Below are 50,859 nucleotides of genomic sequence, written 5' to 3'. Positions count from 1 at the left end.
CCCGCGGCCGCCTCCTCGCCGCCCCGGCACGCTGACGGCGGCCGGCCGGCGCCCGGCCCGCGTCCGCGGCGCCGCGGGCCGCCGAAGGGGCCGTAGCCTGAGGTGGTGAATGTGACAGGCAGGCGGGTCGTCTCCCTGGTGCCGTCGCTGACCGAGGCGATCGCCGCGTCCGCGCCCGGCGTGCTGGTCGGCGCCACCGACTGGTGCAGCCACCCGGCCGGGCTCGGCGTCGCGCGGATACGGGGGACGAAGAACCCGGACGTCGGGCGGATCGCCGGGCTGGCCCCGGACCTGGTCGTCGCCAACGAGGAGGAGAACCGCGCACCCGACCTCGCCGCGCTGCGGGCGGCCGGTCTGGAGGTGCTGGTCACCGAGGTCCGCACGCTGGAGCAGGCGTTCGCGGAGCTGGCCCGGGTGCTGGCGGCGTGCGGTGCGGCGGCGCGGCCGGGGTGGCTGGCCGCCGCGGAGGCGGCGTGGCGGGACGTACGGCCGCCGGCGGCGGGGCGGGGGCGGCGCGCGGTGGTGCCGGTGTGGCGGCGGCCGTGGATGGTGCTGGGCCGGGACACGTTCGCCGGGGACCTGCTGGCGCGGCTGGGGGTGGACAACGTGTACGCGGGGCATGCGGAGCGCTATCCGCGGGTGCCCCTGCCGCGGCTGCGGGAGAGCGGGGCGGAGCTGGTGGTGCTGCCGGACGAGCCGTACGCCTTCGCGGCGGACGACGGGCCGGAGGCGTTCCCGGGGATGCCGGCGGCGCTGGTGAGCGGGCGCCATCTGACGTGGTACGGCCCGTCGCTGGCCGAGGCGCCGCGGGTGCTGGGGGCGGCGCTGCACGGGGCGTGAACAGGCGGGCGCCCCGCCGTCCCCCGGGCGGGGGACGGCGGGGCGCCCGATGTGCCGGCCGTCGGTCAGGACACCGGTGCGATCCGGTCGATGACCTCCGGGTTGTCCTCCATCCACGTGCGGGCGGACTTCTTCTCGTTGCCCTCCCCGCCGTTCTGGATCTCGACCTCCAGCGAGGACAGCTCCTCCTCGGAGAGCGTGAAGTCCTTCAGCCACTTGTGGAACTCCGGGAAGTCCTCGGCGAAGTCCTTCTTGGCCACGGTGTGGATGTCGTCGCCCTCGCCCCAGGCCCCCTTCGGGTCCTCCAGCTTGGTCAGGTCCCACTTGCCGTAGGCCCAGTGCGGCGACCACAGCGTGACGACGATGGGCTCCTTGCTCTCGTAGGCGCTCTCCAGCTCCGCGAGCATCGAGGACGTGGACGAGGAGACGACCTCCCAGTCCTCCAGGCCGTACTCCTTCACGACCTTGTCCTTCAGGATGCCCATCATCCCGGCGCTGGCCTCGATGCCGATGATCTTCCCGTCGAACTCGCCCTTGTGGTCCTTCAGATCCTCAAGGGACTTGATGTCCTTCATGTACGACGGGACGGACAGCTCCAGCGTCGTCGGCCCGTACCAGGCGCCGACGTCGGTGAGGTTGTCGCCGAATCTCTCCCAGTACTGCTCGTGGGTCGTCGGCAGCCAGCCGTCGAACTGCACGTCCATCTGGCCCTCGGCGAGCGCGGTGTAGAGCGGGCCGGGGTCGAGCTGCTTGACGTTGGTCTTGTAGCCGCGGTCCTCCAGCACGTTCTGCCACAGGTACGTGGACGCGATGGCCTCGTCCCACGGGAAGTAGCCGAGGTTCACGGTCTTGCCCGCGTCCTTGCCCTGGGTGCTGCCGCCGCTGCCGCCGCCGGGCAGCGGGGCGATCTTGTCGACGTAGCCCTCGTTCTGCTCCAGCCAGTCGCGGACGGCCTTCCGCTCGTTGCCCTCCCCGGCGTCGACGATCATCTCCTCCAGGCTGGTGAGCTCCTTCTCCTCCATGGTGAAGTTGCGCAGCCACTCGGCGACGACCGGCTCGTCCTTCGCGAAGCCCTTGCGCGCCGTGGTGTGCACGTCGTCACCGGAGCCCCAGGCCTCCTTCGGGTCCTCCAGCTTGGTCAGGTCGTACTTGCTGTACGCCCAGTGCGGCGACCACAGCGTGACGACGACCGGCTCCTCGGCCTGGTACGCGCGCTCCAGCTCCGCGAGCATCGAGGACGTGGACGAGGAGACGACCTCCCAGTCCCCCAGGCCGTACTCCTTCACGACCTTGTCCTTCAGGATCCCCATCATCCCGGCGCTGGCCTCGATGCCGATGATCTTCCCGTCGAACTCGCCCTTGTGGTCCTTCAGATCCTCAAGGGACTTGATGTCCTTCATGTACGACGGGACGGACAGCTCCAGCGACGTCGGACCGTACCAGGCGCCCATGTCCTCCATCTTGTCGCCGAACTTGTCCCAGTACTGCTCGTGCGTGACGGGCAGCCAGGCGTCGGTCTGGAAGTCGACCTGGCCCTCGGAGACGGCGGTGAAGAGCGGGCCCGGGTCGAGCTGCTTGGTCTCGGTCTCGAACCCGCGCTGCTCCAGCACCTCCTGCCACAGGTAGGTGGAGGCGATGCCCTCGTCCCACGGGATGTAGCCGATGTCGATCTTCCGCCCCTCGCCGACGTCCGTGGCGGCCGCGGCCGGCTGGGTGCCCTCGTCGTCGTCCTCGGCCAGGTTCAGCCCGCCGGCGAGCAGCGCCAGCACGACGATGCCGACGGTGGCGATCGCGGTGGTGGGCTTGTAGTGCAGGAACTTCCACCGGTCGACCGCGGCGGCGGTCTTGGCGAGCGCGCGCCGGCCGAGCGGCGAGACGCGCTGGTTGAGCGCGCTGGTCATCCGGTCCAGGTACATGGCGAGGATGACGACGGCGAGGCCGCTCTCGAACCCGGTGCCGATGGCGACCCGGGTGACGGCGTTGTAGACGACCTCGCCGAGGCCACCGCCGCCGACCATGCCGGCGATGACGACCATCGACAGCGCGAGCATGATGACCTGGTTGACGCCGGCCATGATGGTCGGCAGCGCCAGCGGCAGCTGCACGCGGCGCAGCGTGTCGGCGGGCTTGGTGCCGAACGCCTCGGCGGCCTCGACCAGCTCCGCGTCGACCTGCCGGATGCCCAGCTCGGTCATGCGCACGCCGGGCGGCATGGCGAACACGATGGTCGCGATGATGCCCGGGGTGATGCCGATGGAGAAGAAGATGACGCCCGGGATCAGGTAGACGAAGGCGGGCATCGTCTGCATGAAGTCGAGCATCGGCCGGACGGCCGTGCTGACGACCTTGTTGCGCGCCGCCCAGATGCCCAGGGGCACGGCGATCACCACGGTGATCGCGGTGGCGACCAGCACCATCGACAGGGTTTCCATGGCCTGCGGCCATAGCTGCACGGAGTCGATGACGGCGAAGCCCGCGAACGCGAGCACCGCGGGTACCGGGCCGCGCAGCCAGAAGGCGATCACGGCGAAGATGCCGGCCATGACGAGCGGATCCGGGGCGTCGAGGACGGCGTTGACGCCGTCGTACATGCCCGACAGGACCGTGTCGATGAAGTCGAAGAGCCAGCCGAGGTGGTCCTTGAGCCAGTCGACGGCCGACTCGACGCGGGACCCGAAGTCGATCTCAGGCACCGGCGATCACCTTTTCGCCCTCTTCGTCGTCGTCGGCCTGGTCGCCGAGGATGGACAGCAGCCGGCCGCGCTCCACGAGGCCCACGAGGTCGCCGTCCGCGTCGGTGACGCCGACGGCGTCGTCGCCGGTGGCGAACGGGCCGAACAGCTCGGCGACCGGGGTGTCCTCCGTGACGCTGACGGGCGCGGTCTCGCGCAGCTCCTTCGGGGAGAGGCCGTCCTCCGGCTCCTCCATGATCGAGCCGGCGGTGAGCACCCGGGTGCGGTCGACGTCCTCGACGAAGCGCCGGACGTAGTCGTCGGCGGGCCGGACGAGGATGTCCTCGGGGCTGCCTATCTGAACGATACGGCCGTCGCGCATGACGGCGATGCGGTCGCCCAGGCGCATGGCCTCGTTCAGGTCGTGGGTAATGAAGACGATGGTCTTCTTCAGCTTGGACTGCAGCTCGATGAGCTGGTCCTGCATGTCGCGCCGGATCAACGGGTCGAGGGCACTGAAGGATTCGTCCATGAGCAGCAGGTCGGCGTCGGTGGCCAGCGCGCGGGCCAGGCCGACGCGCTGCTTCATGCCGCCGGACAGCTCGTCGGGCCAGTGGTGCTCCCAGCCCTCCAGACCGGTCAGCTCCAACGCCTCGGCGGCGCGCTTCTCACGCTCCTCCCGGGGCACGCCCTGGACCTCAAGACCGTACGCGGCGTTCTCCAGAACGCTGCGGTGCGGGAAGAGCGCGAAGTGCTGGAAGACCATGCTGATCTTCGTGGAACGCACGTCGCGCAGCTCGCGGTCGGTCAACGACGTCAGGTCCTGGCCGTCGAAGAGCACCCGGCCCGAGGTCGCGTCGAGTAGCCCGTTGAGCATGCGCAGCAATGTCGATTTACCGGACCCTGACAGGCCCATGACCACGAATATCTCGCCCGACTGGACGGTGAACGACGCGTCCACCACCGCTGCGGTCGTGCCCTTCTTACGAAGTTCCTCACGGTCCTCGCCCGCATCCAGCCTGGCGACCGCGTCTACTGGCCGTTTGCCGAACACCTTGTACAGGTGCTCCGCCTGGAGCCTGCTCACATACACCTCACGCTTCGAACGGAAAAATCGACCTGCCTCCCCCGTCAGCAGGTCGCGGAGTGACGCGGGTTCTGCCCCTATGCTTCCCAATTTGTCCGTGTATAGACCATCGGTTCACTCCACTTCCGCCGCTGCCCAGGATGGCGGTGTCCAAACCACGGCGTGATCCAGTTCACATCCCGTTCGAGTTTGGTGCCGGCGCATACGGCATCATCAGGGGATGACCCGACGCCTGATGCTGCTCGACACGGCCAGTCTCTACTTCCGCGCGTACTTCGGTGTACCGGAATCGGTCACGGCCCCGGACGGCACCCCCGTGAACGCCGTGCGGGGGCTGCTCGACTTCATCTCCCGGCTCGTCGCCGACCACCGCCCGGACGACCTCGTCGCGTGCATGGACGCCGACTGGCGGCCGCAGTGGCGGGTCGACCTCATCCCCTCCTACAAGGCGCACCGGGTCGCCGAGGAGCACCCCGGGACGGCGGAGGCGGACGAGGAGGAGGTGCCGGACACGCTGTCGCCGCAGGTGCCGGTGATCGAGGAGGTGCTCGACGCCCTCGGCATCGCGCGGGTCGGGGTGGCCCCGTACGAGGCGGACGACGTGATCGGCACGCTCACGGCGCACGCGGCGGGCCCCGTGGACATCGTCACCGGCGACCGCGACCTGTTCCAGCTGATCGACGACGCCCGCGGGGTACGGGTGATCTACCCCGTCAAGGGCGTCGGCAACGCGACGGTGCTGGACGGCGCGGCGCTGCGCGAGAAGTACGGCGTCGACGGCCCCGGCTACGCCGACCTCGCCCTGCTGCGCGGCGACCCCAGCGACGGCCTGCCGGGCGTGCCGGGCATCGGCGAGAAGACGGCGGCGAAGCTGCTGGACGCGTACGGGGACCTCGCCGGGATCATGGCCGCCGTCGACGACCCCGGCTCGCGGCTCACCCCGGCGCAGCGGCGCCGGCTCGCCGAGGCGCGGCCGTACGTCGAGGTGGCGCCGAAGGTGGTGCGGGTCGCGACGGACGTGCCGCTGCCGGCCCACGCGCCGGAGCTGCCGCGGGCGCCGCGGGACCCGGAGCGGCTGGCGGCGCTCACGCGGCGGTGGGGGCTCGGGGGCTCGCTGGAGCGGCTGCTGACGACGCTGCGGAGTTGACGGAGGGGGCGACCCTGCCGGCGCGCGGCGGGCGGTTTCCGGCCGCGGACCCGGGGCCGGGGTGTTAGGTTAGGTAACCCTAACTTCGTCTCGTCCCGGAGGTACCCGTGGCAGACCGCCCCGCCGGCCGGAAGCGCCAGGTCCACACCGCCCGCGTGGTGCGTACGGAGCAGCTCACCCCGCACATGGTGCGCGTGGTCCTCGGCGACGCGGAGTTGCCCGGCTTCACGGCGGGCGAGTGGACCGACCACTACGTCAAACTCCTCTTCCCGGCGCCGGGCGCCGACTACCCGGAGCCGTACGACCTGGACGCGATCCGCCGCGACCTGCCCCGCGACCGGTGGCCGCTGCAGCGCACGTACACGGTGCGCAGCTGGGACGCCAAGGCGCGCGAGCTGGCGCTGGACTTCGTCGTGCACGGCGAGTCCGGCGTGGCGGGCCCGTGGGCGCTGCGCGCCCGGCCGGGCGAGGTGGTGCGCTTCCTGGGCCCCGGCGGTGCGTACGCGCCGAGCCCGGCGGCCGACTGGCACCTGCTGGCGGGCGACGAGAGCGCGCTGCCGGCCATCGCCGCCTCGCTGGAGCGCGTGCCGGACGGGGCCGTGGCGCACGTGCTGATCGAGGTCGCCGACGCGGCCGAGCGCCAGCCGCTGGCCGCACCCGAGGGCGCGGCCGTCACCTGGCTGTACCGCGACGGCCGCCCGGTGGGCCGGGCGCTCGTGGCGGCGGTCAGGGAGCTGGACTTCCCGCCCGGCCGGGCGCACGCCTTCGTGCACGGCGAGGCCGGGATGGTCAAGGAGCTGCGCCGGCACCTGCGGCTGGAGCGGCAACTGCCGCGCGAGCAGCTGTCGATCTCCGGCTACTGGCGGCTCGGCCACGACGAGGACGGCTGGCAGTCGTCGAAGAAGCGGTGGAACGAGGCCGTCGAGCGCGAGCAGGAGGGCGCGGAGCCGCCCGCGGGCCTGGCCCCCTGAGCGTCGCGCCCGAGGGCCGCAGACGGGCCGCTACGTCCGCTCCAGGGTCCGCGTCATCCCGGCGACGAGCGCCGTGGTCAGCAGCCAGCCGGCGGCGACGAGCACGTACGACAGCACCTGCGCCGGCCCGCCGGACATGTACCAGAAGTCGCGCTGGCCGAGGCCGCCCACGGGGATCAGCAGGTCGAGGGCGTAGATGAAGGGGTCGAACGCCGGCCCCTCCCCCGCGCGCACGCGCCGGCTGTCCCCCGCGGCGAAGACCAGGCTGCCGAGGAGGGTGAGCGCCGCCAGCCACAGCCCGGCCAGCCAGGGGCGGTAGCCGAAGCCGACCGTCCCGTCCAGCAGCAGGCTCCACGCGCGGCCGGCCGGGTGCAGGGTGCGGCGGCGGGCGCGCTGCTTGGCGAGGAGGACGCGGCGGGCGTCGTCGACGTGGCCGATCTGCCGGTACCAGCCGGCGAGTTGCTCGTACGGCTGCGGGGCGTAGCCCGCGCCGCGGCGGACCCAGTCGAGCCGGCGGCGCACCGACTCCCGCCCGGTGGCCTGCGCCGACCGGAGGTAGCCGTAGACGAAGCCGTCGAGGAACACGGTCGCGGGCCAGCTGCGCAGCTCGTCGTGGAGGGTGGCCGCATGCGTGCCGCCGAGGGACACCGGGCCGGCGGGCCGGACGGCGGGCGTGAAGCGGAGGTCGGTGGTCTGCAGCCGGGTGCAGTCGACGCCGGTGCAGTCGCCGAGGTCCGCGCCGTCGAAGGTGAGCAGGTCGGCTATCTGCGCGCCGCGCAGCTCCAGGCGGCCCGCGGCGGAGAAGCCGTCGGTGAGCCGGACGAGGGTGGTGTCGACGTGGTCGAGGGTGAGCGCGAGCCCGTCGGCGGCGCCGATCCGGGCGCCGTCGAGGAAGAGCCCGCCGGAGAGCCTGGCGCCGATGAGCCGTATCCCGCCGCCGCCGGTGAAGCCGTGGGTGCAGAAGACGGCGCCGTCCACCTCCAGCCCGCCGGCGAACACCGACCAGCCGTCCTCGCCGTCGAAGCGGGCGCCGTGCAGGAGGAGTTCGCCGCTGATCCGGGCGTTGGTCGCGAGCAGGGCGCCGGCGACGCGGCAGCGGCGCACCGAGAGCACCCCCTCGATCCTGGCCAAGCGGGCGTCGACGCCGGGCAGGACGCTGTCGTCGATGCGTACGCTCGCGGTGGCGGCCGAGGTGAGCGTCACCTGCTGCGCGAAGGAGCAGTGCTCCAGCCGCAGCCGGTGGGCGGTCTCCGCCCCCGCCAGGTCCAGCTCCCCGGTGATCCGCGCCCCGGCCAGCTCCAGCGCGGCGATGGCGCCGGGCTGCGGCGGGTGCGCGCCGAGCAGCAGCGCGGCGAGGACCGCGGCCCGTACCGTACGCTCCGGGCCCCAGCCCGCGCCGCCGGCGGGGTCGTCGCGGACCGCGTCGCCGGTGCGCAGGTCCACCCGGCGGCCCTCGGGGAACGCGGTCCACAACTCCCGCTCCGGCGGCGTCAGATCGTCGTAGGAGATCACCCGGGCAGGGTAGTGTCCGCGCGGGCGGGGCGTCCGGGGAGGTCAGCCCACCGAGGTGTACGCCACGACGCCGCGCAGCAGCTTGTCGACCGCCTTGCGGGCGGCGCCCGCGACCGTACTCTCGGGGTCGGCGGCGGCGGACAGCTGGCCGAGCACGTCGATCAGCTGCTTGCACCAGCGCACGAAGTCCCCCGGCGGCATGTCCGCCTCCCGCAGCACCTCGTCCAGGCTGCGGCCGGCGGCCCACTGGTACGCCGCCCAGGCGAACCCGAGGTCCGGCTCGCGCTGGCCGACGCCCTCGGTCTGGCTGATCCGGTGGTCCTCCTCCAGGGCGTCGAGGCGGCCCCAGATGCGCACCATGTCGCCCAGGGCCCGCTTGGCGCCGCCGCCGGGGAGCTTCGGCGGCAGCGCGTCGTCGGCCTGGCGGGCCTCGTAGACCAGCGCGGAGGCGCAGGCGGCCAGCTCGGCGGGGCCGAGGCCCTCCCAGACGCCCTCGCGCAGGCACTCCGAGGCCAGCAGGTCCAGCTCGCCGTAGAGGCGGGAGAGGCGGCGGCCGTCCTCGGTGACCCGCTCGCCGCCGCGGTCCTCCGCGATGTAGCCCAGCTCGGTCAGCAGCGCGTAGACCCGGTCGAAGGTGCGGGCGATGGTGTTCGTCCGGCCCTCGATGCGGCGCTCCAGCTGGTGGGTGTCGCGCACCAGCCGGTGGTACCGCTCCGCCCAGCGGGCGTGGTCCTCGCGCTCGTCGCAGCCGTGGCAGGGGTGGGCGCGGATCGACTTGCGCAGCCGGGCGATCTCGGCGTCGTCGGCGGCGGGGGCGCGCTCCTTGCGGTGCCGCCGCGGCTCCAGGTGGCCGGCCTTGGTGCGCAGCGCGGAGGCGAGGTCGCGGCGGGACTGCGGGCTCCGGGGATTGAACGTCTTGGGGATGCGCATCCGCTCCAGCGGCTCCACCGGCACCGGGAAGTCCATCGCGGCCAGCCGCTTGACCTGCCGGGCGGCGGTGAGCACCAGCGGGCGGGGGCCGTCGTGGTGCTCCAGGCCGCGGTGGCCGTTGGTGCGGCCGGCGGGCGTGCCGGGGTCGAGGACGAGGGCGAGGCCGGCGAACTTGCCGGTGGGCACGTGGATCACGTCGCCGGGGCGCAGCTTCTCCAGCGAGCCCGCGGCTGCGGCGCGGCGCTGGGCGGCACCCTGGCGGGCCAGCTCCGTCTCGCGGTCCTTGAGGTCGCGGCGCAGGCGCGCGTACTCCTCGAAGTCGCCGAGGTGGCAGGTCATCGCCTCGCGGTAACCGGAGAGGCCCTCCTCGTTCTTCTGCACCTGGCGGGAGATGCCGACGACCGACTTGTCGGCCTGGAACTGGGCGAAGGACATCTCCAGCAGCTCGCGCGTGCGGTGCCGGCCGAACTGCGCGACGAGGTTGACCGCCATGTTGTACGAGGGGCGGAAGGAGGAGCGCAGCGGGTACGTGCGGGTGCCGGCGAGGCCGGCGACGTACTCCGGGCTCATGCCGCGCTGCCACAGCACCACGGCGTGGCCCTCGATGTCGATCCCGCGGCGGCCGGCGCGGCCGGTCAGCTGGGTGAACTCGCCGGGGGTGACGTCGGCGTGGGTCTCGCCGTTCCACTTGACGAGCTTCTCCAGCACCACGGAGCGGGCCGGCATGTTGATGCCGAGGGCCAGGGTCTCGGTCGCGAACACCGCCTTGACCAGACCCTTGGCGAACAGCTCCTCGACGACCTCCTTGAACGTCGGCAGCATGCCGGCGTGGTGCGCGGCGACGCCCCGCTCCAGGGCCTCCAGCCAGTCGAAGTAGCCCAGGACGTGCAGGTCTTCACGGGGGATCGAGGCCGTGCGCAGCTCGGCGATCTCGCGGACCGCGGCGCGCTCGGCCTCGTCGTTGAGCCGGAGGCCCGCGTACAGGCACTGCTGCACGGCGCCCTCGCAGCCGGCGCGGCTGAAGATGAACGTGATCGCGGGGAGCAGCGCCTCGGCGTCCAGCCGCTCGATGACCTCGACCCGGCTGGGGGTGAAGACCCGCGAGCGGGAGCGGCGCTCGCGCTCGCGCTCGGCCTCGCGGCCCCGGCCGCGGCGGCGGTCCCGGGGGCCGGGCGGGCGGGAGTACTCCTGCCGGGCCAGGCGCAGCAGGTCGGGGTTGACCGCCTTGGCGGGCTCCGGCCGGCCCCGGGGGCCGCTGCGCTCCTCGAAGAGGTCGTACATCCGGCGGCCGGCCATCACGTGCTGCCAGAGGGGCACCGGGCGGTGCTCGGAGACGATGACGGCGGTGTCGCCGCGGACGGTGTCGAGCCAGGCGCCGAACTCCTCGGCGTTGGAGACGGTGGCCGACAGGGAGACCAGGGTGACCGACTCCGGCAGGTGGATGATCACCTCTTCCCAGACGGCGCCGCGGAAGCGGTCGGAGAGGTAGTGCACCTCGTCCATGACCACGTAGCCGAGGCCGAGGAGGGTCTGGGAGCCGGCGTACAGCATGTTCCGCAGCACCTCGGTGGTCATGACGATCACCGGGGCCTCGGAGTTGATGGTGTTGTCGCCGGTCAGCAGGCCGACGTTCGCCGCGCCGTACCGCTTGACGAGGTCGCCGTACTTCTGGTTGGACAGCGCCTTGATCGGCGTGGTGTAGAAGCACTTGCGGCCGCGCTCCAGGGCGAGGTGCACGGCGAACTCGCCGACGACCGTCTTGCCGGAGCCGGTGGGCGCCGCGACCAGCACGCCCCGGCCGTCCTCCAGGGCCCGGCAGGCGTCGAGCTGGAAGGGGTCGAGCGCGAAGTCGTACAGCCCGCGGAAGGTGCCGAGTGCGGTGGCCGCCTCGGCGGCCCGGCGGCGGTGCGCGGCGTACGCCTCGGCTGGAGGGAGGTGCTCGTCGGTCATCGTGAGTACGAGCCTACCGGGCACCGCCGACAGCGCACCGATCTTTACGGACCGCCCCAGGTCAGCCGGGCGGACGCCGGGCCGTCCTGCAGCGCCTCCGGCGCGTCCGGGCGGCTCAGGGCACCAGGACCCGGACCGCACCCGGCACGCACTCCGCGGTCAGCGGGAGCGGTCCCAGCGGCTCCCCGTCCGCGTACCCGGTGACGTCCGGGGCGGTCAGCGCCACCTTCTTGGCCCGGTGCACGGTGACGACCGGGTGGGTCAGGTGGGTGCCCTTGTAGACCCGCGGGAAGAACCGCAGCAGGGTGCGACGGCTGCACGGGCCGACGACGGTGATGTCGAAGAGGCCGTCGTCCATCCGCGCCTCGTGGCAGATCCGCATGCCGCCGCCGTACGACGGGCCGTTGCCGACGGCGACGAGGGTGGCCTCCATCTCGGTCTCGGGGCCGTCGTCGAGCTGCATCCGGTACGGGATCGGGCGGAAGGACGCCAGCTCGGCCACGATCGCCGCGTCGTACTTGAACCGTCCCGGCGGGAAGCTCATCCGGTTGCCGCGGTCGTTGACGCGGGAGTCGAAGCCGGAGGCCAGCACCGTGCCGAAGTACGTGTCCCCCGCCCTGCCCAGGTCGACCGCCCGAGTGCTGCCGGACTCCAGGGCACCGACGGCGGCCTCCGCCGCGGCGGCCGGATCCCGCACGGGCAGCCCGGTGGCGCGGGCGAAGTCGTTGCCGGTGCCGACGGCCACGAGGCCGACGGGCACCTCGGTGCCGGCCACGGCCTGCAGGGCGAGGCCGGCCATTCCGTCGCCGCCGACCGATATGAGCGCCCCGGTCCCGGCGGCGACGGCCGCGCGGGCGCCGTCGAGCGCGGTGGCGGCGTCGCGGCCCTGGACGGTGGTCACCTCGTAGCCGGCGTCGCGCAGCGCCTCGGTGACGACGGGGGCGGCCCTGGCGCCGCGGCCGCGGCCCGCGGCGGGGTTGACGAACACGGTGATATCGCTGGTCACCCGCGTGACCCTAGCGGTCAGGTGGCGTCGTCGTAACCATTTCTGCGGGTCGTGCCGTCCCCGGCCCCCGCGCCGCTGGCGTCGTCGGCCTCGCCGGTGGCCTGCTCGGGCAGCGACGCCGAGGCGGCCACGGGCTCCACGTCGCCCACGGCCTCGGGGCTGAGGTCGAGGTCGGACGCCTCGTCGTCCGCCGGCCCGCGGGCCGCGATACGGGCCCGGCGGCGGTCGTTGAGCAGGGCGAACCCGGTCGCCGCGAAGTAGAGCAGGATCACCGGGCCGGCCAGCGCGAACATCCCGATCGGGTCGGTGCTGGGGGTGGCGATGGCGCCGAAGGCGACGATCCCGAAGACCATCGCCCGCCACCAGCCGAGCATCCGGCGCCCGGTGACGGCGCCGCCCATGTTGAGCATCACCAGCACGAGCGGCAGCTCGAAGGAGAGCCCGAAGACCACGACCATGCGGACCAGCAGGTCGATGAACTCCGGCAGCGGCAGCAGGTTGGTGGCGTTCTCCGGGGTGAAGTCCAGCAGGACGTCGGCCGTGGTCGGCAGGATCCGGTACGCGAAGTAGGCGCCGGCCAGGAAGAGCGGCACGCCCGCGGCGACGAAGCCGAGCGAGTACTTCTTCTCGTTCCGGTGCAGCCCGGGGGCGAGGAACGCCCAGAGCTGGTACAGCCAGATCGGCGTCGAGACCACCATGCCGGTCATGAAGGAGACCTTCAGCATGATGGTGAACGGCGAGATGAGGCCGTTGACGGTGAAGGAGGCGCAGTCCTCCTCCTTGCCGATGTCCGACGCCTGCAGGTCGTCCGGGCAGCCGACGGATTCGAGAACCGGGTCCATCAGGAAGTCGACGATGTCCTGATAGAAGAAGAGCGCGACGATACAGATCGCGATGATGGCCCCGACGGCCTTGACCAGCCGGTCGCGAAGCTCCCTCAGGTGCTCCGCGAGGGGCATGCGCCCCTCGGGGTCCCTCTCCCTGCGCTCCTTACGGCGGGCAACGCCTAGCAACCCACGTCCTCATCTCGTGCCGCGTGGCCGTTCCCGGCCGCGGTGTGCCCCTGCGGATTGTTCAGCGCTGCGACTGCTGCTGCTGCGTCTGCGGCTGCTGCTCGTTCGCCTGCGCGTCGTTCACCGGGCGGGAGCTGGTCACGTCGCCGGGAGCGGCCTGGATCGTCTTCGGCGCGGGCTCCGGCGGGTCCGCGGGCGCGTCCTCGTCCGACTTGCCCTCGCTCTTCATGGCCTTGGCCTCGCTCTTGAGGATGCGGGCCGACTTGCCCAGCGAACGGGCCATGTCCGGAAGCTTCTTCGCGCCGAACAGCAGGATGACGACGACGAGAATGAGGATGATCTCGGTAGGGCCGAGCCGTCCGAACATATGCGTCTACCTTCTCACCGAGGCTGCGTGGGTTTGGGCGTGATCGATCGTAACCCGCGGGGGTGAACTCCGGGCAATCCCCCGGCGTACACCAATCGTGGCCCCCGCCTCGCATCGGAGCCGCGAACTGCAGCCTACCTCCCGAAATCGGATCCGGGGAGGTCACCTGCCGACCCCGCCCGGCGGGCCAGGTCCCCCGCCGAGCGCTCCAGATCCCGCGTCGCCCGGCTGAGCTGCTGCGCCGCATCGTCCAGCCGGCGCGCGAGCCGGCGCACTTCGAGGCCGACGCGGAGGGCGGGAACGGCGATGGCGACGAGGCCGAGGAAGCCGAGCGCGACGGCGGTCATGGGCCACAGCATGGGCGAAGCCTAGCCGCCGCGCCTCCCGCGGCGGACACCGGCGTCCGGACCGGTCCCGACGGTCCGCACACCATGCCCCGAATGCCGGAATTGTCAGGGATGGCGCGCTTTTCTAAGTGTCGTACGCGGCCAGCGCCTTGACCGCCGCGTCGCGCGCGCTCTCCGCCAGGTCGGCCGGCGAGACGATCCGCCCGTCCCGCCCCAGCCGCAGCGCCAGCCGCCGCAGCGACGCGGGGTCCGGGGCCCGCAGCGAGATCCGCAGGCCCCCGTCCGGCAGCTCCTCCGCGCTGTCGTGCGGGTAGTACTCGGCGACCCAACGGCCGCCGGGGCCCACCTCGATGACGACCTCGGGGTCCTCCGCGGCCGGCTGGACGATGCCCTCGGACAGGTCGCGCAGCTCGACGGGCGGCGGGTCGGCCGGGGCGTCGAGGATCCGGATCGCGGCGACCCGGTCGAGCCGGAACGTGCGGCGCGCCTCCGACAGCCGGCACCACGCCTCCACGTACGTGTGCCCGACGGTGAACAGCCGGATCGGATCGATCTCCCGCTCGGTCAGCTCGTCACGGGACGGCGAGTAGTACCGCAGCCACAGCCGGCGCCGCTCGGAGATGGCCCGGTCGACCTCGGCGAAGACCCCGCCCTCGGACTCGAAGGTCACCGACAGGCTGGAGCTGGCCGCCGCCGACTCGCCGGCCGCGGCCTCCAGCTTCGCCGTCGCCCGCAGCAGCGCCTGCCGGTCGCCGGGGCGCAGCCCCGGCAGCGTGGCGACGGCGCGGGCGGCGACGAGCAGCGCGGTGGCCTCGTCGGCGGCCAGGCGCAGCGGCTCGCCGGTGCCGGTGGACTCCGGGTTGCGGAACCAGATGCGCTCGCCGTCGGTGTCGATGTCGAGCAGGTCGCCGCCGCGGAAGCTCGTCCCGCACATGGGCAGCACGTCCAGGTCGGAGATCAGCTCGTCCTCGGTGACGCCGAAGGCGCGGGCGACGTCCGAGAGGTACGCGCCGTTGCGCTCCCGCAGATACGTCACCAGCGACAGCATCCGCCGGGTCTGGTCGATGGCACTCGCCACGGCTCCCCCGCTCCCCTTCAGCCCTTGGCCACGGCACGCAGCCGGTCGATGACGTCGGCCCGCAGCTCGGCGGGCTCCAGGACGACCACGTCGGGACCGAACTCCACCAGCCAGGCGTCCAGCCCGTGCCCGTACGGGATCTCCAGCTCGTCCCAGCCCGGGAGCACGGACTCGCGGCTGCCGTACGCGCGGGCGCGCAGCGGGTAGCCGGCGCCGGTGCGCAGCCGGATCAGCGCCGAGCGGTCGGCGCTCTCGCCGGCCCAGCGCTCGACGGTCTCGCGCACGGTGACGCGGTCCGGCACCTCGGCGGTGAAGCCGCGCCCGCGGTGGCGGACCCGGCCGGTGATGCGGGAGAGCCGGAAGACGCGCTCGGCGTCGCGGCCGCGGTCGTGGCCGACGAGGTACCAGTGGCCGCGCCAGCACTCCAGCTGCCACGGCTCGACGTGCCGCTCCTCCGGCCGGGCGGCGTTGGCCTTGCGGTACGGGAAGACGACGGGACGGCGGTCGCGGCAGGCGAGCATCAGCGGCTCGAACGCCGCCTCGCGCACCGGGATCCGCGGCTCCAGCGCGCTGACCTGCTCCGCCGCCCCGTTCTCGGGACCGTCGGCGGCCCCGGCGAGCGGCATCCCGGCGGCGCGCAGCTTCTGCAGCGCGCCGCTGGCCGCGCCGGCGAGCCGGGCCTGCTGCCAGACCTTCGCCGCGACGCCGAGGGCGGCGGCCTCCTCGGCGTCGAGGGTGACGGGCGGCAGCCGGTTGTGGTCCCGGCGGGCCAGGTACCCCGGCTCGCCGTCCAGGCCCTCGACGGTGTCGATGACCAGGCCCAGCTCGCGCAGGTCGTCCTTGTCCCGCTCGAACATGCGGTTGAACGCGTCCTCGCCGGAGGTGTCGGAGCCGAAGGCCGTGCCGCGGCCGGGTCCGAAGGCTTCCACGTACGCCTCGATGGACGTGCGCAGCTCACGCTTGCTGAGCGGGCGGGCGGTGCCGAGCAGGCACAGCGCCAGGCACATCAGCCGCTCCGCCTTGGCGATCGCCATCGAGGGCTCTCCTTATTGCACGTCCGGGGCGGCACGCGCCGCCGCCGGCGACCGTCGTCCGCACGTGTCGCGGTGTTCGCAGATGACGACCGTACTCCGCCCGGGCCCGGCGGCCAAAGCGAAGGCCCCCGCCGTATGGCGAGGGCCTTGCGCCGGGCTGCGGGCGGACGGCGGGATCAGACCGCGACCAGGTCGCAGACGAAGATCAGCGTCTCGCCCGGCTTGATACGGCCGCCGCCGGCGCCGGCCTCGCCGTACGCCAGGTGCGGGGGGATGGTCAGGCGGCGCCGGCCGCCGACCTTCATGCCCTGCACGCCCTGGTCCCAGCCGGGGATGACCTGGCCGGCACCCAGCTGGAACTGCAGCGGCTTGCCGCGGTTCCAGCTGGCGTCGAACTCCTCGCCGCTGGAAAAGGCGACCCCGACGTAGTGGACGGAGACGGTGTCACCGGCCTTCGCCTCGGGTCCTTCGCCCTCCCACAGGTCCTGGACCTCCAGGTCGGCCGGCGCCGGGCCCTCGGGGAAGTCGACCTCGGGCTTGTCGATGCTCACGGAAGAACACTCCTTGCGCATGAGTGACGGTGACTGGGCTGCCCAGTCTCGCAGACGCCCCCGGCCGGCGGTCCCGCCGCCTCCCCGGGGCGCGAACCGCAGGTCAGATCGTGCCGAGGATGTCGACGACGAAGACCAGCGTCTTCTTCTGCAGCTCGTTGCCCTCGGACTTGCCGTAGCCCAGGTCCGGCGGGATGACCAGCAGCACCCGGTCGCCCACCTTCTTGCCGACCAGCGCCTTGTCCCAGCCCTCGACGACCGAGCCGGTGCCGATCTGGAAGGCGGCCGCGCCGGCGTTGTCCCAGGAGGAGTCGAACTTCTTGCCGTCCTCCCAGGCGTAACCGGTGTACTGGGCGACGAGCCCCTGGCCGGCCTTGACCTCGTCGCCCTTGCCCTTGATGAGGACCTGCTCCTGCAGTTCCTTCGGGGCGTCCTCGCCCTTCGGGATGGTGATCTTCGCGGCCTTGCCCGCCGGGACCTCGATCTCGGGCATGCCCTCGCGCGGCTCGGCGGACTCGCCCTTCAGCTCGGCCTTGGCGTCGACCTTCCCGGCGCCGGCGACGTCGATGACCCAGACCAGGCCGTCGCTCTTCTCGATGCCCGACTCCGGGTTGAGGCTCTCGCCGACGAGCGCGCCCGCGGTGCCCTCGACCAGCAGGCGGCTGCCCACCGTGTGGCCCTCGACGGAGTCGAGGACGTCCGGCGGCAGCGACTGGTTCGGCTCGCCGACCTTGCCCATGAGCTGCGGGTGCACGTCCCCGGCGCTCTGCTGGCCGCCGCCCCCGGCGGGCTGCGCCCAGGTGCTGCCCAGGTCCTGCTCGTCCTTCATGGTCTTGCCGGCGAAGTCCAGCCGGACCTGGTCGCCCTTGGCGACCTTGGCGCCGTCGCCCTTGCTGAGAACCTTGACGACGGCCTCCTCGGACGCCTGCGCGTCGTCCGGGACGTCGAACTTCGGCTCCTCCCCGAAGGCGCCCGTGACCTGGGTCACGGCGCCGGCCTTGCCGCCGTTGTCCGAGTCGGAGGAGTCCTCGGAGCCACAGGCCGCGGCGAACAGCAGGGCGGGCACGACGAGCGCCGCCCCCGTGCGGGTCAGTTTGCGATATGTCATGGGGTCCAACTCGTGTAGGGGGTCCGGGCAGCTCCGGCCACTCTACGGCCTTCGCGCCCGGATCCCCGTCATCACTTCTGTACCGCGGCCGTCGCGTGCCCCGCCTACATTCCGGCGATCAGCTTTTCCACCCGGTCGTCCACGGAGCGGAACGGGTCCTTGCACAGCACGGTCCGCTGCGCCTGGTCGTTCAGCTTCAGATGCACCCAGTCCACCGTGAAGTCGCGGCGCTGCTCCTGCGCCCGGCGGATGAAGTCGCCGCGCAGCCGGGCCCGGGTGGTCTGCGGCGGGACCGACTTGGCCTCGAAGATCTTCAGGTCGTTGCAGACCCGGGCGGCCTGGCCGCGCTTCTCCAGCAGGTAATACAGCCCGCGGCGGCGGTGGATGTCGTGGTAGGCGAGGTCTATCTGCGCGATCCGGGGGTGGGACAGGGTGATGTTGTTCTTCTCCCGGTAGCGCTCGATCAGCTGGTGCTTCATGACCCAGTCGATCTCCGTGCCGACCTTGGCGAGGTCCTGGGAGCGGATCGCCTCCAGCGTGCGCCCCCACAGTTCCAGGACGCGCTCGACGGTGCCGGTGCGGATGCCGCGCCTGTCGCAGAAGTCCACGGCCTTCTCGTAGTACTCCTGCTGCACCTCCAGCGCGGACGCCTCCCGTCCGCTGGCGAGGCGCACCTTGCGCTGCCCGGTCATGTCGTGGCTGACCTCGCGGATGGCCCGGATCGGGTTCTCCAGGGTCAGGTCCCGCATCACCGTGCCGGCCTCGATCATGCGCAGCACGAGGTCGGTGGCGCCGACCTTCAGCAGCATGGTCGTCTCGGACATGTTGGAGTCGCCGACGATGACGTGCAGCCGGCGGTAGCGCTCGGCGTCGGCGTGCGGCTCGTCGCGGGTGTTGATGATGGGCCGGGAGCGGGTGGTGGCGGAGCTGACCCCCTCCCAGATGTGCTCGGCGCGCTGGCTGACGCAGTAGACCGCGCCGCGCGGGGTCTGCAGCACCTTGCCGGCGCCGCAGACCAGCTGCCTGGTGACCAGGAACGGGATGAGGATGTCGGCGAGCCGGGAGAACTCGCCGTGCCGGGCGACCAGGTAGTTCTCGTGGCACCCGTAGGAGTTGCCGGCGGAGTCGGTGTTGTTCTTGAAGAGGTAGACGTCGCCGGCGATGCCCTCCTCGTGGAGCCGGCGCTCGGCGTCCACGAGGAGGCCCTCAAGGATGCGCTCGCCCGCCTTGTCGTGGGTGACCAGCTCGATGACGTTGTCGCACTCGGGAGTTGCGTATTCGGGGTGCGAGCCGACGTCCAGGTACAGCCGTGCGCCGTTGCGCAGGAACACGTTGCTGCTGCGGCCCCAGGAGACGACCCGGCGGAAGAGATAGCGCGCCACCTCGTCCGGGGACAGACGGCGCTGTCCCCGGAACGTACACGTGACGCCGTACTCGTTCTCAAGCCCGAAGATGCGGCGGTCCATGACTGAACATTACGCCTGTCGCTCAGTTTCGAAACCGGGTGCAGCTCCGCCGATTCGATCTTTTTCGACCACCGGCCGCGGGTGGCCGGTCCGTGCCAGAACCCGTACGAACCCGGTCAGCACCACCAGGGCCGCCACCCCGCCGAGGCCGACGACCGCGAAGCCGCCGGTCTCCCCGCCGCGCTCGACGGCGGGGCCGCTGGCCGCGGTGCCGGCCGCGGCGCCGAAGCCGAAGGTCGTCACCAGCCAGGAGAACGCCTCCGTGGCCGTGCCGCGGGGCGCGTGCCCGTCGACGACCACGAAGGAACACGCCAGGGCGGGGGCGAGGAACAGGCCCGCGACGCCGGAGAGCAGCGTCATCGCGGCGGTTCCGGGGGTGAGCAGCAGCGGCAGGTACCCGGCCGCCAGGCCGGCCAGGAGGAGCTGCAGCCGGCGCTCGGCCCGGCCCGGCCACTGCCGGGCGCCGTAGACGACGCCGCCGACCAGGGCGCCGGCGCCGAGCGCGGAGAGGAGGTAGCCGCCGATCGCGTCGTCCCCGCGGGCGTCGGCGTACGCGACGGAGGCCACGGCCGTGCCGCCGAGGGCGACGCCGACGAAGAAGAAGGCGCCGAGGACGACCAGCAGCCCGGGCGACCGCAGCGCGCCCAGCCAGTGGGCCTCGCGCGGCTCGGACCGCCACCGGCGGGCGGGCGGCGAGAGGACCGTCCACAGGGCGCCCAGCACCCCCAGGGCGTTCACCACGAGCAGCGCGGCGGCCTCGGAGGCGGTGCGGACCAGCACGGTGACGACCAGCGGCGCGACGGCGAACATCACCTCCTGTGCCACGGCGTCCAGCGCGTACGCGCCGTGCACGCGGTCCGGGCGCTTCAGCACGCTGGGCCACAGCGCCCGCAGCGCGCCCTCCAGCGGCGGCGTGAGCAGCCCCGCGGCCAGGACGGCGGCGCAGGCCAGCGGCAGCGGCTCGATGCCCACGACGGCGAAGAGGGCCATGGCGGCGGCGGACAGCAGCGCGCTGGGCAGCAGCACGCGCGGCTGGCCGTGGAGGTCGACGGCGCGGCCGAGCAGGGGCTGCCCGACGGCGGTGGCCAGGCCGTAGCCGCCGGAGAGGAGGCCGCCGAGGATGTACGAGCCGCCTTCGGCGCGGACGAACAGCACGATGGCGAAGGCGGCGGTGGCGTTCGGCAGCCGGCCGATCAGCGTCCCGGTGAGCAGCCGGCCGACGTGCCGGACGCGCAGCAACTCGGCGTATCTCCGCAGCACAGTCCCTCCCGAGACGCCGGAGTGTTACGTATAACGCCGTAGGTTATACGTAACACGGGCGAGGGTCGACCCAGTACTCCACGAACACGACGAGGAGGCAGGATGCGGGTCGGACGCGGGGACGGAGGGCACGGCGGACTCCCGGGAGCCGGCGGCACGGCGCCACGGCCGCCCGGCGCCGCCCGCGGCGGCGGCGTGACCAGCCGCGACGTCGCACGCGCCGCGGGCGTCTCGCAGGCGGCCGTCTCCCTCGTCCTCGGCGACAAGTGGCGCGGCCGGGTCTCCGCCGCCAAAGCCGACGCCGTCCGCGCCGCCGCCCGCGAACTCGGCTACCGCCCCAACGCCGCCGCCCGCACCCTGCGCACCGGCGGCACCCGCACCGCGCTCCTCGTCGTCCCCGCCCTCACCAACGAGTTCTTCGCCGGGGTGCACACCGGCGCCGCCCGCGCCGCCGCCGCCCACGACTTCGGCGTCGTCCTCTACCCCTCCCCCGAGGGCATCGGCCCCGCCCCCGACCCGTTCGCCGCCGCGCACACCGCCGTCGACGGCGTCATCGCCTCCTCCATGGCCACCGACGCCGTACAGGCGCTCCGCGGCGGCGGACTCCCGCTCGTCATGCTCGACAGCGACCCCGCCGACCCCGGCGCCGTCGCCACCGTCAACGCCGACGTCGCCGACGGCATGCGGCAGGTCGCCGCGCACCTGCTGGACCTGGGCCACCGGCGGATCACCCACATCGCCGCCGCCATCGACTCCTGGACCTTCACCGCCCGCGGCCGGGCCCTCACCGACGCGCTGGACGCGCGGCCGGACACCCGACTGCGCGTCCAGCGCGCGGAGCTGACCGTCGCCGGCGGGCTGGCAGCGGCACGGCGGGCCCTCACGGGGCCGCCGGCGGCCCGGCCGACGGCGCTGGTGTGCGACGACGACGTGCTCGCCGCGGGCGCCTGCAAGGCCGTACGGCGGCTCGGACTGCGCGTGCCGCACGACGTCTCGGTCACCGGCTTCGACGACCTGGCGCTCGCCACCGCCGTGGAACCGGAACTGACCACGGTGCGGCTCGCCCCGGACACGGTGGGTGCCGCGGGCATGGCGGCACTGCTCGACGCCCTCGCCGGCCGCCGCGCGGGCTCCACGACCGTGCCGGCCCGGCTGACCGTCCGGGACTCGACGGCCCCGGCGCCCGGCACCTAGCCGCCCGCCCGCCACCGGGCGCCGGCGCGGGTACGGCGACGGGCGGGCCCGTGGCAGGGCCCGCCCGTTCGATGCCGTACGGCTATTTCTTCTTCTTGCCGGAGTCCTCGCCCGGCTCCTCCGCGGCGCCGTCCCCGGCGTCCGCGGTGTCGCCGGTCTCGGAGGCGTCCGCGGCCTCAGGGGCGTCCTCGGCGTCCGCGTCCCCGGCAGCGTCCCCGGAGCCGTCGCCGTCCTCCTCCAGCAGCCGGGAGAGCTGCGTGCCGAGAATCCGCCGGAACTTCCGCTGCTGCGACCGGTTGCGGTCGAGGACCGCCACCTCCAGCTGCTTCGACGTCAGCTCCCGCTCACCGCCGTTGTTGTCCCGGGCCAGCGACTCCGCCGCCAGCTTCAGGCCCTCCGCCAGCGTCAGACCCTCGCGGTGCCGCTGGTCGAGATAGCTGCTGATCTGGTCGGCGTTGCCGCCGACGGCCACCGACCCGTGCTCGTCCACGATCGACCCGTCGTGCGGCAGCCGGAAGATCTGGTCGTCGGCGGGGGACTCCCCCACCTCCGCGACGATCAGCTCCACCTCGTACGGCTTCTCCGCACCGCTGGAGAAGATGGTGCCGAGCGTCTGGGCGTAGACGTTCGCCAGACCCCGGGCGGTGACGTCCTCACGGTCGTACGTGTACCCCCGCAGGTCCGCATAGCGGACACCGCCGATGCGGAGGTTCTCGAACTCGTTGTACTTGCCGACGGCGGCGAAGGCGATCCTGTCGTAGATCTCGCTGACCTTGTGCAGAGCCCGGGACGGGTTCTCGGCGACGAAGAGAATGCCGTCGCGGTACTGCAGCACGACCACGCTGCGCCCGCGCGCAATACCCTTGCGGGCGTACTCCGCACGGTCCGCCATGGCCTGCTGGGGTGAGACATAGAACGGTGTCGACACCGGCTTATCCGTCCCTCTCTGCTCGGTGGGAAATCACGTGGGCCCGCGCCGTCAGAGCACGGAGGCGCGCGGGCCGTCGGGCAGCTCCAGCCTGCGGTCGACCACCGAGCGGGCGATCTCGGAGACCTCGGCCTCGGTGAGCCGGCGGAACCCCTCGTCGGTGATGGACGTGACGACGGGGTAGATACGCCGGGTCATGTCGGGCCCGCCGGTGGCGGAGTCGTCGTCCGCGGCGTCGTACAGGGCCTGGACGACGACGGTGGCCGCCTGCTCCTCCGTCAGCTCGTCGGTGAAGAGCTTCTTCAGCGCCCCGCGGGCGAACACCGACCCGGAGCCCACGGTCGCGAAGCCGCGCTCCTCGGTCCGGCCGCCCGTCACGTCGTAAGAGAAGATGCGGCCCTTCTCGCGGGCCGGGTCCCATCCGGCGAAGAGCGGCAGCACGGCCAGTCCCTGCATGGCCATGCCCAGGTTGGACCGGATCATCGTGGACAGCCTGTTGGCCTTGCCCTCCAGCGAGAGCTGCGCGCCCTCGACCTTCTCGAAGTGCTCCAGCTCCAGCTGGAACAGCCGCACCATCTCGACGGCGACACCCGCGGTGCCGGCGATGCCGATGGCCGAGAACTCGTCGGCGGGGAAGACCTTCTCGACGTCACGCTGGGCGATCATGTTGCCCATCGTGGCGCGCCGGTCACCGGCGAGCACGACCCCGCCGGGGAAGGTCACGGCCACGATGGTGGTGCCGTGCGGCGCCTCGACGGCGCCCTGCACGGGCGGCAGCGCGCGGTTGCCTGGCAGGGCGGCCGGGGTGTGCGCACCCAGGAAGTCCATGAACGAGGACGAGCCCGGCGTCAGGAAGGCGGCAGGCAGGCGCCCGATGCTCCGAGGGGTGGCTTCCACACGGTTCCTTCCAGGTAGGCGGCGGCACGGCGTGCCGTCGCGGGGTTGTCCCGCAACTTGCCAATGGCTGAGTTGCAGTTGAAGCACAGCACGCCACGGACCTTACCCGTCCTGTGGCAGTGATCGACGTGGACGGCGGGGGCCGACAGGCAGATCAGGCAGACACCCATCTGCGACGCGATCATCTGGTCCCGCTCGGCCTCGGTGATGCCGTACTGCCGCTTGAGATGGTCCGCACGGCCCTGGACAGCCCGACACGCTTTGCAATAGCTGGAATACCCATCGGACGACGTCGCGTTCCGCCCCCACTGATCGTGGGGCTTCACCTCCTCGCACTGCGGGCAGTACTTGTTCCCTGCAGGCACGACAGCCATTTCGCGAACGGTGCGCCCTTTGGCCGCCTGACGTTGCCGGTAGTACTCAGCAGAACACACACGGCAGTACGCCTGGCGGCCGTCCGGCATCGACCTGTTGCTTGCGAACGCCTCAAGCAGCAGAGCTTTCTGGCACCGCGAGCATTGCTTCCGAACCCCCGATTCGGACATTTACCTACTCTCCACCCTTTTGCACAAACGAGCGCACAAAGTCCTCGGCATTCTCTTCGAGCACATCATCGATTTCGTCGAGAACCGAGTCCACGTCCTCCGACAGCTTCTCCTGCCGTTCCTTCAGGTCCTCGGAGACCTCGGCGTCCTGCGCCTGCTCCTCGACCTCTTCCTGGGACCGCGTGGCCTTCTGCTGACCACCGCCGCTGTCCTTGGTCGCCATTTCCCTCACCCCGCTCGGTGTAGCCCGATGGTCCTGACTGCGTCGCCCTGCAAGATCCGACCCTACAAGCTGGGCCCGACATCGGCCCGGTGCTCTCTCAACGCTCGGAGACCACCCGGATGATTCCCCTCCGCGCCGCCTTTAGCCCGGTCCGTCCCGGCTTCAGCCGCCGGACAGGACCCGTACCAGCTCCTCCGCCGTGCGGCAGCGGTCCAGCAGCTCCTTGACGTGGTTGCGGGTACCCCGCAGGGGTTCCAGCGTCGGTACCCGCTGCAGCGAGTCGCGGCCCGGGAGGTCGAAGATCACCGAGTCCCAGGAGGCCGCGGCGACGTCGTCCGCGTACTGCTCCAGGCAGCGGCCGCGGAAGTACGCCCGGGTGTCCTCGGGCGGGCTCTTCACGGCCCGCTGGACGTCCTCCTCGGCCAGCAGCCGCTTGACGCGCCCGCGGCTCGCCAGGCGGTTGTACAGACCCTTCTCCGGGCGCACGTCGGCGTACTGCAGGTCGACCAGGGCCAGGCGGGCCGCGTCCCAGTCCAGGCTGTCGCGGCGCCGGTAGCCCTCCAGCAGCTCCAGCTTGGCCAGCCAGTCCAGCTCGCCGGAGAGGCTCATGGGGTCGGCTTCCAGCCGGTTGAGGGTGTCCTCCCAGCGGGTGAGCACGTCCTTGGTCTGGTCGTCCGCGTCGGCGCCGTAGCGCTCCTCGACGTATTTGCGGGCCAGCTCGCAGTACTCCATCTGGAGCTGGACGGCGGTGAGCGTGCGGCCGCTGCGCAGCACGACCTGGTGGCGCAGCGTGGGGTCGTGGGAGACCTGGTGCAGGGTGCGCACCGGCTGTTCGACGGCGAGGTCGACGGCGATGAAGTTGTCCTCGATCATGGACAGCACGAGGGCGGTGGTGCCGAGCTTGAGGTAGGTGGAGGTTTCGGACAGGTTCGCGTCGCCGATGATGACGTGCAGCCTGCGGTATTTCTCGGCGTCCGCGTGGGGCTCGTCACGGGTGTTGATGATGGGGCGTTTGAGGGTGGTCTCCAGGCCGACCTCGACCTCGAAGTAGTCGGCGCGCTGGCTGAGCTGGAAGCCGTGTTCGTTGCCGTCCTGGCCGATGCCGACGCGGCCGGCGCCGGCGAAGACCTGGCGGGAGACGAAGAAGGGCGTCAGGTGGCGCACGATGTCCGAGAAGGGGGTTTCCCGCTTCATCAGGTAGTTCTCGTGGCAGCCGTAGGAGGCGCCCTTGTTGTCGGTGTTGTTCTTGTAGAGGTGGATCGGCTGTGCGCCGGGCATCTGGGCCGCGCGTTCCGCGGCCTCGGCCATGATGCGTTCGCCCGCCTTGTCCCACAGGACGGCGTCGCGGGGGTTGGTGACCTCCGGTGCGCTGTACTCCGGGTGGGCGTGGTCGACGTAGAGCCGGGCGCCGTTGGTGAGGATGACGTTGGCGAGGCCGATGTCCTCGTCGGTCAGCTGGCTGGCGTCGGCGGCCTCGCGGGCGAGGTCGAAGCCGCGGGCGTCCCGCAGCGGGTTCTCCTCCTCGAAGTCCCAGCGGGCGCGTCGCGCCCGGTGCATCGCCGCCGCGTAGGCGTTGACGACCTGGGATGAGGTGAGCATGGCATTGGCGTTGGGGTGGCCCGGTACGGAGATCCCGTACTCCGTCTCGATGCCCATTACTCGCCGTACGGTCATGCGGCCCTCCTTGCCCGGTACCGCCCCCGGCCCTGGACGGTACTCAAGTACCGCTGCGTCTGCGGCACGCGTGGTCCCCGCTGCGGCGATACGCTGCGCGACGCGCCGATGGGGAAGAGCCTAGAACGCCTTAGCGGCGGTGGGGAGATCATTACAGTCTTTGCTCCGGTCCGTTTGTGCCCGTGGAAATACGTGTCCGGCTGCGGGCGGCCGTGTGGTGCCCCCCGCAGCCGGATCGCCGCATTTACAGGTACTGACCGGTGTTCGCCACGGTATCGATCGACCGGCCGGTGTCCGCGCCCTGCTTTCCGGTGACGAGGGTGCGGATGAACACGATCCGCTCGCCCTTCTTTCCGGAGATCCGGGCCCAGTCGTCGGGGTTGGTCGTGTTGGGCAGGTCCTCGTTCTCCTTGAACTCGTCGACGCAGGCGGCGAGCAGGTGGGAGACGCGCAGGCCCTTCTGGTTGTGGTCGAGGAAGGCCTTGATGGCCATCTTCTTGGCGCGGTCCACGATGTTCTCGATCATGGCGCCGGAGTTGAAGTCCTTGAAGTACAGCACTTCCTTGTCACCGTTGGCGTAGGTGACCTCCAGGAACCTGTTCTCCTCGGACTCGGCGTACATCTGCTCGACGACGGACTGGATCATCGCGTCGACCGTGGCCTCCGGCGAGCCGCCGTGCTCGGCCATGTCCTCGGCGTGCAGCGGCAGGGTCCGGGTCAGGTACTTCGAGAAGATGTCCTTCGCGGCCTCGGCGTCCGGGCGCTCGATCTTGATCTTCACGTCGAGGCGGCCGGGGCGGAGGATGGCGGGGTCGATCATGTCCTCGCGGTTCGAGGCGCCGATGACGATGACGTTCTCCAGGCCCTCCACGCCGTCGATCTCGGAGAGCAGCTGCGGGACGATGGTGTTCTCCACGTCCGAGCTGACGCCGGAGCCGCGGGTGCGGAAGAGGGAGTCCATCTCGTCGAAGAAGACGATGACGGGGGTGCCCTCGCTGGCCTTCTCCCGGGCCCGCTGGAAGACCAGGCGGATGTGCCGCTCGGTCTCGCCGACGTACTTGTTCAGCAGCTCGGGGCCCTTGATGTTCAGGAAGTAGCTCTTGCCCGCGGGGCGGCCGGTGTGTTCGGCGACCTTCTTGGCCAGGGAGTTGGCGACCGCCTTGGCGATCAGCGTCTTCCCGCAGCCGGGCGGGCCGTAGAGCAGCACGCCCTTGGGGGGCCGCAGCTCGTGCTCCTTGAAGAGGTCGGGGTAGAGGTAGGGCAGCTCGACGGCGTCCCTGATCAGCTCGATCTGGTTGCCCAGGCCGCCGATCTTGGTGTAGTCGATGTCGGGGACCTCTTCGAGGACCAGCTCCTCGACCTCGCTCTTGGGGATGACCTCGTAGACGTACCCGGAGCGGGGCTCCAGCAGCAGGGCGTCGCCGGCGCGGATGGTGGTGTGCAGCAGCGGCTCGGCCAGCCGCACCACCTTCTCCTCGTCGGTGTGCCCCATCACGAGGGCGCGCTCGCCGTCCTCCAGGATCTCCTTCAGGGTGACGATGTCCCCGGAGCGCTCGAACTCCATGGCCTCGACCACATTCAGCGCCTCGTTGAGCATCAGCTCCTGCCCGCGGCGCAGCTCCTCCAGCTCCACGCTGGGGCTGACGTTCACCCGCAGCTTGCGGCCGCCGGTGAAGATGTCGGCCGTGCCGTCGTCGCTCGCCTCCAGGAAGACGCCGAAGCCGGCGGGCGGCTGGGCCAGCCGGTCGACTTCCTCCTTGAGGGCGACGATCTGGTCGCGGGCCTCACGGAGAGTGTTGGCCAGGCGCTCGTTCTGCGCGGACACTCCGGCGAGGTTGGTCTGCAACTCGACGATGCGCTCTTCGAGGATCCTCGTGTGTCGCGGCGAGTCGGCGAGCTTTCGTCGCAGGACGGCGATCTCCTGCTCAAGGTAGGCGACCTGACCGGCAGGGTCTTCGGACCCTCGACCCGGCCGGATGCCGCGGTTGGTGTCGTCGTCGTGGGCTGCCACGGTCCTCACCTCCTCCAAGGGGAGCTGGACGCTTCCTGACCCTACCTGGCCGCGTCCCACTTGAAACCCCTAGATCACAAAGACGGTCGGGGTGCATCCGATCTTCACCCGTGCGCCCGTCCTCACGCCAGGCAAATACCCAATCAGCAACATCGGAAAGCAGCCATTTGTTTCGTCTACAACGCTCAACACCCGCCCAGGGTGCCTGGAATTGCAGCGGGACCACGAGTGGCCTCCCGGCCGTTCCGGCCACCGGCGGGAAGGCGGTGCGGCGTGGGTGCCGGGAGCGGCTCAGACCCGGGTGCCGGGCACCGGTTCCGCGGTCAGGCGGAAGCGGCCGTTCTCCCACGTCCAGGTCACCTTGCGCTGCTTGTCCGGCTTGCTGCGGGGGACGTCGGGCGAGGAGTAGCCGAGGAGGGTGGCCGAAATCTCGTTTTCGCGGACAGCGAATTCCCCGACGCTCATCCCCTCGCCGGGGTCGAGCAGGGTTTCGGTCACGCTCGGTGACTGCCCGGGCTTCGCGGCGGCGGACACCACGTACATCCCGCTGGGCGGGGTGCCGGCGGCGGCGCGGCAGCGCACCACGGCCACGGTCTCGGCGCGGCCGTCGGCGTCGAAGTCGGCCGAGCCGTGCCTGACGACCTCCGGCTCGGTGTCCGCGCAGTCCACCGGGTAGGTGACGGCGGTGGCGTCCGGTCCGGGCGCCGGTCTGCCGGCGTGGCCGCCGGCGCCGTCGTTGCCGGCGGCCACGGTCGGGGGCTGGATGAGCGCGGCGAGGGCGATGGCGCCGGCCATGGCGGCGGCGGTGGCGATCCAGTGCACCGCGCGGGGGTGCGTGTGCGGGAGGTCGGCGCCGGGCAGAGACTGCACGGGTGAGGCTCCTGGGAGGGCTGGGAGGGCCGTGGGGAGGGCAGCATGGTGTCATACCCCGGCCGCCCGCGGAACGGCCCATGCCGCTTCCTGGCTGCTTCCGTGCCCTTCTGTGCCTTCTTCCGTGCTTCCTCTGTGCCGCCGCCGGGCCGCTGCCGGGCTGCCGCCGTGCCGGGTCAGCCCGCCGCGGGCGCCCGCTGGCCGCCGGGGCCGGTGTAGTCCTCCCCGTACGCCCCCTTCGCGGGCCGGCGGCGGCGCAGCGGCGGCTCGACGCCGTCGGCGAGCCTGCGGGCGGTGAGCAGGAAGCCGGTGTGGCCGATCATGCGGTGGTCGGGGCGTACGGCCAGGCCCTCGACGTGCCAGTTGCGCAGCATGGTCTCCCACGCCTGCGGCTCATTGAAGTTGCCGTGCTCGCGGATGGACTCCACGGTGCGGGCCAGCTGGGTGGTGGTGGCGACGTACGCGCAGAGGATGCCGCCGGGCACGAGGGCCTTGGCGACGGCGTCCAGGCACTCCCAGGGCGCGAGCATGTCGAGCACGACGCGGTCGACGTCCGTGTCGGACAGGTTGTCCTGCAGGTCGCCGACGGTGAGCTGCCAGGCGGGGTGCCGGCCGCCGAAGTAGCGCTCGACGTTCTGCCGGGCGACGTCGGCGAAGTCCGCGCGGCGCTCGTAGGAGTGCAGCATGCCGCTGTCGCCGACGGCCCGCAGGAGGAAGCTGGTCAGCGATCCGGAGCCGACCCCCGCCTCGACCACGCGGGCGCCGGGGAAGACGTCGGCGAACGCCAGGATCTGGCCGGCGTCCTTGGGGTAGACGACGGCCGCTCCGCGCGGCATGGACAGGACGTAGTCGGGGAGCAGGGGGCGCAGCGCGAGGTACGGGACGTTGCCCGTGGTGCGCACGACGGTTCCCTCGGGGGCGCCGATCAGCTCGTCGTGCGGGAAGGAGCCCTTGTGGGTGTGGAAGGACTTCCCGGCTTCGAGCGTGAACGTGTAGTGGCGGCCCTTGGGGTCGGTGAGCTGTACCTGGTCCCCGACCTGGAAGGGCCCGCGGCGGCGGGCGGCACCGGTCGGCTCGGACATGCCGCTCAGCCTACCGGCCGGGGGAGGTCAGGGCTGCGGGCGGGCCATCGCGGCGACGAAGGCGCGCTCGACGTCGGCGGTGGCGAGCACGCCGTAGATGTGGCCGGTCTCCTCCAGCACGAGGTACTCGCTGTGCGGGCTCTCGCGCAGGTGTTCGAGCAGCTGCTCACCGGTCAGCTCCGCGGAGACCTTCATCTCGTCGGTGAGGTCCTGCGAGAGCGCGCTGACGGCCACCCAGGGGCGGCGGTGGGCGGGCGTCTGCGCGATGGCCGCGCCGCGTACGACGCCGGTGGGGTCGCCGCGGCCGTTGACGACGACGAGGGCGCGGGCGCCGGCCGCGTCGGCCCGGCGCAGCGCCTCGGACAGCGGGGTGTCGGCGGTGACGGGCGCCGCCCGGCGGGTGAGCGCGCGGGCGCGCAGGTCGGGCAGCCGCTCGCGCAGCCGGGCCATGCGCAGGCTGTTGCCGGCGCCGGTCCAGATGATCGCGGCCAGGATCGCCGCCAGCAGGGCGTCGGTGACGGTGTCGAAGCTGCCGGGGTCGGACGCCCGGGAGTGGGTGAACAGCGGCAGCCCGATGAGCGTGGCCACGGCCAGCGCGCGGCCCACCCAGGCGGCGACGACGGTGCCGGTCATGGGCTTCCCGCTGACCTTCCACACCAGGGCGCGCAGCATCCGGCCGCCGTCCAGCGGCAGGCCGGGCAGCAGGTTGAAGACGGCCACGATGAAGTTGGAGATCGTCAGCGCCGCGAGCAGCACGGCGGGCACCGTGTCCTCCTCGACGAGCTGCAGGGCGCCGAAGAAGCCGCCGGCGAGGACCAGCGAGAGCAGGGGGCCCGCGAACGCGAGCCAGAACTCGCGGCCCGGGGTCTCCGACTCCTTCTCGATCTCCGAGACGCCGCCGAAGAACTGCAGCTGGATACGGCGGACGGGCAGCTTGTAGTGGATCGCGACGCGGGTGTGGGCCAGCTCGTGGACGAGTACGGAGGCGTAGAACGCGACGGCGAAGAACAGGGCGATGAGGTACCGCAGGGCGCCCAGGTCGGGCAGGACCCGCTCCAGCTGGCCGCCGAAGACCCAGGTGATGAGCGCGGCGACGACGAACCAGCTCGGGGCGACGTACACGGGCACGCCGAAGGGGCGGCCCATGAGGATGCCGCCGCCGCGGCCGGGCCGATCGCCCCTGCGCTCCTCGCTCACGAAATCCCACTCCTGCCCGTTCGCGGCGCCCCGTTTCCTGCCCACCGCCCGGCCTGCATGGTATGCCGCCGGATGTCGGTGCCGGGCCCTAGGGTCGTACACCATGAGTACCCGCACCGACACCGGGAACCACCCCGTGGACCCCGTCCCGCCGCCGCCCGGGGAGGACGCCCGGCCGGACGGCCCACGGGCCCCGGCGCCGCCCCAGGCGCTGTCTCCCTCCCGCGCGGCGGACTTCATGACCTGCCCGCTGATGTACCGCTACCGGGTGATCGACAGGCTTCCGGAGAAGCCGCGCGCCTCCGCGGCCCGCGGGACGCTGGTGCACGCGGTGCTGGAGCGGCTCTTCGACGCCCCTGCTGCCGAGCGTACGCCGCCGCGGGCGCGGGCGCTGGTGGCGCCGGCGTGGGAGCGGATGCTCGCGGACCGTCCGGAGCTGGCGGAGCTGTTCACGGACGGGGCCGACGAGACGGACGGCGCGGGCGCGGCAGCCCCGGACGGGGGCGGCGGTGACGGGGGCGGCGGCGACGGCGACGGGCCGGACGGGGCCGCGGCGCGGCTGGCGGAGTGGCTGGCCGGGGCCGAGCAGCTCGTCGAGCGGTGGTTCACGCTGGAGGACCCGGTGCGGCTGGAGCCCGCGGAGCGGGAGCTGTTCGTGGAGACGGTCTTGGCCTCCGGGCTGAAGCTGCGCGGCGTCATCGACCGCGTCGACGTGGCGCCGACCGGCGAGGTCCGGGTCGTGGACTACAAGACCGGCAAGGCGCCGCCCCCGGAGTACGCCGCCGACGCCCTGTTCCAGATCAAGTTCTACGCGCTCGTGCTGTGGCGGCTGCGCGGCAGCGTCCCGCGCCGGCTGCAGCTGGTCTACCTGGGCAGCGGCGACGTCCTGACGTACGACCCGGACGCGGCCGACCTGCGCGGCGTGGAGCGCAAGGTGCACGCCCTGTGGCAGGCGATCCAGCGGGCGACGGAGAGCGGCGACTGGCGGCCCAGGCCCGGCCGGCTCTGCGACTGGTGCGACTTCAAGGCCGCCTGCCCGTCCTTCGGCGGCACCCCGCCGCCGTATCCGCTTCCCGTCCCCGACCCGGCCGCACCGGGCCTGCCGCAGCCCCGCCCGGCCGGGGACGGGGACGCCGGACAGGGCAGAATGGACACCGCCTGACAGTCCGGTCCGGCCGAGGAAGAGGAGACCCTGTGGCCATCCGCGTCCTGCTCGTCGACGACCAGCCGCTGCTGCGCACCGGCTTCCGCATGATCCTGGAGGCGGAGCAGGACATCGCCGTCGTCGGCGAGGCCGGCGACGGGCTGCAGGCGCTCGACCAGGTCCGGGCGCTGCAGCCGGACGTGGTGCTGATGGACATCCGGATGCCCCGCATGGACGGCGTGGAGGCCACCCGGCAGATCACCGGCGCCGGCCGGGACGGCCCCGCGAAGGTGCTGGTGCTGACCACCTTCGACCTCGACGAGTACGTGGTGGAGGCGCTGCGCGCCGGGGCCAGCGGCTTCCTGCTGAAGGACGCGCCGGCCGGCGAGCTGGTGCAGGCGATCCGCGTGGTCGCCGCGGGGGACGCGATGTTGGCCCCGAGCATCACCAAGCGGCTGCTCGACAAGTTCGCGACCAAGCTGCCGACGGGCGAGCAGGACGTGCCGGACTCCCTGGACACGCTCACCGAGCGCGAGGTCGAGGTGCTCAAGCTGGTGGCCCGCGGGCTGTCGAACGCGGAGATCGCCGCCGACCTGTTCGTCAGCGAGACGACCGTCAAGACGCACGTGGGCCACGTGCTGACCAAGCTGAGCCTGCGCGACCGGGTGCAGGCCGCGGTGTACGCGTACGAGAGCGGACTGGTGCGCCCCGGCGGGTCCTGAGGGACCGGGAGTCTTCCGCCGCGGAGGACTCCGCTCGCCGGGGCGGCACGGATCAGGCCGGGAGGGGCGTCACCGGGCCCGGTGGGCGGTCACTCCGCGCCCTTCGAGATCTCCCAGAACCGGAAGACCGTCGAGGCGTCCAGCGTCCATTCCAGGCCGAGGATGTTCTCCTTGGCCGCCGCGTACTGCTTGCCCTGCCACAGCGGTATCACCGGCAGTTCGTCGGCGACGATGTCCTGCAGCTCGCCGTACGCGTCCACGGTGGCGGTGCGCTCCGACTGCGCCGCGGCCGCCGGGATCAGCTCCCCGGTGATGCGGCCCGGGTCGTAGTTGTTGGCCAGCACGTTGCCCTCGCCGAAGAAGGGCGAGGTGAAGTTGTCGGGGTCCGGGTAGTCCGGCACCCAGCCCTTGACGTACACGCCGTACGCGCCCTGGGCGACGCCCTTCTCGAACTCGTCCAGCGGCACGGACTCCACGTCCGCCTCGAACAGCCCGCTGTCGTTGAGCTGCTTGGCGATCAGCTTGAAGGCCGGCACCGTGCCGGGCCCGTAGCGCTCGGGCGTGGCGTGCAGCGTCACCCGCACCTTCTCGTCGACGCCCGCGTCACGCAGCACCTGCTCGGCCTTCGCCGGGTCGGGCCGGTCGCCGTAGGTGTCGTAGAAGGCGGTGTTGTGGCCGGTGATGCCGGCCGGGACGATCGAGTACAGCTCCTCCGCGGTGCCCTGGTAGACCTCGCGGACGAGCGCGTTGCGGTCGATGAGGTACGCGAACGCCTTGCGCACCGCGGGGTTGCCGGCGACCGGGTCGTCCATGTTGAAGACCAGGTGCTGCACCTCGGCGCTGGTGCCCTCGACGAGCTGGATCTTCTGGCCGGCCCCGGTCTGGTCCTGCAGCTCGGCGATGTCCTGCATCGCCAGGCCGCGGTAGGCCAGGTCGACGTCGCCGTTCTCCAGGTCCGCCTTCAGCTCGTCGTCGCCGTTGCCGCCGCCGTACAGCTTCAGCGTCATCCCGGAGTTCTGCACCTCGGCGGTGCCCTGGTAGCCGGAGTTGACGGAGAACACGGCCTCCTTGCCCTCCTGGTAGGAGTCCAGCCTGTACGGTCCCGAGCCGACGGCCTTGTCGCCCTCGCGGAGCTTGTCCTTGGGGTAGGACTCGCTGTCGACGATCGACCCGGCGCCGGAGGCGATCTTCATGGGGAAGGTCGCGTCGGGGTAGCCCAGCCGGAAGGTCACGGTCCGCTCGTCGGGCGTCTCGATCGTTTCGATCGAGTCGAGCATGATGGCGGGGCCCGCGGGGTCGTTGATGCCGAGGGTGCGCTCGAAGGAGAACTTCACGTCCTCGGAGGTGAGTTCCGAGCCGTTGGAGAACGTCAGCCCGTCCTGCAGGGTGCAGGTGTAGACGCGGCTGTCGGCGTCCTCGAAGGAGCACTCCTCGGCCGCCTCCGGCTCGGGCTCCGTGGCGCCCTTGGGGAAGCTCAGCAGGGACTGGAAGACGTTGTTGAACACCAGCCAGGAGCCGGGGTCGTAGCCCGCCGCGGGGTCGATGGCCGTGACCTCGTCGGTCATCCCCATCACCACCGCGTCGCCTGAGCCGGCCCCCGATCCGGAGTCCGAGCCGCAGCCGGCGGCGAGCAGGACGGTGGCCATGGCGGCGCCGAGGGGTGGGGCGAGCCGCTGGACAGCCTTGTTCACGTGTGTGGGTTCCTTCACTCGGGGTCGGTTCTCTGCCGGCGCGGCACTGCCGGTGGCCCCTACTCGCCCAGTCCGCGCCGCAGCTCCCACAGCTGCAGCGTCGACGACGAGTTGAGCGCCCATTCCGCCCCCGTGACGGTGTCGCGCGCCGCGATGTACTGCTTGCCCTGCCAGAGCGGGAGGTACGGGACGTCGATGGCGAGGACGTCCTGGATCTGCTCGAAGCTGTCCGTCGTGCGCTCCCGCTGTGCCTCCTGGCGGGTCCGCGGGATGAGGTCCTCGATGATGGCGCTCGAGTAGTTGTTGTAGGTGAAGTTCTCCTCGCCGACGAACGGTCCGGTGAACGTGTCGGGGTCCGGGAAGTCGGGGTACCAGTGCAGGCCGTACACGGCGTAGCGGTTCTCCGCGTAGTCCTTCTTGTACGTCTCCCAGGTCTCGCCCTTGATGGTGGTGTCGAAGAGTCCGGACTCGTTGAGCTGGTCGCGCAGCTCCTCGAACTCGGTCTTCGTCGTCTCGCCGTAGTGGTCGGTGGTGTAGTTCAGGGTGAGCTTGACGGGCGTCTCGACGCCCGCCTCCCGCAGCCGCTCGCGGGCGCTGTCGACGTCCGGGCGGTCGCCGTAGGCGTCGTGGAAGGAGGTGTTGTGGCCGATGATGCCGCGCGGGATCATCGCGAAGAGCGGGTCGACGGTGCGCTGGTAGACGCCGCGTGCGAGCTTCGTCCTGTCGATCACCTCGGCCATCGCCTGGCGTACGGCCCGGTCCCGGACGGTCGGGTTCTGCACGTCGAAGACGAGGTAGGCGATCTCCGCGCCGGGCGTCTCGTAGAGTCTGATGTCGCCGTCGGTGGCGTCGTCGAGGCGGTTGATCTGCTCCGGCTTCAGGCTACGGCTCATCACGTCGATGTCGCCGCCGGTGATGGCGTCCTCCATGCTCTTGGAGCTGTCGAAGTAGCGGACCTCGACCGCGTCGTTCTGCCGCTCGACCTCGCCCTTGTAGTCGTCGTTGCCGCTGTAGACGGCCTTGGTGGCGACGTCGTCGTCGTGCTCCACCCGCAGGCTGTACGGGCCGGAGCCGGCGATCTCGAAGCCCTCGTAGAGCTGGTCCTTCTCGTAGACCTCGCTGTCGACGATGGCCGCGGCGGGGGTGGCGAGCTTGAGCGGGAACGTCGCGTCCGGCGTCTTGAGGTGGAAGACGACGGTCCGCGCGTCGGGGGTCTCCACGGTGTCGACGTTGGTGAGCAGCGAGAACGGGCCGTTGGGGTACTTGATCTTCAGCATCCGCTCGATCGAGAACTTCACGTCCTCGGCCGTCAGGTCGTGGCCGTTGGTGAACGTCAGGCCGTCGCGGAGCGTGCAGCGGTACTGCTCGCTGCGCCGGTCGGTGAAGACGCACTGCTCGGCGGCGTCGGGCTCGGGCTCCGAGCCCGAACGCGGCATCCGCATCAGCGTCTGGAAGGTGTTGTGCAGCACGTTCCAGGAGTTGATGTCGTACGCGGTCGCCGGGTCGAGCGGGGCGGGGTTCTCGTCCGTCAGCTCCAGCTTGTCGGTGGTGCCCACGGATATCGCGTCGCCGTCTCCGCCGGAGCCGCCCACCATGCCGCAGGAGGCGAGAACCGGGGCGAGCATACCCAGCAGTGCGGGCAGCACCAACGACTTACGAATCATGGTCGGCTTTCTCCCTCTGACGTCCCCGGAGAGATTAGCCGCAGCACCCAGCCGGGCCGGGCAGCAGGGAAGTTGAGAAGGAATCACGCGCCGATTACGCCCGGCACTCTGCCGATAACCGGACGCGGGAACAATGGCCGCGAACCCTCATCAAACCGGGCACAGGGCGGCCCGACAGGGACCTCTCAGGCCGCCTTCAGCACAGTCCACCCTGCCTGTCGAGAGCTGTGCACGTGAGAAAGCTCACCCTGTCGAATCCGCGCCCCGCAGCCGCAATGGGGTAAGAGCTTTCGTCACGCACAATACATGTGCCGCTGCGCGGAGTTTCTCCGCCGCTTTCTCACCGGAGGCGCTCGACCACGGAGCGGAGAAGAGGGAGATCGACTTCCGTGAGGGAGCGCACGAGGTGCCGTCCCGGCGCGGGCTCGATGGGCGCCACCGACGGCACCGCCACGACGGCGCAGCCGGCCGCCTCCGCCGCCGTCACGCCGGTGAGGGTGTCCTCCACCACGGCGCAGCGCCGCGGGTCGGCGCCGAGGGCGGCGGCGGCGTGCAGGTACGGGTCGGGGTGGGGCTTCGTCCGCGGGATCTCGTCGCCGGCGACGGTGAACTGGAAGGACTCCGGGCCCAGCGAGCGCAGCACCCGGTCGATGATGCGCCGGTGGGAGGCGGAGACCAGGGCCGTGGGCACGTCGTGCGCGGCGAGTTCGGTGAGCAGCCGGCGGGCGCCGGGCATGAGGGGCACGTTGCCGTCGACCAGCTCCTCGAAGCGGGTGTTCAGCCGGGTGGTCAGCTCGGGCAGCGCGATGTCGGCGCCGGTCGAGGCGATGAGGTAGGCGGCGCTGCGCGACATCGGGCCGCCGACGACGACCTGGCGCTGCTCCTCGTTCAGCGTGTGGCCGAACTCGGCGAAGACCGAGACCTCGGCGGCCCACCAGAAGCCCTCCGTGTCGACCAGGGTGCCGTCCATGTCGAGCAGCACGGCCTGCGGCGTCGTCCCGCGGGCGGAGCGCACGCGGCGGACCGGGGCGGTGCCCTCGGCCGTTCGGGTGCCTTCAGCGGGGATGCTGCTGGTCATCCGCTCACCTCCCTCGAAGGGGCGCAAAGGCCGGCCGCCAGCGGCGACCGGCCTGTTCCGGACGGACCAGTGTAGGCCGACGGTCCGGAATGCGCCCGGCGAGACGGCCGGGGCGCGCTCAGCGGGCGTTGAAGTACTTCGCCTCGGGGTGGTGGATCACGATCGCGTCCGTGGACTGCTCCGGGTGCAGCTGGAACTCCTCGGAGAGCTGCACGCCGATCCGCTCCGGCTCCAGCAGCCCGGCGATCTTCGCCCGGTCCTCCAGGTCCGGGCAGGCGCCGTAGCCGAGCGAGAACCGGGCGCCGCGGTACTTCAGCGCGAACATGTCCTCGATCTCCGCCGGGTCCTCGCCGCCGTAGCCCAGCTCGGCGCGTACCCGCGCGTGCCAGTACTCCGCCAGCGCCTCGGCGAGCTGCACGGAGAGCCCGTGCAGCTCCAGGTACTCGCGGTACGAGTCGGCGGCGAACAGCTCGGCGGTGGCCTCGCCGATCCTGGAGCCGACGGTGACGATCTGGAACCCGACGACGTCCGTCTCGCCGGACTCCTCCGGCCGGAAGAAGTCCGCGAGGCACAGCCGCCGCCCGCGCCGCTGCCGCGGGAAGGTGAAGCGGGTGCGCTCGCTGCCGTCCTCGCCCAGGACGATCAGGTCGTCGCCCTTGGAGACGCACGGGAAGTAGCCGTAGACGACGGCCGCCTCCAGGAGGTTTCCGGTCTGCAGCCGGTCCAGCAGCCCGCGCAGCCGCGGCCGGCCCTCGGTGGCGACCAGGTCCTCGTACGAGGGGCCGTCGCCGCCGCGCGGCGCCTTCAGCCCCCACTGGCCCTTGAACAGCGCGCCCTCGTCCAGCCAGGAGGCGTAGTCGGCCTGCTGGATCCCCTTGACGACCCGGGTGCCCCAGAACGGCGGGGCCGGCACGGGGACGTCGGTGGCCACGTCGGAGCGGGCGGGAGCGCCCTCGTCCGGCTCGGCGGGCGCGGGCGTGGCGGCGCGTACCCGGCGGGGGCGCAGCTCGGGCAGCTCGACGCCGGGGATGCCGCGCTTGACGCCGATGAGGGCGTCCATGAGGCGCAACCCCTCGAAGGCGTCGCGGGCGTAGCGGACCTCGCCCTCGTAGACCTCGTGGAGATCCTGCTCGACGTACGCGCGGGTGAGCGCGGCGCCGCCGAGGATCACCGGGAAGCGGGAGGCCAGCCGGCGCTGGTTCAGCTCCTCCAGGTTCTCCTTCATGATCACCGTGGACTTCACCAGCAGCCCGGACATCCCGATCACGTCCGCCGCGTGCTCCTCGGCGGCCTCCAGGATGGCCGAGACCGGCTGCTTGATACCGAGGTTGACCACGTTGTAGCCGTTGTTGGACAGGATGATGTCGACGAGGTTCTTGCCGATGTCGTGCACGTCGCCGCGCACGGTGGCCAGCACGATCGTGCCCTTGCCGGAGCCGCCCTCGCCGTCCTCGACCTTCTCCATGTGCGGCTCCAGATAGGCGACCGCGGTCTTCATCACCTCGGCGGACTGCAGCACGAACGGCAGCTGCATCTGCCCGGAGCCGAACAGCTCGCCGACCACCTTCATGCCGTCGAGCAGCGTCTCGTTGACGATGTCCAGGGCCGGCCGCTCCTCAAGGGCGGCGTCGAGGTCGGCCTCCAGGCCGTTCTTCTCGCCGTCGATGATCCGCCGCTTCAGCCGCTCCGCGAGCGGCAGCGCGGCCAGCTCCTCGGCCCTGCCGGCCTTCATCGACTTGGTGTCGACGCCCTCGAACAGCTCCAGGAGGCGCTGCAGGGGGTCGTACGCGGGCTCGTCGCCCTGCGCCGGGCGGCGCCGGTCGTGGATGAGGTCGAGGCAGACCTGGACCTCCTCCTCCGCCAGCCGGGCGATCGGCAGGATCTTGCTGGCGTGCACGATCGCCGAGTCGAGGCCGGCCTTGACGCACTCGTCGAGGAAGACGGAGTTGAGCACGACCCGGGCGGCGGGGTTGAGACCGAAGGAGATGTTCGACAGGCCGAGCGTGGTCTGCACGTCGGGGTGGCGGCGCTTGAGTTCGCGGATCGCCTCGATGGTGGCGACGCCGTCGCCGCGGGACTCCTCCTGGCCGGTGCAGATGGTGAACGTCAGGCAGTCGATGAGGATGTCGGACTCGTGGATGCCCCAGTTGCCGGTGAGGTCGGCGATCAGCCGCTCGGCGATGGCGACCTTGTGCTCGGCGGTGCGCGCCTGGCCCTCCTCGTCGATGGTCAGCGCCATCAGCGCGGCGCCGTGCTCCCGGGCGAGCGCGGTGACACGCGCGAAGCGCGAGTCGGGGCCGTCGCCGTCCTCGTAGTTGACGGAGTTGATGACGGCCCGGCCGCCGAGCTTCTCCAGCCCGGCGCGGATCACGTCGACCTCGGTGGAGTCCAGCACGACGGGCAGCGTCGAGGCGGTCGCGAAGCGGCCGGCCAGCTCGGCCATGTCGGCGACGCCGTCGCGGCCGACGTAGTCGACGCACAGGTCCAGCATGTGGGCGCCCTCGCGGATCTGGTCGCGGGCCATCTCCACGCAGTCGTCCCAGCGGCCTTCGAGCATGGCGGTGCGGAACTTCTTCGAGCCGTTGGCGTTGGTGCGTTCGCCGATCGCCAGGTACGAGGTGTCCTGGCGGAACGGCACCGTCTGGTACAGCGACGCGGCGCCCGGCTCGGGCCGGGGCGTGCGCTCGGCCGGCCGCTCCTCGCGCACCCGCTCGACCAGCTGCCGCAGGTGCTCGGGGGTGGTGCCGCAGCAGCCGCCGACCAGGGACAGCCCGTACTCGCGTACGAACGTCTCCTGGGCGTCGGCCAGTTCGCCGGGGGTGAGCGGGTAGTGGGCGCCGTCCTTGCCGAGGACCGGGAGCCCGGCGTTGGGCATGCAGGACAGCGGCACCCGGGAGTGCCGGGCGAGATAGCGCAGGTGCTCGCTCATCTCGGCGGGGCCGGTGGCGCAGTTCAGCCCGATCATGTCGATGCCCAGCGGCTCCAGCGCGGTGAGCGCGGCGCCGATCTCGCTGCCGAGCAGCATGGCGCCGGTGGTCTCGACGGTCACCGAGCAGATGAGCGGCAGGTCGGCGCCGGTGGCGGCGAGCGCACGGCGGGCGCCGAGGACGGCGGACTTGGTCTGCAGCAGGTCCTGCGTGGTCTCGACGAGCAGTGCGTCGGCGCCGCCGGCGATCATGCCCTCGGCGTTCTGCTGGTACGCGTCACGCAGGGTGCCGTACCCGATGTGGCCCAGCGTCGGCAGCTTCGTGCCCGGGCCCATGGAGCCGAGGACCCAGCGCTGCCGGCCGTCGCCGGCGGTGTGCGCGTCGGCGGACTCGCGGGCGATGCGCACGCCGGCCTCGGACAGCTCGAAGATCCGGTCCTCGATGTCGTATTCGCCAAGGGCGGCGTGGTTGGCGCCGAAGGTGTTGGTCTCCACGCAGTCGACGCCGGCCGCGAAGTACTCGTCGTGCACCGAGCGCACGATGTCGGGGCGGGTGACGTTGAGGATCTCGTTGCAGCCTTCGAGTTGCTGGAAGTCCGCCAGCGTGGGTTCCTGGGCCTGGAGCATGGTGCCCATGGCGCCGTCGGCCACCACCACGCGGGAGGCGAGTGCCTCGCGGAGCGCGGCGGCGCGGGTCTGCTGGCTGGCTGCGGGCTGGGCTGGCTGCGAGGCCATGGGGATACTCCCTCGTTGCGACGGCTGTCGGCTATGCGCGGCCCGCGAGGGACCGGTGCACGGCCCCAGGGTATCGGCCTGAGGCGGTGCGGCGCGGGCTGTCCCACTACCCGGACCCTGCCGGTTTGCAGGGTTTTCCGGCGGGCTCGGGCAGGTTCGCCCCTTCCGGGGTCTTCCCAGACCGCCCCCCTGCGGCGTGACAATGACCGATACTGTTCAGCATTGTCGACCCAGCGGTCTTATGGAGGAGGACCTTCCGTGGCACGGAACATCCAGTCGCTCGAGCGAGCGGCTGCGGTGCTGCGCCTGCTGGCCGGAGGAGATCGGCGGCTGGGCCTGTCGGACATCGCCTCGACGCTGGGCCTGGCCAAGGGCACGGCGCACGGCATCCTGCGCACGCTGCAGCAGGAGGGGTTCGTCGAGCAGGACCCGGTCTCCGGGCGCTACCAGCTCGGCGCCGAGCTGCTGCGGCTGGGAAACAGCTACCTCGACGTGCACGAGCTGCGCGCCCGCGCCCTGCCCTGGACCGACGACCTGGCCCGCGCCAGCGGCGAGAGCGTCCACCTCGGCGTGCTGCACCACCAGGGCGTGCTGATCGTCCACCACGTCTTCCGGCCCGACGACAGCCGGCAGGTGCTGGAGATAGGCGCCATGCAGCCGCTGCACAGCACGGCGCTGGGCAAGGTCCTGTGCGCCGTGGACCCGGTGGCGCACGCCGAGGCCGCGGAGGGCGACCGCAAGGCGCTCACGCCCGCCACCGTCACGGAGGCGGCCGAATTCGAACAGATCCTGGAGCTGACCCGGGCCCGCGGCTGGGGCTCGGACGTCGAGGAGACCTGGGACGGCATCGCCTCCGTCGCCGCCCCCGTACGCGACCGCCGCGGCATGCCCGTCGGCGCGGTGGGCGTCACCGGCGCGGTGGAGCGCCTCTGCCCCGGCGGGGAACTGCGGCCCGATCTGGTGGCCGCGGTGCGCGACTGCGCCCGGGCGGTGGCCCGGGACCTGGGCGCCGGGCGCTTCTGAGCGCGGCGGCCCCCGCGTCGCCGATTCCTTTGTTTTCCCGTCACCGGCCCTTGACGTGCCTGTGACGTGGCGGAACACTGCCGTGCACCGGTCGGCATTGTCGAACGCCTGACGACAGTTTTGACGTATGGTGTTATTCGCGGACCGTGATCCACATACGGACAACCCAGGACAAAGGAGTCGCGGGATGAACCCGTCCAACTGGGATATCTTCACCGGCGAGGTCGTGGGAACGGCCTTGCTGATCCTCCTCGGTGGCGGCGTGGTCGCCGCCATCACCTTCAAGAAGTCCAAGGCATACCAGGCGGGCTGGGTCGCTATCTCCCTCGGCTGGGGTTTCGCGGTCATGACCGGGGCGTACGTGGCCGCCGGCGTGTCCGGTGCCCATCTCAACCCGGCGGTGACCCTCGGTCTGGCGATCAAGGGCGACACCGACTGGGGCGACGTGCCGCTGTACATCGCTTCCGAGACGCTCGGCGCGATGATCGGCGCGGCGCTGGTATGGCTGGCGTACTACGGCCAGTTCCGCGACCACCTCACCGACCCGGAGGTGGTCGGCGATCGCCGGGACGGGGAGCCCAAGGCGATCGAGGCCATGGAGAAGGGCGCGGGACCGGTGCTCGGCATCTTCTCCACCGGCCCCGAGATCCGTAACCCGGTGCAGAACGTGATGACCGAGATCATCGGCACCTTCGTCCTCGTCATCGCCATCCTGACCCAGGGCCTCAACCAGGAGGGCAACGGCCTCGGCCCGCTCGGCGTGCTGATCGTCGCTCTGGTCGTGGCCAGCATCGGTCTCTCCCTCGGCGGCCCCACCGGCTACGCCATCAACCCCGCGCGCGACCTCGGGCCGCGCATCGTCCACGCCCTGCTGCCGCTGCCCAACAAGGGCGGTTCCGACTGGAGCTACGCGTGGGTCCCCATCGTCGGCCCGCTGATCGGCGGCGCCCTCGCGGGCGGACTCTACGAACTCGCCTTCGCCTGAGCCGGCGCGTCCCGCCCGGCCGCCGGGCGGGACGGCGCACGGCTGCACCCCGACCCAAGCCGAAACAACGACGTATCGGAGCGACATGACCGACGCACACACCGCAGGCCCGTTCATTGCGGCTATCGACCAGGGGACGACTTCCAGCCGGTGCATCGTGTTCGACACCGACGGCCGGATCGTGTCGGTGGACCAGAAGGAACACGAACAGATCTTCCCCAAGCCCGGCTGGGTCGAGCACAACGCCGCCGAAATCTGGCGCAACGTCCAGCAGGTCGTGGACGGCGCCGTCGCCAAGGCCGGCATCACCAGCGCGGACGTGAAGGCCATCGGCATCACCAACCAGCGCGAGACCACCCTGCTGTGGGACAAGCACACCGGCGAGCCCGTCGCCAACGCCATCGTCTGGCAGGACACCCGGACCGCGGAACTCTGCCGCCAGCTCGGCGGCGCCGAGGGCCAGGACCGCTTCCGCGCCGCCACCGGCCTGCCGCTGGCCTCCTACTTCGCCGGCCCCAAGATCCGCTGGCTCCTCGACAACACCCCCGGCCTGCGCGCCCGCGCCGAGGCCGGCGACATCCTCTTCGGCACCATGGACTCCTGGGTCATCTGGAACCTCACCGGCGGCCCCGGACGCGGCGTCCACGTCACCGACGTCACCAACGCCTCCCGCACCATGCTCATGAACCTGGAGACCCTCGACTGGGACGCGGGCATCCTCGACGCGATGGGCGTGCCCGCCGCGGTGCTGCCCGAGATCCGCTCCTCCGCGGAGGTCTACGGCCGCGCCGCCTCCGGCACGCTCACCGGCATCCCGGTGGCCTCGGCGCTGGGCGACCAGCAGGCCGCCCTGTTCGGCCAGACCTGCTACGCCCAGGGCGAGGCCAAGTCCACCTACGGCACCGGCACCTTCCTGCTGATGAACACCGCCGACGAGCCGGTCCACTCGGAGAACGGGCTGCTGACCACCGTCGGCTACCGCATCGGCGACCAGCCCGCCGTGTACGCCCTGGAAGGCTCCATCGCCATCACCGGCGCCCTGGTGCAGTGGATGCGCGACCAGATGGGCATCATCTCCACCGCCGCCGAGATCGAGACCCTGGCGCTCAGCGTCGAGGACAACGGCGGCGCCTACTTCGTGCCCGCCTTCTCCGGCCTGTTCGCGCCCTACTGGCGTGACGACGCCCGCGGGGTGATCGCGGGCCTGACGCGGTACGTGACCAAGGCCCACCTGGCGCGTGCGGTGCTGGAGGCGACCGCCTGGCAGACCCGCGAGATCGTCGACGCGATGACCAAGGACTCCGGCGTCGAGCTGACCTCGCTGAAGGTCGACGGCGGCATGACCGCCAACAACCTGCTGATGCAGACCCTCGCCGACGTCCTCGACGCCCCCGTCGTCCGCCCCCTCGTCGCCGAGACCACCTGCCTGGGCGCCGCCTACGCCGCCGGTCTGGCCGTCGGCTTCTGGCCGGACACCGACGCGCTGCGCGCCAACTGGCGGCGCGCCGCCGAGTGGACTCCGCGTATGGACGAGGCCACCAGGGAACGCGAGTACAACGACTGGCTCAAAGCGGTCCAGCGCACCATGGGCTGGATCGAGGACAAGGAGTAGCGACGATGACCCTCCCGCAGACCGTCCCAGCCGCGATACCCGCGCTCGGGACGCACCCGACTGCCGGCCGCACCCCGGGCCGCGCGGAGACGCGGGACCTGCTCGACCGGGCGACGTACGACCTCCTGGTCATCGGCGGCGGGATCCTGGGCACCTCGGTGGCCTGGCACGCCGCGCAGTCGGGCCTGCGGGTGGCGATGGTGGACGCCGGCGACTTCGCCGGCGCCACCTCGTCCGCGTCCTCCAAGCTCGTCCACGGCGGCATCCGCTACCTGCAGAACGGCGCGGTGAAGCTGGTGGCCGAGAACCACCACGAGCGCCGGGTGCTGGCCCGCGACGTAGCGCCGCACCTGGTCAACCCGCTCCCCTTCTACCTGCCGCTCTACAAGGGCGGCCCGCACGGCGCCGCCAAGCTCGGCGCCGGCGTCTTCGCGTACTCCGCGCTGTCCGCCTTCCGCGACGGCGTCGGACACCTCATCACCCCCGGCCGCGCGGCCCGGGCCGTCCCCGCGCTGCGCACGGAGGGGCTCAAGGCGGTCGCGGTCTTCGGCGACCACCAGATGAACGACTCGCGGATGGCGGTCATGACCGTACGGGCCGCGGTCGGCGCCGGCGCCGTCGTCCTCAACCACGCCGAGGTCACCGGGCTGCGGTTCACCCACGGCCAGGTGACGGGGGCGGAGCTGCGGGACCGGCTGAGCGGCGCCGAGTTCGGCGTGGACGCCCGGCTGGTGCTCAACGCCACCGGGCCGTGGGTGGACCACCTGCGGCGCATGGAGGACCCGGCCGCGGCCCCGTCCATCCGGCTCTCCAAGGGCGCGCACGTCGTGCTCCGGCGGCGCTCGCCGTGGCGCGCCGCGATGTCGACGTGGGTGGACAGGTACCGCGTCACGTTCGCGCTGCCGTGGGAGGACCAGCTGCTGCTGGGCACCACGGACGAGGCGTACGAGGGCGACCCGGCCGACGTGCGCCCGACGGACGCCGACATCACGCAGATCCTCGACGAGGCGTCGCTGTCGGTGGCCGCCGAGGACCTGTCGCCCGACCTCGTGACGTACACCTTCGCCGGGCTGCGGGTGCTGCCGGGCGGGCCCGGCGGCACGGAGCAGGCCAGGCGGGAGACGGTCGTCACGGAGGGCTCCGGCGGCATGCTGTCGGTGGCGGGCGGCAAGTGGACGACGTACCGGCACATCGGCCGGATGGTGCTGAGCAGGCTCGCCGGGGAGCACGGCGGCGCGATCGCCGAGGACATGCAGCCGGTGAAGTCCCTGGTACGGCACACCCCGCTGCCCGGCGTGGCAAATCCCGACGCGGTGGCGCACCGGCTGCTCGTCGACCGCGACCCGGGCCACCGCATGGCCCCCGACACCGCCCGCCAGCTGGCCACGCACTACGGGTCTCTGTCCTTCGACATCGCCCGCCTGGTCAACGACGACCCGGACCTGGGCGAGCGCATTCACCCGGATGGGCCCGAGATCTGGGCGCAGGTGGTCTACGCTCGCGACCACGAGTGGGCCGAGACGGAGGACGACGTGCTGCGCCGCCGGACGACGGTGACGATCCGCGGTCTGGACACCGGCGCGGTGCGGGCGCGGGTGCGGGAGCTGCTCGCGCGCAAGCAGGCCTGACCCGGCCGGGCAGACAGACAGACGGGCAGACAGACAGACGGGCAGGCAGACAGACAGGCAGGCACAGCGGCCGGCAGCGGTCCGCTGACCGGGGGGAGGGGCACCGCGGAGGCGCCTCTCCCCCGCCCAGCCCGCCCCCGGTGCGATTCGTGCCGTCCCGTGGGGCCCGCAGGCCACACGCGGGTCATAATGGAGGCGCGCAGACATCGGATGTCTGGGTCAGGGAGGGCGGCGAGATGGCGGTCACGGACGAGGCGATCGAGAAGATCAAAGGGATGATCGTCTCCGGGAAGCTGCGGCCGGGCGACCGGCTGCCCAAGGAGAGCGAGCTGGCGGCCGACCTCGGCCTGTCCCGCAACTCGCTGCGCGAGGCGGTGCGCGCGCTCGCGCTGATACGCATCCTCGACGTGCGGCAGGGCGACGGCACGTACGTCACGAGCCTCGATCCCCAGCTGCTGCTGGAGGCGATGAGCTTCGTCGTCGACTTCCACCGCGACGACACCGTGCTGGAGCTGCTGGCCGTACGCCGGATCCTGGAGCCCGCCGCCACCGCCCTGGCCTGCACCGGCATCGCGGAACAGGAGCTGGACGCGCTGGAGGCGGAGCTGGCCGAGCTGGGCGAGGACCCGTCGGTGGAGGAACTGGTCCGCGCCGACCTGGAGTTCCACCGCCGGATCGTGCAGGCGTCGGGGAACTCCGTGCTCAGCTCGCTGCTGGAGGGGCTGTCGGGGCCGACGGCCCGGGCCCGGATCTGGCGCGGCCTGACGCAGGAGGACGCCGTACGGCGCACGCTCACCGAGCACCGCGCGATCCTTGAGGCCATGCGCGGCCGGGACGCGGAGGCGGCGCGGTCCTGGGCGACGGTGCACATCGCGAGCGTGGAGCAGTGGCTGCGCCGGACGCTGTGACGCGGTGACGCGGTGACGCGGTGACGCCGCGATGCGGCGACGCCGGGCGCGGCGGCGGACCGGCCGCGGCGCCCGGCTCGGGCGTCAGTCCATACGGTAGATGCGGCGGGCGTTGCCGCCGAACACCGCCTCCCGCTCGGCCGCCGTCAGGTCCGCCGTCGCCTCCTCGGCCAGCTCGACCACGCGGCCGTACGTGGCCGCCAGCGTGCACACCGGCCAGTCCGAGCCGAACAGGATCCGCTCCGGCCCGAACACGTCGATCACGTGCCGGGCGTACGGCAGCACGTCCGCCGGCCGCCAGTTCTCCCAGTCCGCCTGCGTGACCAGCCCGGACAGCTTGCAGCTGACGTGCGGCAGCCGGGCCAGCTCCGCGACCAGGTCCGCCCACGGCTGCCACTCCCCCGCCGCGATCGGCGGCTTGCCCGCGTGGTCGAGCACGAACCGGGTCTGCGGCACCGCGCGCGCGGCGGCGATCGCGGCGGGCAGCTCCCGCGGGGTCACGAGCAGGTCGAAGGCGAACTCCGCCGCGCCCGCGAGCCCCAGCGCCCGCAGCACGTCGGGGCGTTCGAGCCACCGCGGGTCGGGCTCGTCGGCCACCTGGTGGCGCAGCGCCTGGAACCGCGGCGGCTGGTGGAGGAAGGTGTCCCCGTCCAGCGCGGGCGAGGTCAGGTCGAGCCAGCCGCAGACCAGGCCCACGGGCGGGTCCGGCTCGCGGCACAGCTCCAGCGACTCCTCGTACGAGGACGAGGACTGCACCACCACCGTGGCGTCGACACCGTGCTCGTCGAGATGCGGCCGCAGGTCGGCGAGGGTGAAGGTGCGCCGCAGCGGGTCGGCCCAGGGGCCGTTCTGCCACGGCTGCGGGCGCCGGGTGATGTCCCAGAGGTGGTGGTGGGCGTCGATGCGCGGCACGGTCAGCCTCCCGCGGGCGTCGTCGGCAGCGGCAGGTCGGCGTCGAGGAGCCCGCGTTCGACGAGCGCGGGCCAGAGCCCGGCGGGGATGTCGTACGCGAACATCTCCGCGTTCTCCACGACGTCCCGCGGCCGGGAGGCGCCGGGGACCACCGAGACGACCGCCGGGTGCGCGAACGGGAAGCGCAGCGCGGCCGCCTTCAGCGGCACCCCGAACTCGCCGCACACCTCGGCGATGCCGCGCGCCCGCGCCACCACCTCCGCCGGTGCCGCGCCGTAGTGGTAGCGCCCGCCGGGCCGCGGGTCGGCGAGCAGCCCGGTGTTGTAGACGCCGCCGACGACGACGGCGGTGCCGCGCCGCTCGCAGACCGGGAGCAGGTCGTCGTACGCGCTGCGCTCCAGCAGCGTCCAGCGGCCGGCGCACAGCACCACGTCGACGTCGAGGTCGGCGACGAGCCGGCCCAGGTGGTCGCTGTAGTTCATGCCGAAGCCGATGGCGCCGACGACCTTCTCCGCCTTCAGCTCCGCGAGCGCGGCGAAGGCGGTCTCGTACACCTGCGGCAGGTGGTTCTCGACGTCGTGGAGGTACGCGATCTCCACGCGGTCGGTCCCCAGCCGTTCCAGCGACGACTCCAGCGTCGCCCGGATCCCGTCCCTGCCGAGGTCCCACACCCGGCCGCGGGCGGGGGTGTCGACGAAGTCGTGGGCGGGCTCGGTCTCGCCGGGGCCGAGGGCCCGCAGCCGCCGGCCGACCTTGGTGGACACGGTGTACGAGTCCCGCGGCCGGCCCGCCAGCGCGCGGCCGAGGCGCTCCTCCGACAGCCCGACGCCGTAGTGCGGCGCGGTGTCGAAGTAGCCGTAGCCGTGCGCGAACGCGGTGTCGACGATCTCGGCCGCCGTGGCGTCCGGCATCGCCCGGTAGAGGTTGCCGAGGTTGGCGCAGCCGAGGCCGAGCCTGGGTATGGGGCGCATCCGCCGCCTCTCTCAGTCCTGTTTCTCGCCGCTGACAAACCGGGAAACGACCAGGGCGACGATGATGATCGCCCCGTTGAGGAACTTCGTCCACTCCGCCGGCACGCCGGCGAGCGTCATCACGTTGATGACGAGCTGGAGCGTCAGCACGCCGGTCAGCGCGCCGAAGAGGGTGCCGCGGCCGCCGCGCAGGCTGATGCCGCCGATGACGGCCGCGGCGAACACCTGGAAGATCATGTCCTTGCCCTGGCCGGCGGAGACCGAGCCGTAGTGGCCGGTGTAGAGCACGCCCGCGAAGGCGGCGAGCATGCCGCCGATGGCCAGCACGATCCACGTGATGCGGTCCACCCGGATGCCGGCCGCGCGCGCCGCCTCCGGGTTGCCGCCGATGGCGTACAGGGCGCGCCCGTGCCGCAGGTAGCCCAGCATCAGGCCGCCGATCGCGTACAGGCCGAGGCAGACGTAGACGGCGGCGGGCACGCCGAGCCAGCTCTCCTTGCCGAGGTAGGCGAAGGACTCGGGCACCTCGATGATCGACTTGCCGCCGGTGATGCCCTCGTGCAGGCCGCGCAGCATGACGAGCATGCCGAGCGTGGCGATGAAGCCGTTGACCCTGAGCTTGAGTATGAGGAAGCCGTTGAAGAGGCCGATGACGGCGCCGACCAGGAGGCACAGGAAGATCGACGTGCCGGACGGCAGCAGCTCGATACCGGTGAACCGGCCGCCCTCGGCGGGCAGGACGAGCCAGAGGGCGATCACCGGTGCGACGCCGATCGTCGACTCCAGCGACAGGTCCATCCGGCCGCTGATGAGGATCAGCGCCTGCGCCAGCACCAGCAGCCCCAGCTCGGTGGACTGCTGGACGACGCCGATGAGGTTGTCGGAGGTCAGGAACGCGGGCGAGACGATGAAGCCGATCACGCCGAGCACGAAGATGACGGGCACGAGCGAGAAGTCGCGCCAGCGGCCGAGATCGATCTCCAGGCCGCCGAGCTGCAGCTGCGGCTTCTTCTCCACCGCCGCGGTGCCCTCGGTCGCGGCGGCCGGCCGCGCTGTCGACGTTGGCCCTGTCATGCTTCCTGCCCCTTCTCCGGCTGGTCCGGTTCGTCTGACTGGTCTGGCCGGCCGGGCCGGTCGCGGTCGGGCCGGCCGGCGTGGTCCGGCCGTTCACGGTGGCCGGGTTCGATGCCCTCCATGGCGGCGACCAGCTCCCGGTCGGTCCAGCCGCCGCCGAACTCCGCGACGACGCGCCCGTGGAAGAGCGCGAGCACGCGGTCGCAGACGCGCAGGTCGTCCAGCTCGTCGGAGACGATGACGGCGCCGCTGCCGCTCTCGGCCACCCGGCGGACGACGCCCAGCAGCGCGTCCTTGGACTTCACGTCCACGCCCGCGGTCGGCTTGATCGCCACCAGCACGCCGGGGTCCCGGGCGAGCGCCCGGGCGATGACGACCTTCTGCTGGTTGCCGCCGGACAGCCCGTCGACGTCCTGGCCGGGGCCCGAGGTCTTGATGTCCAGCGACTCGATCATGCGCTGGGCGAACCGGCGGGTGCGCGAGGGCAGCACGGTGCCGTACGGGCCGAGCTGATCGGCGACGGTGAGCGTGGCGTTCTCGGCGACGCTGCGGCCGGGCACCAGGCCCTGCTGGTGCCGGTCCTCGGGCACGTACCCGATGCCGGCCTCCAGCGCGTGCGGCACGCTGCCGGTGCGCACGGCGGCGCCGCGCACCTCGACCGCGCCGTCGTCGGGGGCCCGCATGCCGACGAGGGTCTCGCCGATCGCGGTGTTCCCGCTGGCGGCGGCGCCGGCGAGGCCGACGATCTCGCCGGCGCGCACGGCGAGGTCCAGCGGCACGTACGCGCCGGCCACGGCCAGCGCCCGCGCCCGCAGCACGGGCTCCG

General features: G+C 72.1%; 42 protein-coding genes. 11 read left to right on the top strand and 31 right to left on the bottom strand.

Annotation, left to right across the window (positions count from 1 at the left end; genetic code table 11):
* The first annotated feature begins 111 nt into the window (after nt 1-111).
* Nucleotides 112-840, top strand: coding sequence for a helical backbone metal receptor (locus ABD317_RS04950; protein ID WP_344288186.1), 729 nt, complete (start codon nt 112-114; stop codon nt 838-840).
* Nucleotides 841-905: 65 nt separating this feature from the next.
* On the opposite strand, the gene ABD317_RS04945 is transcribed toward ABD317_RS04950, so the two are convergent.
* Together ABD317_RS04945 and ABD317_RS04940 are read right to left on the bottom strand one after the other, a co-directional pair.
* Nucleotides 906-3,533: an ABC transporter permease/substrate binding protein gene (locus ABD317_RS04945; RefSeq protein WP_344288184.1), complete on the bottom strand. Its 2,628-nt coding sequence runs from the start codon at nt 3,531-3,533 to the stop codon at nt 906-908.
* Nucleotides 3,526-4,599, bottom strand: a complete 1,074-nt coding sequence (locus ABD317_RS04940; protein WP_344288182.1) for a quaternary amine ABC transporter ATP-binding protein — start codon at nt 4,597-4,599, stop codon at nt 3,526-3,528. Before ABD317_RS04940 ends, ABD317_RS04945 begins: the two co-directional genes overlap by 8 nt.
* Before the next feature lie 235 nt (nt 4,600-4,834).
* Here ABD317_RS04940 and ABD317_RS04935 point away from each other — a divergent pair, with 235 nt between their 5' ends.
* Both ABD317_RS04935 and ABD317_RS04930 read left to right on the top strand, forming a co-directional pair.
* On the top strand, nt 4,835-5,746 hold the full coding sequence (locus ABD317_RS04935; protein ID WP_344288192.1) for a 5'-3' exonuclease: 912 nt from the start codon (nt 4,835-4,837) through the stop codon (nt 5,744-5,746).
* Between the two features lie 107 nt (nt 5,747-5,853).
* Nucleotides 5,854-6,717 (top strand): siderophore-interacting protein, encoded by an 864-nt coding sequence (locus ABD317_RS04930; RefSeq protein WP_344288180.1) that lies wholly within the window; start codon nt 5,854-5,856, stop codon nt 6,715-6,717.
* A gap of 30 nt (nt 6,718-6,747) precedes the next feature.
* Here ABD317_RS04930 and ABD317_RS04925 read toward each other — a convergent pair whose 3' ends face one another.
* From ABD317_RS04925 to ABD317_RS04870, 12 genes are all read right to left on the bottom strand, one after another.
* Nucleotides 6,748-8,229, bottom strand: a complete 1,482-nt coding sequence (locus ABD317_RS04925; protein WP_344288178.1) for an oxidoreductase — start codon at nt 8,227-8,229, stop codon at nt 6,748-6,750.
* Nucleotides 8,230-8,271: 42 nt separating this feature from the next.
* Nucleotides 8,272-11,109, bottom strand: coding sequence for a DEAD/DEAH box helicase (locus tag ABD317_RS04920; protein WP_344288176.1), 2,838 nt, complete (start codon nt 11,107-11,109; stop codon nt 8,272-8,274).
* A gap of 115 nt (nt 11,110-11,224) precedes the next feature.
* Nucleotides 11,225-12,115, bottom strand: a complete 891-nt coding sequence (locus tag ABD317_RS04915) for a diacylglycerol kinase (RefSeq protein ID WP_344288175.1) — start codon at nt 12,113-12,115, stop codon at nt 11,225-11,227.
* A 17-nt stretch (nt 12,116-12,132) separates the two neighbouring features.
* Nucleotides 12,133-13,074, bottom strand: coding sequence for a twin-arginine translocase subunit TatC (gene tatC, locus ABD317_RS04910; RefSeq protein WP_344288174.1), 942 nt, complete (start codon nt 13,072-13,074; stop codon nt 12,133-12,135).
* Between the two features lie 115 nt (nt 13,075-13,189).
* Nucleotides 13,190-13,495 (bottom strand): Sec-independent protein translocase subunit TatA, encoded by a 306-nt coding sequence (gene tatA, locus ABD317_RS04905; RefSeq protein WP_344288173.1) that lies wholly within the window; start codon nt 13,493-13,495, stop codon nt 13,190-13,192.
* Nucleotides 13,496-13,629: 134 nt separating this feature from the next.
* A complete protein-coding gene (locus ABD317_RS04900; protein WP_027757112.1) occupies nt 13,630-13,854 on the bottom strand; it encodes a hypothetical protein in 225 nt (74 codons plus the stop codon).
* Between the two features lie 112 nt (nt 13,855-13,966).
* The gene (locus ABD317_RS04895) at nt 13,967-14,890 is read right to left on the bottom strand and encodes a helix-turn-helix transcriptional regulator (protein ID WP_344288189.1); all 924 of its coding nucleotides are present in this window, start codon (nt 14,888-14,890) and stop codon (nt 13,967-13,969) included.
* A 47-nt stretch (nt 14,891-14,937) separates the two neighbouring features.
* The gene (locus ABD317_RS04890) at nt 14,938-15,954 is read right to left on the bottom strand and encodes a WYL domain-containing protein (RefSeq protein ID WP_027757110.1); all 1,017 of its coding nucleotides are present in this window, start codon (nt 15,952-15,954) and stop codon (nt 14,938-14,940) included.
* Nucleotides 15,955-16,130: 176 nt separating this feature from the next.
* Nucleotides 16,131-16,505 carry an FKBP-type peptidyl-prolyl cis-trans isomerase gene (locus tag ABD317_RS04885; protein WP_027757109.1) on the bottom strand — a complete coding sequence of 125 codons (375 nt, stop codon included), beginning with the start codon at nt 16,503-16,505 and terminating at the stop codon, nt 16,131-16,133.
* 103 nt (nt 16,506-16,608) lie between these two features.
* Entirely contained in the window at nt 16,609-17,613 is a 1,005-nt protein-coding gene (locus tag ABD317_RS04880) for an FKBP-type peptidyl-prolyl cis-trans isomerase (protein WP_344288172.1), read from the bottom strand.
* A gap of 104 nt (nt 17,614-17,717) precedes the next feature.
* The gene (gene pafA / locus ABD317_RS04875; RefSeq protein WP_027757107.1) at nt 17,718-19,079 is read right to left on the bottom strand and encodes a Pup--protein ligase; all 1,362 of its coding nucleotides are present in this window, start codon (nt 19,077-19,079) and stop codon (nt 17,718-17,720) included.
* A 9-nt stretch (nt 19,080-19,088) separates the two neighbouring features.
* On the bottom strand, nt 19,089-20,339 hold the full coding sequence (locus ABD317_RS04870) for an MFS transporter (protein ID WP_344288170.1): 1,251 nt from the start codon (nt 20,337-20,339) through the stop codon (nt 19,089-19,091).
* Nucleotides 20,340-20,441: 102 nt separating this feature from the next.
* Here ABD317_RS04870 and ABD317_RS04865 point away from each other — a divergent pair, with 102 nt between their 5' ends.
* The gene (locus ABD317_RS04865; protein WP_344288167.1) at nt 20,442-21,533 is read left to right on the top strand and encodes a LacI family DNA-binding transcriptional regulator; all 1,092 of its coding nucleotides are present in this window, start codon (nt 20,442-20,444) and stop codon (nt 21,531-21,533) included.
* A gap of 82 nt (nt 21,534-21,615) precedes the next feature.
* Here ABD317_RS04865 and prcA read toward each other — a convergent pair whose 3' ends face one another.
* The 9 genes from prcA to ABD317_RS04820 all read right to left on the bottom strand — a co-directional run bounded on the left by prcA (nt 21,616) and on the right by ABD317_RS04820 (nt 30,909).
* Nucleotides 21,616-22,461: a proteasome subunit alpha gene (gene prcA, locus ABD317_RS04860; protein ID WP_344288165.1), complete on the bottom strand. Its 846-nt coding sequence runs from the start codon at nt 22,459-22,461 to the stop codon at nt 21,616-21,618.
* Between the two features lie 51 nt (nt 22,462-22,512).
* On the bottom strand, nt 22,513-23,358 hold the full coding sequence (gene prcB, locus ABD317_RS04855; protein WP_344288163.1) for a proteasome subunit beta: 846 nt from the start codon (nt 23,356-23,358) through the stop codon (nt 22,513-22,515).
* Nucleotides 23,310-23,822, bottom strand: a complete 513-nt coding sequence (locus tag ABD317_RS04850; RefSeq protein ID WP_344288161.1) for an endonuclease VII domain-containing protein — start codon at nt 23,820-23,822, stop codon at nt 23,310-23,312. Before ABD317_RS04850 ends, prcB begins: the two co-directional genes overlap by 49 nt.
* Before the next feature lie 85 nt (nt 23,823-23,907).
* Nucleotides 23,908-24,126: a ubiquitin-like protein Pup gene (locus ABD317_RS04845; protein ID WP_344288159.1), complete on the bottom strand. Its 219-nt coding sequence runs from the start codon at nt 24,124-24,126 to the stop codon at nt 23,908-23,910.
* A 162-nt stretch (nt 24,127-24,288) separates the two neighbouring features.
* Nucleotides 24,289-25,800 carry a depupylase/deamidase Dop gene (gene dop / locus ABD317_RS04840; protein ID WP_344288157.1) on the bottom strand — a complete coding sequence of 504 codons (1,512 nt, stop codon included), beginning with the start codon at nt 25,798-25,800 and terminating at the stop codon, nt 24,289-24,291.
* Between the two features lie 244 nt (nt 25,801-26,044).
* Nucleotides 26,045-27,811 carry a proteasome ATPase gene (gene arc, locus ABD317_RS04835; protein WP_344288155.1) on the bottom strand — a complete coding sequence of 589 codons (1,767 nt, stop codon included), beginning with the start codon at nt 27,809-27,811 and terminating at the stop codon, nt 26,045-26,047.
* Between the two features lie 291 nt (nt 27,812-28,102).
* Nucleotides 28,103-28,681: a hypothetical protein gene (locus ABD317_RS04830; protein ID WP_344288153.1), complete on the bottom strand. Its 579-nt coding sequence runs from the start codon at nt 28,679-28,681 to the stop codon at nt 28,103-28,105.
* Between the two features lie 176 nt (nt 28,682-28,857).
* Nucleotides 28,858-29,763, bottom strand: a complete 906-nt coding sequence (locus ABD317_RS04825) for a tRNA (adenine-N1)-methyltransferase (RefSeq protein ID WP_344288151.1) — start codon at nt 29,761-29,763, stop codon at nt 28,858-28,860.
* 27 nt (nt 29,764-29,790) lie between these two features.
* Nucleotides 29,791-30,909, bottom strand: a complete 1,119-nt coding sequence (locus ABD317_RS04820; RefSeq protein WP_234020285.1) for a site-2 protease family protein — start codon at nt 30,907-30,909, stop codon at nt 29,791-29,793.
* 154 nt (nt 30,910-31,063) lie between these two features.
* Between ABD317_RS04820 and ABD317_RS04815 the strand changes: the two genes are divergently transcribed.
* Together ABD317_RS04815 and ABD317_RS04810 are read left to right on the top strand one after the other, a co-directional pair.
* Nucleotides 31,064-32,122, top strand: coding sequence for a RecB family exonuclease (locus ABD317_RS04815; RefSeq protein ID WP_344288149.1), 1,059 nt, complete (start codon nt 31,064-31,066; stop codon nt 32,120-32,122).
* A 32-nt stretch (nt 32,123-32,154) separates the two neighbouring features.
* Nucleotides 32,155-32,826: a response regulator gene (locus ABD317_RS04810; protein ID WP_027757095.1), complete on the top strand. Its 672-nt coding sequence runs from the start codon at nt 32,155-32,157 to the stop codon at nt 32,824-32,826.
* Nucleotides 32,827-32,915: 89 nt separating this feature from the next.
* On the opposite strand, the gene ABD317_RS04805 is transcribed toward ABD317_RS04810, so the two are convergent.
* The 4 genes from ABD317_RS04805 to metH form a co-directional block, all read right to left on the bottom strand.
* Nucleotides 32,916-34,517 (bottom strand): ABC transporter substrate-binding protein, encoded by a 1,602-nt coding sequence (locus tag ABD317_RS04805; RefSeq protein WP_344288146.1) that lies wholly within the window; start codon nt 34,515-34,517, stop codon nt 32,916-32,918.
* Between the two features lie 59 nt (nt 34,518-34,576).
* Nucleotides 34,577-36,181: an ABC transporter substrate-binding protein gene (locus ABD317_RS04800; RefSeq protein WP_344288144.1), complete on the bottom strand. Its 1,605-nt coding sequence runs from the start codon at nt 36,179-36,181 to the stop codon at nt 34,577-34,579.
* Between the two features lie 340 nt (nt 36,182-36,521).
* Nucleotides 36,522-37,259 (bottom strand): HAD family hydrolase, encoded by a 738-nt coding sequence (locus ABD317_RS04795; RefSeq protein ID WP_344288142.1) that lies wholly within the window; start codon nt 37,257-37,259, stop codon nt 36,522-36,524.
* A 118-nt stretch (nt 37,260-37,377) separates the two neighbouring features.
* Nucleotides 37,378-40,920 (bottom strand): methionine synthase, encoded by a 3,543-nt coding sequence (gene metH / locus ABD317_RS04790; RefSeq protein WP_344288140.1) that lies wholly within the window; start codon nt 40,918-40,920, stop codon nt 37,378-37,380.
* 258 nt (nt 40,921-41,178) lie between these two features.
* On the opposite strand from metH, the gene ABD317_RS04785 reads away from it, so the two are divergent.
* The 5 genes from ABD317_RS04785 (at nt 41,179) to ABD317_RS04765 (ending at nt 47,076) form a co-directional block, all read left to right on the top strand.
* On the top strand, nt 41,179-41,943 hold the full coding sequence (locus tag ABD317_RS04785) for an IclR family transcriptional regulator (RefSeq protein ID WP_344288138.1): 765 nt from the start codon (nt 41,179-41,181) through the stop codon (nt 41,941-41,943).
* Nucleotides 41,944-42,130: 187 nt separating this feature from the next.
* Nucleotides 42,131-42,928 (top strand): MIP/aquaporin family protein, encoded by a 798-nt coding sequence (locus ABD317_RS04780; RefSeq protein WP_344288136.1) that lies wholly within the window; start codon nt 42,131-42,133, stop codon nt 42,926-42,928.
* A gap of 85 nt (nt 42,929-43,013) precedes the next feature.
* Nucleotides 43,014-44,540 (top strand): glycerol kinase GlpK, encoded by a 1,527-nt coding sequence (gene glpK, locus ABD317_RS04775; RefSeq protein WP_344288134.1) that lies wholly within the window; start codon nt 43,014-43,016, stop codon nt 44,538-44,540.
* Nucleotides 44,541-44,545: 5 nt separating this feature from the next.
* Nucleotides 44,546-46,168 (top strand): glycerol-3-phosphate dehydrogenase/oxidase, encoded by a 1,623-nt coding sequence (locus ABD317_RS04770; RefSeq protein ID WP_344288132.1) that lies wholly within the window; start codon nt 44,546-44,548, stop codon nt 46,166-46,168.
* Nucleotides 46,169-46,404: 236 nt separating this feature from the next.
* Nucleotides 46,405-47,076 (top strand): FCD domain-containing protein, encoded by a 672-nt coding sequence (locus tag ABD317_RS04765; RefSeq protein ID WP_027757086.1) that lies wholly within the window; start codon nt 46,405-46,407, stop codon nt 47,074-47,076.
* Nucleotides 47,077-47,160: 84 nt separating this feature from the next.
* On the opposite strand, the gene ABD317_RS04760 is transcribed toward ABD317_RS04765, so the two are convergent.
* From ABD317_RS04760 to ABD317_RS04745, 4 genes are all read right to left on the bottom strand, one after another.
* The gene (locus tag ABD317_RS04760; protein ID WP_344288129.1) at nt 47,161-47,988 is read right to left on the bottom strand and encodes an amidohydrolase family protein; all 828 of its coding nucleotides are present in this window, start codon (nt 47,986-47,988) and stop codon (nt 47,161-47,163) included.
* 2 nt (nt 47,989-47,990) lie between these two features.
* Nucleotides 47,991-48,959, bottom strand: a complete 969-nt coding sequence (locus tag ABD317_RS04755; protein ID WP_344288127.1) for an aldo/keto reductase — start codon at nt 48,957-48,959, stop codon at nt 47,991-47,993.
* A 12-nt stretch (nt 48,960-48,971) separates the two neighbouring features.
* Nucleotides 48,972-50,033, bottom strand: coding sequence for an ABC transporter permease subunit (locus tag ABD317_RS04750; RefSeq protein ID WP_199789094.1), 1,062 nt, complete (start codon nt 50,031-50,033; stop codon nt 48,972-48,974).
* On the bottom strand, nt 50,030-50,859 hold an 830-nt coding region (locus ABD317_RS04745; protein ID WP_344288123.1), incomplete at its 5' end, for an ATP-binding cassette domain-containing protein. The genes ABD317_RS04750 and ABD317_RS04745, both read right to left, overlap by 4 nt.

This window comes from Streptomyces synnematoformans (genome assembly GCF_039531005.1).
Classification (GTDB): Bacteria; Actinomycetota; Actinomycetes; order Streptomycetales; family Streptomycetaceae; genus Streptomyces; species Streptomyces synnematoformans.
Note: the sequence above shows the minus strand (reverse complement) of the source record. Positions and strands in the feature narration are given on the sequence as shown.

Bases quoted from the DNA above. Each gene is read 5' to 3' on its own strand.
- ABD317_RS04815 (WP_344288149.1), top strand. From the start codon at position 31,064: ATGAGTACCCGCACCGACACCGGGAACCACCCCGTGGACCCCGTCCCG.
- ABD317_RS04755 (WP_344288127.1), bottom strand. From the start codon at position 48,959: ATGCGCCCCATACCCAGGCTCGGCCTCGGCTGCGCCAACCTCGGCAAC.
- dop (WP_344288157.1), bottom strand. From the start codon at position 25,800: ATGACCGTACGGCGAGTAATGGGCATCGAGACGGAGTACGGGATCTCC.
- ABD317_RS04765 (WP_027757086.1), top strand. From the start codon at position 46,405: ATGGCGGTCACGGACGAGGCGATCGAGAAGATCAAAGGGATGATCGTC.
- tatA (WP_344288173.1), bottom strand. From the start codon at position 13,495: ATGTTCGGACGGCTCGGCCCTACCGAGATCATCCTCATTCTCGTCGTC.
- ABD317_RS04880 (WP_344288172.1), bottom strand. From the start codon at position 17,613: ATGACATATCGCAAACTGACCCGCACGGGGGCGGCGCTCGTCGTGCCC.
- pafA (WP_027757107.1), bottom strand. From the start codon at position 19,079: ATGGACCGCCGCATCTTCGGGCTTGAGAACGAGTACGGCGTCACGTGT.
- ABD317_RS04770 (WP_344288132.1), top strand. From the start codon at position 44,546: ATGACCCTCCCGCAGACCGTCCCAGCCGCGATACCCGCGCTCGGGACG.
- ABD317_RS04780 (WP_344288136.1), top strand. From the start codon at position 42,131: ATGAACCCGTCCAACTGGGATATCTTCACCGGCGAGGTCGTGGGAACG.
- ABD317_RS04935 (WP_344288192.1), top strand. From the start codon at position 4,835: ATGCTGCTCGACACGGCCAGTCTCTACTTCCGCGCGTACTTCGGTGTA.
- ABD317_RS04850 (WP_344288161.1), bottom strand. From the start codon at position 23,822: ATGCCGGACGGCCGCCAGGCGTACTGCCGTGTGTGTTCTGCTGAGTAC.
- ABD317_RS04750 (WP_199789094.1), bottom strand. From the start codon at position 50,033: ATGACAGGGCCAACGTCGACAGCGCGGCCGGCCGCCGCGACCGAGGGC.
- ABD317_RS04920 (WP_344288176.1), bottom strand. From the start codon at position 11,109: ATGACCGACGAGCACCTCCCTCCAGCCGAGGCGTACGCCGCGCACCGC.
- ABD317_RS04890 (WP_027757110.1), bottom strand. From the start codon at position 15,954: ATGGCGATCGCCAAGGCGGAGCGGCTGATGTGCCTGGCGCTGTGCCTG.
- ABD317_RS04845 (WP_344288159.1), bottom strand. From the start codon at position 24,126: ATGGCGACCAAGGACAGCGGCGGTGGTCAGCAGAAGGCCACGCGGTCC.
- ABD317_RS04895 (WP_344288189.1), bottom strand. From the start codon at position 14,890: ATGCTGTCGCTGGTGACGTATCTGCGGGAGCGCAACGGCGCGTACCTC.
- ABD317_RS04865 (WP_344288167.1), top strand. From the start codon at position 20,442: ATGCGGGTCGGACGCGGGGACGGAGGGCACGGCGGACTCCCGGGAGCC.
- ABD317_RS04820 (WP_234020285.1), bottom strand. From the start codon at position 30,909: ATGGGCCGCCCCTTCGGCGTGCCCGTGTACGTCGCCCCGAGCTGGTTC.
- glpK (WP_344288134.1), top strand. From the start codon at position 43,014: ATGACCGACGCACACACCGCAGGCCCGTTCATTGCGGCTATCGACCAG.
- ABD317_RS04800 (WP_344288144.1), bottom strand. From the start codon at position 36,181: ATGATTCGTAAGTCGTTGGTGCTGCCCGCACTGCTGGGTATGCTCGCC.
- metH (WP_344288140.1), bottom strand. From the start codon at position 40,920: ATGGCCTCGCAGCCAGCCCAGCCCGCAGCCAGCCAGCAGACCCGCGCC.
- ABD317_RS04900 (WP_027757112.1), bottom strand. From the start codon at position 13,854: ATGCTGTGGCCCATGACCGCCGTCGCGCTCGGCTTCCTCGGCCTCGTC.
- tatC (WP_344288174.1), bottom strand. From the start codon at position 13,074: ATGCCCCTCGCGGAGCACCTGAGGGAGCTTCGCGACCGGCTGGTCAAG.
- ABD317_RS04795 (WP_344288142.1), bottom strand. From the start codon at position 37,259: ATGACCAGCAGCATCCCCGCTGAAGGCACCCGAACGGCCGAGGGCACC.
- ABD317_RS04825 (WP_344288151.1), bottom strand. From the start codon at position 29,763: ATGTCCGAGCCGACCGGTGCCGCCCGCCGCCGCGGGCCCTTCCAGGTC.